A 57,671-nucleotide genomic window follows, 5' to 3' on the forward strand; every position below is an offset into this window, starting at 1 on the left:
TTTTTTGCAGGTTTTTCAGTTCGAGCTGCAAGCTTTTCCGCAATTGATAATCCAGCGCTCCCAATGGCTCGTCCAACAGCAATACTCTCGGGTTGTTAATGATTGCGCGTGCAATCGCTACCCGCTGCTGCTGACCGCCGGAGAGCTGCTTTGGCGTACGGCTGCGAAGCTCCGTAAGCTGAACGTATTGCAGGACTTCTTCCAAGCGTTTCTTTTGCTCAGCTGTGCTCACTTTTTTCATTTTCAAACCAAATAAAATATTTTGCTCCACCGTCATATGTGGAAACAAGGCGTATTGCTGGAACACCATATTCATATCCCGCTGATACGGCGGTATGTGGCTCAGAGGCTTTTCGTCTAGGTATATTTCCCCAGAGGTTTGCTCTTCGAATCCAGCTATCATTCTGAGCAGCGTTGTTTTTCCGCAGCCGCTTGGTCCAAGCAACGTCAAAAACTCCCCTTCTTCTATAGAGAGAGAAAGAGGGGGGACGACGACATTGCCGGCAAATTGCTTTTCAATTGTATCCAAATGAATAATCGTTTTCATTGCGTCATCTCACCAGTATGTCATTATACTCATAGTAATCTAGGTTACTATATCGTGTATGATTCATTTTGTAAACAGTTTCAGACCCTCTCGTTTCAATTTTTTGTCGGATTTTCTGTAAGCGCTCCTGTGAAAAAAAGAAAGAGGCAGATGTATAACCATCCACCTCATAGCGCGTTCGTTTCTGTTTTACATTGATGTTGATTTTGGATTCGCTATGACTTTGCGTGTAGCTGCTTTTGCCCCAAGGAAGTTCGTTCCGATCACCCCGATAATAATCATCACTGCCCCGATCAGATGGTAGTAGGCGAGTTTTTCTCCCAAGAACAGTACACCCGCTACAATCGTGACCAAAGTCGATAAATTATTGAACACGCTCATGCGTGAAGCTTCCATTTTCGATAATGCAAAATTGGTTAATAGCGAAGTAATCAGCGAGGATAGTACCCCTAAATAAACAATCGAGACGACAAATGACGTATCGGCAAAAGGTGCGAAATACGAAGTAAGACTGCCCTCTGCAATATGCTGATACAACGCCATGGCATTAAAAGACAAAAACCCGATGATCGTCACCATATACGTGACGTCTATATAATGGAAAGACTTTGTCATTTTTTTCGCCAGGACACTGTAGCCTGCCATCGAGAGTGCGGACAATAGAATCAATATTGTGCCTATGCTGTTCCCTGTTGCCACGCTCATGCCCTTCATGGCAAAGATGTAAATGACACCCGCAACCGACAAGAGAGTTGCCAGCTTTTGCGGCCAGGTCGAATATTCCTTTAAAAAGTATGTGGCCATCAGCATCGTAAAGATCGGAACAGTAGCTTGAATGATGCCAGCCTCCGAGGAGGACGTATACACTAGCCCAAACGTTTGCAGCGCGAAAAACAACGCCGGATAAAGAGAAGCAAGCGGGATTAAACGCAGAATATCCTTTGCCCTGATCGAGAGACGAACCCAACCGAATAATACAGGGATGGTTGCTGCTAGAAATGACATGGTAAACCGATGTGCCAAAGTATCGGTCGGGGTTGCGCTAGTCAGTGCGATCTTAACGAAAATAAACGACAGTCCGATGATGAGTGCATTGAGCAGTGCTGCCATAATCGCTTTTTGTTTATCTTGCATGGTTCTCATCTCCATTCGTATCACAGACGGCCGTCTTCTTACCTTCATAGTAATCGGATCGCGCTCATGCTACAATGCAAATAAACACAATCTGTACCGGTACAAAATATATACTAGGAGAGGTAAGCTGTGCATAAATATTTGCATTTGCAAAATGAGCTGGAATCACTCATCGAGGGCATTGCCTATCAAGAGGGGGATAAGCTGCCCTCCATCCGAGATTTATCCAAACGGTATCAATGCAGCAAAAGCACAATCATTCGAACACTGGAAGAACTGGAAAAGCGGCACCTCATCTATTCCGTTCCGAAAAGTGGTTTTTATGTGGTCAAAAAACAAGGAGCCGTTTGCCCTACAAAGGAACGTATCATTGACCTGGCAACCTCTGCCCCTGACCCGGATGTGTTTCCCTATGTGGACTTTCAGCATTGCATCAACAAAGCGATCGAAACGTATAAAAACGATCTGTTCATCTACGGAACTGCTAAGGGACTGCCCTCTCTTATCCAGGTGACTGCCAAGCAGCTAGCGAAGCATCAAGTGTTTGCCAATCCGCAGAGCATCTTCATTACCTCTGGCGTTCAGCAAGCATTATCGCTACTTTGCACGATTCCCTTTCCAAATCAGAAGAAGAAAATTTTGATCGAACAGCCATCCTATCACCTGTTTATCGACTATATCCAAGCCCACAATCTGCCCTTTGCAGGCATCAAGCGCACCGCACAAGGCATCGATTTGGACGAGCTGGAGCATCTTTTCCGCACAGAGGATATCAAGTTTTTCTACACGATGCCCCGTTTTCACAGTCCTCTGGGAACGACGTACAGCCGACTGGAAAAGCAGCAAATCGTCGAGCTCGCAGAAAAGTATGATGTGTACATCGTCGAGGATGACAATATGGCCGATCTCGAACACGACAGCAAGGCCGATCCTCTGTTTTCGTACGACCGTTCTGCTCACACCATTTATTTAAAAAGCTATTCCAAGATCATTTTTCCTGGGCTGCGCTTAGGCATTGCCGTCATCCCGGATGCACTTGCAGAAGCATTTACTGTCCACAAGCGTCTTCAGGACATCGACAGCTCGATGCTTTCTCAGGCAGCACTCGAAATTTATTTAAAAAGCGGCATGTTTGAACGGCATAAGCAAAAAATTCGAGAATCTTATCGGAAAAGATCCATTACCCTAAACACAGCGCTCGTCGAGCATGCAGAGAATGCGCGCGGTCTGTATACGTACCAGCCTCCCAAATATCCGGGGATTCATACGCACATTGTGCTGGACAACCGTGTTTCTGTACCGCGACTAATCCAGCAGCTAAAAAAGCGATCCATCCTGCTGGAGAGTGCTGACCATCATTATTTGCCCGATTTCCCTCGCGAAAACATACTCAAGCTCAACGTTTCCAATGCGAAGGAAGAGGACATTCCCAAAGGCGTACAAGGGCTTGTAGCTGTCCTGTGCAAAATGCGGTTGTGATCGAATTCATTTTATTGTTATGATGTTTGGAAACAATCCCCCTATAAGTAAAAAAGTAAACAGGTGAAAAATATGCTTTCTTTTACTCGACTATGTAAATGCAAACCCCCGATTCCGTAATTTCTCCTTACACTGCTTGAGATTTTCAGCTTGTAGGGGGAATGAATTGTGGAAAGAAAAATCTCAACACCATCGTTGTTACTCTTTATTATTCTTGTGGGTTTCCCGCAAATTAGTGAAACGATCTATACACCATCTCTTCCGGATATCGCCAGCCAGCTTCAAACGAGTGGCAATGCGATCCAACTGACACTCAGCATTTACTTCCTCGGCTTTGCCTTTGGCGTATTTTGCTGGGGACGTCTCTCAGACTCCATTGGGCGTCGCCGGGCCATGTTATGGGGAATCCTCGTATATGGGCTGGGCAGTCTTGGTTGTTATTTGTCAGACTCGATTGAATGGTTATTGCTGAGTCGATTCATCCAGGCTTTTGGCGCTAGTACTGGCTCAGTCGTTACCCAAACCATCCTGCGCGAAAGCATTGAGGGAGCCAAGCGCCATGCGGTATTTGCCCAAATCTCTGCCGCTCTTGCCTTCTCTCCGGCGATCGGGCCGCTTATTGGTGGATGGGTAGATCAGTCACTCGGCTTTCACGCTGTATTCCTCACGCTTGTCGTGATGAGCGTTGCGATTTACCTGTATACGTTCACTTCACTGCCTGAAACGCGAGTCGCGAGTCCAGTGAGCATTCGAACGGCTTCTGTTGCCAAGCGTCTCCTTTCTGACAGAAGAGTGTGGTCATTTGCATTTCTGATCGGGGCCACAAATGGCATCCTGTTCAGCTATTATGCCGAGGCCCCGTTTATTTTTATTGATTTCTTCGGGATGACGCCAGGTATGTTCGGCTTTCTCGGTATTTTCGTAGCGCTGTCGTCTGTACTTGGCGCGATGCTGTCGAAAAGACTGTTAGGTAGACTGCCGGCAGAGAAGATCATCCTGATCGGCTCTCTCGTAACAACGCTCGGTGCGATATGTCTTACGGGCTTCACCCTTATAGGCATGAGTCCGTCGGTACTGTCTTTTGCGGTAATGGTAGTCTCCATCTTTATTCTGCTTCTCGGGATTGGGATTGCGATACCAAACTGCCTGAGTCTCGCACTGGTGAATTACAGCGATGTGCTCGGTACAGCGGGAGCTATTTTGGGACTGAGCTATTACGTTGTGGTCAGTCTGATTACCAGCGGAATGAGCTACCTGCATAACGGTTCATTGGTGACCATGCCACTCTATTTTCTGCTGCTTGCCATCGTCATGGTGCTGGTGAGTGGAAAGCTCAAAGCGAACGTTACCGTAAAGGGATAGAGGGCACGTTGCCCACTGCTTCTAGCAAGACAAAAAAGGCAGAGGTAGTTTCGGACAAGACAAAAAAGTCCGAGACTGCCGCTGCCTTTATTCAGCTTTTGAACCGATTAACAGGTTCAGTCCAAATTTGGTAATGCCAGAACCAGCCCACAGCTTTTCGATTCTCTCCGCCAGGAATAAAAATAGCATTAACCCGAGCAGCACCATGCACACCGATACTGGTATCAACCAGGGATGAGCAGAGTGCGAGAAAAACGGGATGAGTGAGACTGCCACAATCGGTGGTGCATTCCAGTTCAATCTTTTGATCAGCCACATGGTGAAGAGTACGTTGACAAATAGCGAAATGGAGCTGGGATAGACCCAAAAAATAAGCGTCCCAATCATGGAAGAAACAAACGCTCCGAATGTTATTTTTCCAATTTCTGTAAAACGAAAAGAGCGTGTGACGAAGAGAAAACTAAATGCTCCGATGGTCGGAAAAAAGAGTGTATCCAAAAAAGAAATATGCAAGGAAAGCCAATAGATAAGCGCGATATATGTACAAATCACAATGATCTTTATATTCATGCTAAACATTTCAACCCCAATAAAACTTTGTTAAGTAACTTTTTAAACACCTGCTACATTCTAGTCAGTTTTCTGGAGGCTGTCAATGCTCATTCGATGGGGTCAATGTCAAAAAAGTAATCGATCTGTCGCTCACAAGCGTGTGATGTTGCAGAACCAGTTGATTCTGCAGCTGTCTTCATCTCTGCTCTTCCACAAGTAGTAATGGAGTACCCTATTATAGGGAGCTCATCGTTAGTCAGCTCTTTGATTTCATTACCCTGTATCCTGTATTTTTGTGATTTTTTCACAGCATAAGAGGTCATTTCTCCATCACTGATCAGATAGTTCTCTTCGTCTCCATTCTTCGCAGACAATTGCTTGACCTCGGCTTGATCCAACACCTCAAAAAACCTCGTGGCCAATACGGTACGATCAAATTGCCCCCACTCATTACCGACTTTTTTCCGATGAATGGAATAGGCTTTCGTCTCGGGTGAATACTCAATACGATAATGAATAAAACCTTCCGCCGATCGGCTGACGAGCTTGTAGGACAGCCTGTCGATTTCCCCATCTTTTTGATACTCGGCATGAAAATCTTCCAGGTGAGCACGTGGATCAATTTCAATACGATCCCTAATCGCTGTCCATTCGTGTGTGAATGGAACCTCATACATATTGGAGCTGGAGGCTGCTACCTCGCGGGGATACTCGTAGATGTACTCCTCCACGGCTGGTATGATCAACTGTAACAGGTAAAATGCCAGCCCGAGATAAGCAGAATTCTGTTTGGTTTTGATGTTCTTCACTGGGCGAAAAAACAGGAGAAAAACAACGAAGCCTACGGGCAGCGCGTATTCGTTCAAGCGAAAAGTAAAAGCACCCAAGAGGTAGTAGCCTACAATTTTATAGCCAAGATTCGCCTCAGCCTCTTCTCGATTCCTGTAAATAAGGACAAACGCTACAATGACCAAACCCGTCAATAGGATGACAAATAGCTGCTCCATTCCTATTGCCTACGCTAATCCTAACTCCAAATATTTGGTTCCTTGGATGGGATTAAAACGATATGGCTCAATCTCATAAAAACCGAGCGAGCTGTAAAGCGAGATGGCCTGTCCCATTGTCGGAAGGGTATCTAATCGGATGTAGCTGTAGCCTCGTTTCTTTGCTTCTTCAATAATCGATGAGGCGAGCTCCCTGCCGATTCCTTTTCCTTTATAATTTGGCTTCACATATAGCCGCTTCATTTCGCAAACGTCTTCATCGATTTTTCGCAAGGCCACACACCCGGCAGTCTGCTCTTCGTACGTAGCCAGCAGGATACAGCCCTCCGGTTCGGCGTACTCCCCTGGCAAGCTTTGCAGTTCTGTCTCGATATTTTGAAAGCTTAAGTCGATACCTAATGAATCGACGTATTCTGTGAAAAGCTCGCGTACCTGCTGGTATTGATTCTCCCCTGTTACTCTCCCTATGCTAAGCACATCAACACCCCTGACTTTTAGATTTATCTATCCCTACTATTTTCTAAGTCCCGTTAAAAATACCTTCTATTATGAACATTTCCTCTATCCATTCTCCTTTTGTTACTCGTCCAAACGGCTTGTTAAAATTACCGTCATGGTTATTTTCAGCCTGGCAAACAATAATTCCTATAACAGACGGAAAGAGACTTTTAACAGCGAACGATGGGTTGCTTCTCATATCGAGAGCGGGGGAATGCTGATGGAATGGTATGACCGATTGACTGAATACTTTCCCGAACATGAAATGAAAAATATGGGTCAGATGCAAGCGCTCATCAATGAAAAAGATATTTATCACAAAGAGGAAACAGATGATTACCTGTTGCTGTACGCAGAGTTCCCCACGTTTCTTTTCATTGATTATCTTTTGGTTGATTCTGTAACGAGAGGAAAAGGAATCGGAACGAGCATTATCAATAAGCTCAAAGCCAAAGGAAAGGATATTTTGCTCGAGGTAGAACCCGTAGATCGCGAAGATGAAGATACCGTGAAGAGGGTCCATTTTTATCGAAAAAATGGGTTTGTGAAAGCTGACAAAATTCAATATCAATGGTCAGATGAGAACGGTGAGGAATTTGAAATGAATATTTATTACTGGAGTCCTGATAACCACAAGGTACCGCAAGAAGTGATTTTAAAAAAGATGATAAAAGCATGCCAAGAAATACACAACTTTCGTTTCACCCAGTATTATGGGCGAATGGTTGCCAATCCGGAAGAAGTATTGCATTTGAAGCATTGATGATCTGCTTATCCCTGGGCATGAAGACACCCCTGAAGATATCATTCAGGGGTGTCTAGCCTAGAGGCAAATCGTTATGCTTTTTTCACGCGAATCGTATCGTCTTCTACTTCAATGACGATCTCACTCACATTTTCCTCATCAATCACCAGATCGGCAATGCCATCCTCTACGTATTGCTGAATCACTCTGCGCAGAGGACGTGCACCAAAGGAAGGATTGTAGCCCAGCTCGACCAGCTTTTCCTTTGCCGCATCGGTAATGCTCATTTCCATGCCTTGTTCGTGAAGACTTGCCTTTACATCCTGCAGGAGGAGGTCAACGATTTTGACCAAATCCATTTTTTCCAGGTGTGTAAAGGAAATGATGGAGTCAAAGCGGTTCAAAAACTCTGGTTTGAAGAATCCAGCGAGTGAATCGAGTACAGTCGCAGGTTTCGGTGCTTTTGCCCCAAAACCAACCTCGATTTTTCGTTCGCTCACACCAGCATTACTGGTCGCGATAATGACCGTTTCCTTGAAGCTTACTGTACGTCCTTGGCTGTCTGTCAAACGACCATCCTCTAAAATTTGCAGGAACATGTGCTGCACATCTGGGTGCGCTTTTTCGATTTCATCCAGCAAAATGATGCTGTATGGGCTGCGACGTACACGCTCAGTCAACTGGCCAGCCTCTTCATGTCCTACATAGCCTGGAGGTGAACCGATCAGCTTGGAGACGGAATGCTTCTCCATATATTCGCTCATGTCCAGGCGAATCATGGAATCTGGAGTGCCGAACAGCTCTTCTGCCAACGCTTTTGATAGCTCGGTTTTCCCAACACCGGTTGGCCCTACGAACAAGAACGAGGCAATCGGTCTATTTTTTGGCTTCAGCCCTGCACGGCTGCGACGAATCGCTTTGGCTACAGAGGTTACGGCTTCCGATTGACCGATAACTTTTGTTTCCAGATGAGCCGCCAAATTTTTCATTTTCGCTTGCTCATCGCTTTGCAGCTTGCGAACAGGAATCCCTGTCTTCTGTTCGATCATTTCCTGAATATCCGCTACCTCTACAGACGAACGCTGCTCGGCTTTGTCCAGTTGATCCATTTTTTCAAGGATGCGTGCTTCTTCATCACGCAGACGGGCTGCACGTTCATACTCTTCCTGCTGGGTAGCCTCGTTTTTCTCGATTGCGATTTGCTGCAGACGATCTTGCATTTCTGCTGTACCCTGAGTGGCAGAGCGCAGATTGAGTCGAGAGCCTGCTTCATCCATCAAGTCAATCGCTTTATCCGGGAGAAAACGATCCTGGATATAACGGTGAGAATACTCGACACAGGCTCGAATCACATCATCCGAATAAGAAACATTGTGAAACGCCTCATATTTCGGACGCAATCCTCGCAAAATCTCCATCGCCGCTTCTACACTTGGCTCTTTTACGATGACAGGCTGGAGTCTGCGTTCCAGAGCCGCATCTTTTTCAATTACACGGTACTCTTTTAATGTGGTTGCCCCAATCAATTGCAGCTCCCCACGTGCTAAAGCTGGCTTCAAAATATTGCCCGCATCCATGGAGCCTTCTGCTGATCCTGCGCCTACAAGCAGATGAATTTCATCCACAAACAAGATCACGTTTTTACGCTTTTGCAGCTCGGCAATGACTTGTTTGACTTTCTCCTCAAACTGACCGCGAATTCCGGTACCCGCTACGAGTGAAGCGACATCGAGAATATAGACCTGCTTGTTTTTCAGCTTGGCAGGTACTTGCCCTTCCGTAATTCGCAAAGCAAGCCCTTCGGCAATGGCTGTTTTTCCTACCCCTGGCTCACCAATCAGAACCGGGTTATTTTTATTGCGGCGATTCAAGATTTCAATCACACGCTCGATTTCCTGTTCACGACCAATGACGGGATCAATCAAGCCTGCACGTGCTGCATCGTTAAGATTACGACCCAGATCATCTAAAATGCCTCCGCGGTCAGCTGCTTGTGCCTGGGACTGTGGTTGGAAACCGGATTGACCTTGACCTGCCGCCGATTTGGCAAAGCTTTGGAAGAATTCATCCAGTCCGGAGAAGGAGGAAAATGGACTGAAGCCCATACTAATCCCCATTTTATTGCTCAGCTTGCTATTGCATTCATTGCACAGATTGTATTTTTGCTGCTGATCTTTCAGCTTTATATGAACCGAGATCGTTGCTTGACGTTGTTTACAGATTTCACATTGCATCATTTTTACCCCCTACATACTCAATTGGTATTGTAGATTCTTTTTACTTTCTCTGCGAAAGGGAAACTTCTATTTGACCATTTCTGACCTTCGCTGATTTCATTATAATTTGACCTTCTTTGACTTTCAAGAGGAATTGCTTGGAATTAAAAAAATCCTTTCGGAAAACCTAGAGACGTAGGACTTTCCTCTATTGCCTCACTCTGGATCCCTTCCTATAATGATCATGAGATAGATAAATGTCAGGGGGCTCTTCACTTGAATACACTCGCATATGGACTCCTCGGGCTGGTTGCCCGAACGCCTAGCTCTGGCTACGATTTGATGCTCCAGCTGCAGCCATTTTGGCAGGCCAAGCACAGTCAGATATATCCGCTTTTGGCCAAGCTCGAACAAGAAGGCTATCTGGAGTTCACTCGCGTTCATCAAACGGATCGGCCAGATAAGAAGGTTTACTCCATCACGGAGAAAGGACAGATTGCGTTAAAGCTATGGCTTGGTCAACCAGCAGTTGAACCTGTGGTGCGTGATGAGCTCGTCTTGAAGGCATATTGTCTATGGCTCGCCGACGAGAAAATGGCGAATGCGATCTTCACAGAGCGAATGGACCATTGCAAAGAACAACTTCAAATGTATGAGGATTACATAAAGGAACTCACAACAGAAGGTGAAGGTGTCCCCGATCATCCGGACCATCCTTCCTTTGGTGATTACATTTTGCTTTCCTGGGGTGCTCGCCGCATGAAAGACGATATTCACTGGTGTGAATGGGTCATGGATTTATTGAAAAAGCGTGCATGACAAAAAAACGAGTCCCGGAACTGATCTCCAGGACTCGTTTTTCTATTCCTTCGTTTGGGCAGCTAAGCTTTAGAAGATGTAGGAATTTACTTCTTCCAGGGTTGGGAGGGACGGCTGGGCGCCTTCCTTCGTTACGACAATCGCCGCTACTTTGCTGGCGAAGCTCGCTGCTTCCTCTTCTGACATGCCTTTTGTCAGGCCAACAGCAAATGCAGCCGTATACGAATCACCGGCAGCAGTTGTATCCACTGGCTCCACACGGTACGCAGGAATGTGCGACGCTTTGTCTGCCGTCACAAGCAATGCTCCCTTTTCCCCTATCGTCACGATCGCCCGCTGCGGCCCACGCTCCAGCAGCTTGCGGGCTGCTGCCTGTACTTCCTCTATCGTGCGTACTGGCAAGCCAGTCAAAATCTCCAGCTCAGTCTCGTTTGGCGTAACCGTATGTACTGCACGCAGCAGCTCATGCGGTAGCTCGCATGCTGGCGCCGGATTTAAAATAACGAGCTTGCCCATTTCCTTTGCACGCTTGGCTACATGCGAAACGACAGCTAGCGGAATTTCCAGCTGGAGCAGGATCACGTCACTTTGCTCCAATAGTGCGATATTTTGCTCAATATGCTCGACACTTACCAAGGCATTGGCGCCTGGCACAAGCACGATGTTATTTTCTCCATCATCGCTGACATTAATAAAAGCCATCCCTGTGGTTCCCTGCCGTGAAACCCCTTCTAGATGAACCTTTGAATCTGACATGCCAGAGAGCAAGATCGATCCATTTTCATCGCTGCCAACCATCCCGATCATGGAAACATGCGCTCCCAGCCTTGCTGCGGCAACCGCCTGATTAGCTCCCTTTCCACCCGGAATCAATTGAAAGGAATGACTGGATATCGTTTCACCCGCTTTTGGCAGATGATGCACATGAGTGACAAGATCCATGTTGATGCTTCCGACTACTACGATTTTCACGATTCGCAACCTCCCTCGTCCTTAGCCTTCTCTATACGCAAACATCTCTGCCTATGTAGAAACTCTTCTTATTGCGCGCGGCTTCCTTCCTGATGAAATCAGCCAAATGCTCTACTGTACCCAATCGTTAATGATAACATCGACAGATACGTCTTTCAATAAACTGTCCGCCTCGATTCCATGCTATAATCAAAGCGAGGGCGCATCCCTCATTCTTTTGGTAAAGGAGCTGTTCGGCATGATTATCAAGTTCATTCGTTTGCGCTAATCAAAAGGTTTGTTCATGTTTGCTCACTTTTTTCCGTAAAACGAGTGGGTTTATTTGAATGTGCTCTTTTGTATACACGCAAATCGAATGAAACGAGGAGATCATGATGAGAGAACAGATTCATATCATCCATGGAGTTGAAATTTGCAGCGAGGCTTTTGGCAACCCGGCGCATCCTGCCATTTTGCTGATCATGGGGGCTACGTGCTCCATGATTTATTGGGATGAAGAATTTTGCCAGCGTTTGGCGGACACCGGAAGATACGTGATTCGTTTCGACAATCGGGATGTAGGACGTTCCGTGACGTATGATCCAGGAACTTCGCATTATACCGTGGCTGATCTGGCAGATGATGCTGTTGGCGTTCTCGATGCCTACGGAATTGCTCAAGCCCACATCGTAGGCATGTCGCTCGGCGGTATGATTGCACAGGTCATCGCGATCAAGCATCCAGATCGAATGCTGACAATGACCCTGATCGCTTCCAGCTTTTTTGGCTCGGATGACAATACAAGAAATTTGCCGCCAATGGACGAACGAATTCTTGCCTTTCATGCAAAGGCTGGCACGCTGGATTGGTCCGATGACGAAGCAGTTGCCCATTACCTGGTTTCAGGCTCTCGCTTGATCAGTGGTTCCAAGCGAAAGTTCGATGAGGAGCGTGCTCACAAGCAAGTAACAACAGAAATCAAACGAGCTAACCAACTGTTGAGTATGTTTAATCATGCCTTACTCACAGGTGACGATTTTTATGAAGGCAAAACAAATGAAATTCGTGTTCCGACACTGGTGATCCACGGAACAGATGATACGATCCTTCCCTATGCTCACGGTCTTGCGCTGGCAGAGGAGATTCCTCAAGCTACGTTACTTACTCTGGATGGAACCGGCCATGAAGTTCACAGCGACGACTGGGATCAAATCATTCAGGCAATTTTCTCGCATACGCAAGTTTCGTAATGACGTAATGCATGACCATAACTCTTTGGTTAACAAGGAAGCCGACTGCTATCTGCAGCCGGCTTCTCCCTTATTTTTTCACAATCGGTATCCAGACCTCGCACCGATAATCTGCTGCCATCGTATCACCTGAGGGGTATACCTCCAGATCGGGAGCCGGAGCATGTCGATATTCGGAAGCTGGCAGCCACTCCTGAAAAGCGTAGCCAAAAGCTTGTTGAATCGCGCCCGGCAATGGTCCTGTCGAGGTAAAAACCGCCCAGGTCGCAGTGGGAATCGTAAACGACGTGAAGCTTGATTCATCCAAGGCTCGATCTGCCACACAAGCGATCATGTAGGTGAGAACTCCTTGGTCGGGCTGCATGTCCACACATACGCCGAACAATTCCCCGGTCGTACCGATGCGGACCAGCTCTTCCAGCGTGCCATCTTGGTGACTCTCCGCCCAAAACTCGGAAATTCGCTGTGGATGCTCCTCATTCAAGCAATTGACTTGTCTGGACTTGCCGACAACAATAAACGCCTCTCTCTCCATAATCCGAACGTCCATAGCTTGTTTGTCCCCCTTTGAATAGCGTAGGAAACGGTCCTACTTCCTGCCCGTATTCGAATTGCTTGGGAGCATTATAGCAAATGGACTGCCAGGATATCCATTGCCTAGACTTATTGACATGTCGAGAATAGTAGTGAGAAAGGGGAATGAAATGAAGAAAAGAATACAATGGATCTCTGTCATGTGTTTGTTGGTTGTTATCACTTTTTTTCTATTTGGTAGAACCTCTCCAACAGATGTGGTTGAGACTACCATAGAAAAAATCGGGTTCACCTCAGAACATTTGCCGCTTGCTAAAACAGACATCGATAAGATTGCATCATTTTTTACATTCACGGAGGATCATCACCTAGGAAAACCCTATATCAAGATCAAAGAAGCATCTCCTCTTAAAGACCAAGCTCAGGTGATCGCTACCTTCGAGGTCATTCAATACCAACCAGACAATTCGATTCAAAACATATACAACGGCACTCTCGTTTTCACGCTACAGAAGCGCTCCTTCTTTACGTGGGAGATAGACCATGTTGATATCCTGCAAGAAATGGGAGAACATGCAACCGAGTAATCCAGCCTTTTTTCATAATGGATGGCCGTAGAAATACTTGCGCCCCTTCTCCCAGCTCTGGTTGGCGAGTCCCTCAACATAGCTGATGAAGCTCTGATAATTGCTTGCCGTAATAACCGTGTCGTATTCACCAGGCACCTTCTTGCCAGACCATATGGACAATAACGAAGGAATCACTTCCATTTGGAGTCGCTCCTCGTTATTGGCAGCGATAAAAACTCTGTGGATCAATGGCTTGGTCAAGTCGCCAGGAAAAGCTGGCTTTTGATCAAAATAATACATCTCTCCCTCATTCTCATCACCGAAATCCAGAAAACACTCCGCTATTTGCTCGATTGTCGCTTCTTCGCCGTACTGATTTTCGAAGGAGAGAAAGGAATCGATCGAGTCGCGGATGATGACGGATGTATCAGGAATGTCATCCCACTCTTCCAGCAAAGCCAACAAGTACGGAATAACTTCTGGTGAAAGAGACGTCGGCGCTGCTGACGCAAAGGTATTTACGATAAATTCCGATGCATCCTGTAAAAAGCGCAGGTTATTTGTCTCACGTACATCCTCATGTGTGCAAATCGAAAAAAAGAGGCGAATACAAAGATTCAGTATAGCCTCGTCTTTCGTATGATTCATGAGCTGTATGAGGAGTGGCTTCTGCGTAAAGTCACCCGCTTTATATAACTCGATCAGCAGAAACAGCATCTCTTTTTCTGTCATTGCTTCCCGTAATTTTTGGGTCAGCTCCGCCACGGTAGAGGTTGGTTTTTCTCCAAACCAGCTGCTATTCCATACATTTTGTACGGTTGTCATGCTCTTCCCTTCCTCTCTACGTTTTACTTAACGGTAATTACGACATTTCCCTTTTTATGCCCTTTTTCAACGTACGTGTGAGCCTCTCGCATTTGTTCCAACGAATAGCATCGGTCTATGACCGCTTTGAACTGACCGGACTCTATCAGCTGCTTTAGCGTCAAAACATCCTCCAGACGCACCCTTGCCATCCCGCTGCCTTCTACGGTTACATACGTCCCTTTCGCCTTCATTACCTTTTTGCAGGCCACTTTCTCACTTTTACCTACTGCATCAAAGATCACATCGTAGCGCTCTTGGCTTTTTGTAAAATCCTCTTTGGTGTAATCCACTATATGATCGGCTCCGAGTGCTTTGACCATCTCTACGTTGGCTGTACTGCATACCCCGATAACCTCTGCCCCAAAGTACTTGGCGAGCTGTACCCCTGAGGTCCCAACTGAACCAGATGCGCCAAAGATCAGCACTTTTTGTCCACGCTGGATTTTTGCTTTCCTCAGAAAGTACAAGGCTGCCGTTCCTCCAAACAATACGGACGCAGCTTCCTCAAAAGTCGCATTGGTCGGTTTGGTTGCCAACAGCCCGTCTTCCGGCAAGCAAATATATTCAGCATGGGCGCCTAGCCCCATACCTGTAAAGGCAAAAATCTGATCTCCGACCTGAAATCGCTGGACATCGCTCCCCACAGCTATTACCTCTCCCGATAGCTCCGTCCCGAGTATTGGTTTTCTTGGCTTTCGCAGACCTAAAGCAATGCGCATCGGAATCCAGTACAAAAGCGGGCTTTGAAAGCTGCGTATCCGGCAATCTCCAGAGCTTACTGTTGTCGCCCGAACCTTTATGAGGACTTCATTATTTCTCGGAACAGGCTTTTGGAGCTTTTGCAGCTGTAGTACCTCCGGTGATCCATATTTGGTGCAAACAATCGCTTTCATGGTGTTCCCCCAAACCTCTTCGTTTGGGATCAGTATATGTGCAGTTCCCAATAACCTAATAGCTACTTAAGTATGAAAAAAGGAGGATTACACAAAACCAAGCTGACGTGCACGAGCGACTGCCTCTGTTCGCCGCTTTACTTGCAGCTTGTCAAACAGGTTCCGGTTGTACCCTTTCACAGTACTCAGCGCGAGAAACAACCTCTCACTTATTTCCTGATTCGAGAGACCTCGCGCGAGCAGCTCCAGTATTTCCAGTTCTCTGGGGCTTAGCGGCTCGATAAGAGAAGAGACAGACTCAACAGGCTGCTGCCCCTTTTTGTCATCATCTTTCCACTCTGCTTCACATGCGGCGAGCAGCTTGCAAAGGTATTCCGAAGAACCATCCGTAGCTGCGACCTCACGCAACAACTGGGCCATCGGGAAGCCCTCGTCGATGAAGGTCCGTACGAAGCCCTCAGGCTCAGTAATTGCCAGCGCAGCTTTCAATACGCTCGCACCTTTGTGCTTCTGGCCATGTGCATAGCAGGCTGCCGCAAAAAGAACCGCAGTTTTGAGAGACTCACTCTCCAAACCCTGGACTCCCACCTCTTTTCGCACCGATTCCAATATCTCCAATGCAGCCGCTGTATCTCCTTGGGCCAGATGCACACGCGCTTGTCCTGTGCGAAGCCCTTGCCGCTGCGCCAGATCGGCAGCTACTGCCACATTGCCTTGCCGAAGCGCTACAACTATTCGCGCTTCCGCTATGCTAGACAACTGCGCAACGAATTGCTGCTTGCGAGCAACTCGATCTGCCCTGTCCAACATCACCGCTGCAGCGCTCACCTCTCCAATTGCAAGCTTTTGTTTGGCAAGAAATACCTCACAGGCAATGCCTCTGTCCGTATGCTCGAGTTGCCGGGCCAGCTGAACAGCTTTTTCTCCATGCTGCCGTGCAGCCACCAAATCATTCCATTCATAATAAATACGCGCCAAACCCAAGTATGCTTCAGACGCAGCCGGAAGCGGAGGATTACCTGCGAGCGCCCCTGCCAAACGATACATCTTGGCTGCTGCAATAAGCTGATTTTCCGCTTCCTGCACTTTTCCCAGCCCAATCCTAGCCATCATGGAGACGAGGGTATGCCCGATCTTTTGGCTGATAGCTAAAGCTTCCGTATAGGCCTCGCTCGCGGCGATTCGCTCGCCTTGGAGTTGATAGGCATATCCGAGCGTCCACATGGCGGCTGCCCGAACAGGCAGGTTATTTGAATGCAAGTATTGAATGGCACGGTTGGACTCCTCTCTGATCGTTTCCGCCTGATGCTTGCTGACAGCCATCGTGGCACGGATGGCTGCGATATGTCCGATCACATCCCGATTCTCTTCCCCTTGCCTGCTACCACCTAGGGCAAGCTCAGCCGCTTTCAGCTTGTGCTCGGCATCGTTCGTTTGCCCCATCATCAGCAGTCCAGAAGCATACATCACCCACAAGGATGGCCTTTTATCCAGCTCTCCCACAGGCAAGGCTTGCAACCAATTCATGACAGGAAACACCTCACCGCGAAAAAGCAAGGGCATTCCCTCTCCCTCTGCCAGTCGAGTAGCACGTTTTGTATCATGAGCAGCGATCGCATGCTGGAAGGCTTCCAGCTCAAGCCCATTCACTTCATACCATTCACTGGCACGAATATGCAAATCGGCAACGCTCTCATCCGTAATTGTTCTCTTAGCCTGCCGGCTCTGCTGCAATCGCTCCCGAAGCATGTCCACAAAAAGATGGTGATAGCGATACCATCTCCTGTCATGATCCAGCGGTACGAGGAACAGGTTGGCATGCGTAAGAGACTCCAGCATTTCTTGCCCCGAAGCAAAAGCTCCATCTTGTTCCCCTACTGTACTACCAAGCACAGCATCGCAAAGCGGTCCGCACATACGCTCCAGAATCGATGTACGTAGTAAAAATGATTGCACACTGACAGGCTGCTGCTGGAGCACCTCCTCCATCAAATAATCCACGACAAAGTGATGACTCCCGCTAAACGTTTGAATCACACTGCTTGCATCCTCCTGGCCCTGCATAGAAAGAGCTGCTAATTGCAATCCCGCAATCCAGCCTTCTGTCCGCGCTTCAAGCAGAGCCATCTCTTCAGATGAAAGGGTAACACTCATCACTTCCCTGAAGAATGCGTCTGCCTCAGCGAACGTAAATCGCAATTCAGGGGCGCGAAGCTCGGTCAGTTGGCTCCTGGCGCGAAGTCTGGCAAGCGAAAAATCCGGGTCCTTCCGAGTTGTGATAATCACATGCATGTGCGGCGGCAGATGTGCGAGGATAAAGGTGATGAGCTGGTCGATTGATTTGGATTGGGCAGAATGGTAGTCGTCAAGGACGAGGACAAAATACTCTGGACTGGCCGCTATTTGATTAAGCAATACAGTCAAAATAGCTTCCATGGATGGCGGCTGCGGAGCTTGAAGAGCCCCCACTATATCTGCTTCCACCCTGACCCCGATCGTTTGCAAAGCTGCGCATACATATCGTAAAAAGCGTGCTGGATCCCTATCGTTCTCATCCAGCGACAACCAGGCAATAGGTCGATCGCATTCCGCTAGCCATTCACTGACAAGCGTCGTCTTTCCAAACCCTGCCGGAGCTGTCACGAGTGTTAATCTGCGATGCAGCCCCTCATTCAGCCGTTCAACTAATCGCGGACGAAGGACCGTTTTGGGTCGTCTCGGTGGAACATACAGCTTTGTGGATAGAAGAGGCGTGGACATCGGTTCATAACCACCCTTCTGCGCTCGTTCTCAGCACTTGATCGTATGTTATATCGCTTTCAATACGTTATAACGCACAGAAACGGCTGATAAGGTATCTCCTCTTTTTCTCTCGCGATGGTCATGTTAAAACTCCTTTCCTCTTTATTCTAGCAAGTTTCGTTTCGCCCGTCCCCTGATTATGGAAATGATCTGGTACAATAAGGGAACGCCATGCGCAAATTGATGACCGAAAAAGGTGAACCGACCATGGAGCCAATGTTGCATCATCGCTGGGATTTAAGCGAAGAGGAAGCCATGCAAACCCAGCAAACACTGGGAAAAACAGTGATCAAAGAAGATCAATTCACCACGATCCGCTATATTGCCGGCGTAGATGTGGCCTATGCCAAAGAGAGTGATGCTTTAATCGCTGCAATCGTCATTCTGGATGCCCACTCACTGAACGTCGTAGAATCTGTGGTTGTAAAAGACACTGTTCACTTCCCATACATACCAGGCTTGTTCTCGTTTCGCGAGCTGCCCCCGATCATCATGGCATTCAAACAAGTCACGACTTCACCAGACCTGGTTGTCTGTGATGGACAAGGAATTGCTCACCCGAGAAGATTTGGACTCGCCAGTCATTTAGGTGTTTTGTTCGATATCCCTACTATCGGCTGTGGAAAAACGAGACTGCTGGGGGAGTATACAGAGCCTGACCAGATCAGAGGTGCGGTTTCGCCCTTGATCGATCAGGACGAAGTAGTCGGAGGTGTCTTGCGAACACAAGCGAATACGAAGCCGATCTACGTATCCGTCGGTCATCGCATTTCTTTGCAAACCGCCTGCGACTGGATCATAAAGCTCTCGCCGAACTATCGTCTACCGGAAACTACCAGGCTTGCGGATCAGCTCGTGAATCAAACGATTCGTCAACCAAGCGAATGACGCTTGAAGTCAAATCGTTGATACAATATATAGGAGGCCTTTGTCATGTCCCATATCGCAGCCTTGCTTCACGTACAAATCCCTGTCAAAAATCTGCATGCAGCTATTGACTGGTATTGTGAGCATTTGGGTTTTTCTTTGCAAGCTGAATTTGATCAATCAGCTTTTCTCGCCTTGTCTACTGGGCCGACTCTAATGTTATGGGAAACAGCTGACAAGACCTCCGCCACCTTTACCGTCGACAGTCAGCCCATGCCTGTTTTCCTGTTCACTACTGCTGATATTCATTCCCTGTATGATCACCTGCTGGCCCAAAAGGTTACGATTACTCATTATCAAAACGATGGCTTTGGCTGGGTTCTGAAGTTTTTTGACCCCAATGATAACATGCTGGGAGTCATTCAAAAAAATGAGTAGGCTTATGATACATAAAAAAGGCAAGGGTACATGATTCCTTCTACGGCATGCACCTTTGCCCACTCCCTTCTTCTACAACTCTGTTTTCAACTCGTACAAGGAGGAGCTGCTTCCCCATACCCCGCTTCTATATCAGCGGAAACTGGTATCTGAACATGATCTACAATCATTTTGATAATAGACAGATGGAGTCCGAAATCAATATTTTCCCCATCTGCATAGCCTAGTGAGGCGGCAATTCCCCAGCTTGTCGTGCCAATGGCTTGAAAGCCGCTCTTCTCCAACGTCCGGGCAGAAAGCACATCCCAGGCATTCCCTAAAAACAAAATATCCGGGGTGTTGTGAAGCGCGCAAAATTGCTTGATTTTATTCATAAAGACTCTCCTTTTCAAACGATGGCTTCTGTTGTCTTTTCACAGCTGACTTTTAGTTTTTGTCGTTGCTCCAAAATATGCTGACCTCGCTGATAGAACGGGAACGCGATGAAGGTCAGCAGCATGAGAATAGCGAAAATGAGCGGCCCCTGGTCAAATCCCAAATACTTCAGCAGAATGCCGCCAACCCAAGCACTTGCACTCTGTCCGATAAAGGCAAATCCACTTGCTCCGTAATAGGCTCCGCGCAAATGTCCAGGGGCAATCTCCCCAATCAGTACGTCTCCAACTACAAAGCACAGGATTTCTCCAATCGTAAACACGACCATCGAACAAGCGAGCAGAAACAGATTGTCAAAAATTCCGAAGCCGAAAAGCCCTAACCCGAAAAAGAGACATCCGATCTTCAATGCCGCGAGCGACGAGAAGCGCTTCATCAGCCTAGCCAATGGATATTGAAAGATCAGTACCGCCAGAGTATTGACAATAAACAGAAATGAGTATGCCTCTACCCGATCATGCCCAATGTATTGGGACAGTGTCGTATCCAGATGGGAATAAGCTCCCGCAACGAAAATATTGCCGAGTAGAAAGTAAAGAAAGACTTTATCAGTAAATACGATTCGCGCCATCTGATTGATCGAAACCACAGCAGACTTTTCTTTCGCCTCCAGCTTGAACAGGAGCATAAAGACCACCAGCAAAACCGCATATAACGCAAAAATAATGGCACTCACCAGAAACGGCAGCAGCGACGAGGAGCTGCCTGCCCCCAGCTTCAAGCCAATCAGCGGGCCAATCGCACCGCCTAAATTGATGGCAAAGTATCTGGCATTGAAAGCATCCGTGCGCCGATCCTCAGGCGTGACGTCAGCAAGTAAAGCCCGTGCTGTCGGTTCAAACACATTCCGGAACAGGCCGTTTAACGCACTAAGAACAAAGAAAATCCACGTTTCACTGGCAAAAGCAAATCCGACCAGGACCAGGCTCCACGCCCCCATCGCCGTGATCATGACAGGATACCTGCCCAATCGGTCAGAGAGTGCCCCGCCAGCAAAGCTGCTAACTGTGCCGACCAGCAAGCTTATGGCTAAAATAGCTCCTACGGTTGCCGGATCAATGCCTTTTTCCTTTCCTAAGTAAATCCCCAAAAACGGAAGCGTCATAAAAAACCCTGTCCGTGACAAAAAGGTTCCAATGATGACACCCCATGCAACCGGATGAAATTGCGCCTTGTGAAACAACGTTTTGAAAATCATATGACCCTCTCCATTCGTCTCCCACTCGTCTCTATAAGCTTCTTTCCCTTCCCCTTCAGTATATCTATCTAAAAAAGGGGAAAAAGGGTATGATTTGATTGAATTGCATCACCTTTTAGCTCAAGCAAAGGAGTCCACTATGGCATCAGTTCTGCATTTTTTAGAGCTTCGTTCATTTTTTAACACGTTGGAAATCGGACATCCTTTTTCAGTCACAATCGACAAGCTGACAGGCATATGGCACTGTACCCCGCGCTATGCCAAGCTGATCGTACGCAAGCTGTGCGAGGAAGGCTGGATCGAGTGGCAGGCTGGCCGGGGGCGCGGGAATACTTCGATGCTGACCTTTCTCATTGCCTCTACGGACGTCCTTTTGGCGGAAGTGAAGCTGCGAATGGAGCAGGGGGATGTAAAGGAAGCCATGGAGCTGATGAACCGCTTCGGCAGCCCCACGAGCAAGGATCAGTTTATGGATTGGCTGTCAGAAGGAATGGGCTTTTCAACACAGGATAAAGCAAACACGGTTCACGACACCTTGCGTTTTCCTGTCTACCGTAAAATCGTCACGCTTGATCCAGCCTTGGTTTATTATCATTTCGATGCACATTTGGCCGGACAGCTATTCAATACATTGGTTACTTACGATCATGAAACAAAAACAATCCATCCTTGCATCGCGCATTCATGGGAAACCAGTCCTGATCAGTGTGAATGGACGTTTCATCTGCGCAAAAATGTGCTGTTCCATCATGGACGCGAGCTGACTGCCCAGGATGTCATCTTTTCACTGGATCGGCTTCGGCTTCATCCTGAACGCTTTGAGGCAAGCTGGATGGTGCAAGACATTGCACAGCTCGAAGCGATCAATCCGAAAACGGTACGAATTCGTTTAAAAGAGCCGAATCATTTATTTTTACGTTTATTGACAACCGTTCCGACCAGCATCGTCCCCGAGGATATCGTGCGCCAGGGGGAGCCTTCCTTTGCACAAAAGCCAGTGGGAACCGGACCTTTTCAGCTGGCTCGCTTCAAGGAAGACTTGTGTGTATTGGAGGCTTTTCCCGCTCATTTTTTAGGAAGGCCTCAGCTTGATCGGGTAGAGGTGCTCACCTTCCCCGAATTGGAATCAGGGCGAATAAAAGAGCCGGACTGGACTTCCGTCATCGTTTCCCATGGTGTCACCACAAGAGCCGAGGCTTTGCGAGAAGCGGTTGTGAATGGCAGTGCCGAGTGGTGTAATCTCGAAACGTTCTTTTCCTGCTGTAATATCCTCGTCTTTAACCAATGGAAGAACGGTCCACATAGTCATCCCAAATTTCGCCTTGCGCTCGACCATCTTATCGATCGTGAGCAGATGATAGCCGATTTGGGCGGTGACCGGATTTATCCGGCAACTGGTTTTCGTCCATTCAATCCAGCAACGGAGAAAAGCCGAAGAAAAACCGTACCTCTCCAGCATGCAGAAATCATGACACTCATAGCGGACAGCGGGTATCGTGGAGAAGTGCTCCGTTTAGTAGCCACGGCCTATCATGAACCCGACGCGCTTTGGATAAAGGAGCGCTGTCTGCGATTTGGCATCAATCTGGAGGTCGAGGTGAGGGATCAGGCTGAATTCGCGACACGTGACGGCTTGCCGGAGCATGATTGTCAATTGTTTGGGAATGTGTTCAGCAATGACGAGATCAGCGAGCTGGAAATGTACATCCAGAAAAATTACTTCCTCCCCGCCTTTGATGAACCGTTGGCAAAGGAAATCAGCAAAGTGACGACATCCATTTTTCGGGAACCAAGTGAAGTGGCACGAAGGAGCCTGCTTGCCCATGCAGAGACGCGTATCCTGAATCATCGCGCCGTCCTCTATCTGGTTCAAAAGAAATCCCAGACATCCTTCCACAAATCGGTGCGCGGTGTGACAATCAATTCGTCAGGGTGGCTGGACTTTCACAAGATCTGGTTTCATCCTCACAAATCGGATGGCACTAGCCCGTAGCAGCGCAAGAACGCGAAAGCAAAAAGCCACAGCCTTTTCCCGGCTGTAGCTTTGTTTTTTCCGTGCGACCTATACAAAACCCATGAGCCGCTTGACATGTACGCAATTTTCCTTGGTCGTAAGCATCTCCAGCAGCTTGAATGCAACATCGAAAGCGGTAGACGGATTGTAGGAGGTAATGATATTCCCGTCTACCACGATGGGTTGATCAGGGGCAACCTTCACCCCAAACTCAGCCAGCTGCTTTTGTCTGCGTCCTTCTCCTAAATTGTACGTAGTCCCCTCTCTCCCGACAAGAATTCCACTCTTGCCAACAGGGAGCGCCCCGACACAGATAGAGGCAATAATCTTTCCTTGTCGCTCAAATTCTCTGATGACGCCTAAAAACGGTTCGCTGTACGCATCCTCATAAAACCCCGCCTCTTCAAATCCCCCTGGAATTGCGAGTGCATCAAATTCGTCTATATTCATGTCACTTACTTGTAATTCAGGAATGACCGTAAAATTGAAGGTGCATTGCAGCTGATCATGCAGCCCGACCGTAACCAGCTGTGTCGTACCGTCTCCCAGCGACTTGTTCCATCCGATCACATCTGTAAAAACACTTGCTTCCACTGCTTCAAATCCGTCAGCCAACAACAAGCATACTTTTTTCATTCCTCTGCAGCTCCCTTTTCCCTCATGGGTCTTGTTGCTGTTAAGTATACGAGCTGCCTCTGTCATCAGTAAAATTGAAACAACTGAAGAGAATGATCGAATAATCTGATATGATAAATGAATATACATTTTCATTCGTTCAAAAAGGATGGATTTCATGGAAATCAGACATTTGCAGACGTTCCTGGCGATTGTGGATACGGGCAAATTTACAACAGCATCCGAGCAGCTCGGTTACGCACAGTCCACGATTACCTCGCACATCCAAATCCTTGAGGATGAATTAGGCTCACCGTTGTTCGACCGATTGGGGAAAAAAGTGATTTTGACGAATTTCGGCAGAGAGCTGGTACCCTATGCCCGCAAAATGCTGGATACGTACAAGGAAATCAGGAGCCTCGCAGCTGAGCAAACGGGGATCTCAGGGGATATTGTCATTGGTGCAGCCGAATCTCTCTCCATTTATCGGCTGGGAGAAATTTTAAAAGAATTCAAGAGAAGCTATCCCGGCGTAAATATCTTTTTAAAGAATGCCATATGCAATGAGCTGCGCGGAATGCTGCATACTGGCGAGGTTGACCTGGTCTTTACCATCGAGCCTGCTATCACAGACCCTAACCTGATCGTTACGAACCTGAAAAAAGAAACGATGGTCATCATCGGTGCTCCCGAGTCGGCATTGTCGCCAGCGACCTTTTCACATCCACCTGCGCCAGAAACGATCATTCTCAGTGAAAAAGGCTGTAGCTTTACAATGGGCTTCGAGAAATACTTGCGGCAAAAACAGTTCACCTATGGGAATCCATTGTCTTTTTCCAGCATGGAGACGATTAAAAAATGCGTCATGAATGGACTAGGCATTTCTCTTTTACCGCTTTATACCGTGAAAAATGAAATCGAGCAAGGCAGCTTATCCATGATCGCGGAAGAAAAGCTACTAGACTCATTTTACACGCAGCTTTCCTATCATAAAAATAAACGAGTGACCGCCGCTATGCGCAAGTTCATCGAGATTACGGACAAGCACGCTGCCAATTGGACATGAGCCAGCCTGCTTCAAGCAAAAACAGTCTGAGAAAAATCCCAGACTGTTTTTTGTCCCATAGACTATGCCCTCTGGTAAACTCTCTTCCCGGCTACAAAGGTCATGTTTACATGAAACTGCTGATCCAAAACCGTAATATCGGCATCATAGCCGGCTGCAAGACGACCTTTTCGCTCTCCTAAGCCCAAAATGGTTGCAGGCGTATGCGAAGCCATTTCTACCGCTTCTGGCAAAGGAACCTTGCTAAGCGTCACCATATTGCACACCGCGCGATTAAGCGTCAGGATGCTACCTGCGAGGGTCCCGTCAGCGAGCTTGGCCTGATTCTCGTGAACATGCACTTCCTGTCCCCCCAGGTCATACGAACCTTCTCCCATCGCAGCCGCTCGCATCGAGTCGCTGACGAGCGCTAGACGTCCTGCCGTTTTAACGCGGTACAGGATGTTCATCACGGCTGGATGCACATGAATCCCATCTGCGATCAGCTCCGTGCTGAGCTGCTCATGATACATGGCGGCACCGACAACTCCAGGCTCCCGATGATGCAGTCCTGTCATGGCATTGAAGCAGTGGGTGAAATGGCGTACGCCCGCCTCGACAGCTTGCGTCGCCTGAGCAAAGCTTGCACCTGTATGCCCTGCTGATACGATCACGCCCTGCTCTTTCAGCCAGGCAATCGCATCGAGTGCCTCTGGCTGCTCCGGCGCGATTGTGACGACCTTGATCAGCCCCTCTGCCAGCTCATATAATCTGCGTACTGCCGCAAGCTTTGGCAAAGAAATATTCTCTTCCTTTTGCGCTCCTTTATAGAGCGGATTGATCCACGGCCCCTCCAGATGAATACCTACGACTTCTGCACCATCCAGTCCCAAACGACTACTCTGGGCAATACTTGCGAGCACTGGCTCAATCTGTTCATAAGGGGCAGTCATGGTCGTTGCCAAAAAAGAAGTTACCCCAAATCTCGTCAATGCCTTGGAGATCGCTTGCAGAGATTCGGGTGTCCCGTCCATCGTATCGTGTCCATCAATTCCATGCATGTGAATGTCCATAAACCCCGGACAAATCCAACCGTCTACCTGAATGATTGATTCAGGCAGCTCACCGCTAAACTCCCTCGCTTCGCCAGCAAAACGAATAGTGCTCCCCTCAATGACGACGAGTCCATCCGTTATTTCAGCGCCATTTGCAATCACTGCACCGCGCAGACCAAACTCCTGGTTCATTCCCGTTCCTCCCATGAAGACTAGCTACCTGTCTGTCTCCGATTTATATAACCTGCTCACGACCTGCTCGGTTTCTGCTACCAGCTGCAGCAACAGCTCGCTCGCGCTCATGTCCCGAGTCAAAGATGCGGCTTGACCAGCCCACATCGACATGTATTCGCCTCGCTGATTTTTCCCCGCCGCAGCCCGTATGTCTTTGGTCAAGGCATTTTGGATGGGATAGGAAGGCAATTCATGATCATGAGGCGATAACCTCGTCATGAATTCATTTTGTATCCCTCTCGCCCACTTCCCGGAGAAAGCACGTGTCAGCACGATCTGCTCATCCGGGGTCTCCCCAAGCGCCGCTTTGTGCAGAGCATGTGCACCACTTTCCGTACATGTCAAAAAGGCGGTACCAAGCTGTGCTGCCCCTGCTCCTAATGCCAGTGCTGCAGCAATCCCGCGCCCGTCCATAATTCCGCCAGCAGCAATGACCGGAATCTTTACACGGTCCACCAGCTGCGGAACGAGTGCCATCGTACCAACCAAATTGCTCGGAGAATCTGGTAAAAAGGAGCCCCGGTGCCCCCCCGCCTCACTACCTTGTGCTGCAATCATGTCGACACCGCTTGCCTCCAAGGCGACCGCCTCACGCGTTGTTGTCGCTGTACCGATGACTGTTGTTCCCTGCTTCTTCAGCTCGGCAAGCCAGCGCTGCTCCAACAGCCCGAACGTAAAGCTGAACACAGGTACCTTTTCCTCCAGCACGACCGCCATCTGCTCCTCAAACGGCTCCGTAAAGCGGGACACGTGAGGATCATGCGGAATACCCAGCTCATCTCGCACCCCATTCATTTCCGAAGCGACCCCGGAAGCAATCTCCTCGTTCGGGTCAAACGCCTCGGGTATAAACAAACTCACCGCAAAGGGCTTGTCTGTTATTTCTCGGATCGAGCGAATTGCCACTCGTATCTGCTCCGCACTCATGTAGGCAGCCCCTAACGAGCCTAGTCCACCTGCTTTGGAAACAGCCGCAACCAAAGCGGGGGTCGTCGCTCCGCCTGCCATTGGCGCCTGAATGATTGGCCAGTTTATTTGTAAACGAGTTGCTACTGGATTTGAGGACCACATGCCGCATCCGCTCCTTGATCGATATTTGGCTTACGAAAACGCTTCGTCTGACTGAATCAGCTCCAAAAAATGCGCCAATACCCGTGCAGTCAAGCCCCAGATCACCCGGCCGTCAATCTCATAAAACAAATGCTCAATTGTACCTGCACGCCACGGATAACGCTTGCCACCCGGGATAAGATGAAAGGGAAAATCGTCTTCAGGCTCTGTCGATACGGTAGAGCGATACGTCGCTGGCTGCGTCACACGCAATGTATCCAGCGGGATGATAAACACATCTCCGACCTCTTCCGGGTTCGGCTGCATGTTTGCTATCCCTTCCACATAGCCCACAAACGGATAGATGGTCGCTGACCCTGGCCCCGTCAGCATATCCAGCTCACCCATATAGTGAATATGCTCGAGCGGCAAGCCCAGCTCCTCACTCGTTTCACGGCGTGCAGTCATCCAGCGCGAGTCGTCGCCGTCCTCAGCCTTGCCTCCTGGAAAACAAACCTCGTTGGCTTGCCTGCGCATCGTGCTTGCCCGCTTTTCAAACAAGACGCCCAGCCGGCCATCTTCCATTTTGACCAAAGGCAGCAGCACGCTGAATACGCCTGTCCTTTGCGCGCCCATGATTCCGCTCTCTCTCTGGTGAAAAACTTTTGCTATATCGGTTAGCAGTGGATCGTCTGGTGGATTTACACGAGTAAGCATCGGTGTCAAATAATTGGAAACCTCGATGAGATTATGATCTGGATCGCGCATGTAGACGGACAAAATCGGCCCCATCGCCCCCGTCTTCTGTACTGGCCCCTCCACAATCTCGACGCCATGTTCTTTCATCGACTGAATCACCTGCTCCAATGGGGCCGAAGCGATGAAACAGAGATCGGCAGAACCGCTGACAGGGTGCATTGCTTTCGGCTCAAACTCGTGTCCGACCTGATGCAGGTTTATTTTTTGCTGGCCATACTGGAGCGCTCTTCTGCCTTCTCCAAACGTGACCGCCTTCATTCCCAACACTTGCTCGTAAAAGCGGCAAGTAGCTTCGATATCTCGTACCGTCAAAACCAAATGGTCCAATCTATCAATCACTTTTTCCCACTCCCTTGCTGCTTGCGACATTCTCTTATTCGCTATTATAGCAAAAGGCAAGCATCCTTCCCGCATTCAACCCATGTGAAAGTGTTTTCGGTTGCTTGAGCGGCAGTTCCCTACATCACTCATTATACAATCTTTTCCCAATATCCCCCTCTGCGTTTTTACGCAAAAACAAACGAGCGCTCCCACCTGGATGTGGAAGCGCCCATGTTTTGTTCTATTAAGAAGCATTACGAGCCGAATTGTGCCTGATGGAGACGATTATATACACCCTGATTTTGCAGCAGCTCATCATGCTTGCCTTGCTCCGCGATGCCATTTTCTGCTACTACAATAATTCGGTCTGCATTTTTGATCGTCGCCAGTCGGTGTGCAATCACAAGTGTGGTACGCCCTTGCGACAACTCCGACAAGGCCTGCTGGATGGCAGACTCGGTCTCTGTATCAAGTGCAGAGGTGGCCTCATCCAAAATGAGAATCGGAGGATTTTTCAGGAACATCCGGGCAATAGACAGGCGTTGCTTTTGACCGCCAGACAGCTTCACGCCCCGCTCGCCGATCATAGTATCCAAGCCTTCTGGCAGAGAGAGAATCAGCTCCTCCAGCTGCGCCCTTCTTGCGGCATCCCAGATCTCCTGATCAGTAGCGCCAAGCTTGCCGTACATGATGTTCTCCCGAATACTGCCATCGAACAGGAAAACCTCCTGCTGCACGATTCCGATATGAGAGCGCAGCGACTCCAAGGTCATTTCGCGGATGTTCATGCCATCAATCGAGATGCTTCCCGCGTCCACATCATAAAAACGTGGCAGCAGGCTGCACAATGTCGTTTTCCCTGCACCGGATGGACCTACCAATGCAACGGTTTCTCCAGCATGGATCGTTAGCGAAACATCACGCAGTACCTTATCTTTGTTTTCATAGCCAAAGGTAACGTCCGCGAAGCGAATATCTCCACGCACCTTGCTGATTGCTTTCGCATTTGGCGAATCTGCCACATCCGGCTCTGTCTCCAAAAGCTCCAAATAACGCTTGAACCCTGCCACGCCTTTTGGATAGGTCTCAATGACGGAGTTAATTTGTTTAATCGGCCCTAAAAACACGTTGGACAGCATGACAAAGGCGATGAACTCCCCGTACGTCATTTCACCAGCGATGACAAACCACGTACCGCAAACGAGCACAAACAAGGATACGAGCTTCATCAAAATAAAGCTGAGCGAGGAATTCCACGCCATGATGCGATACGTGATCAGCTTGGTAAAACGGAAGCGCTCGTTGTTTTGTGCAAAACGCTTGATTTCATGATTTTCGTTCGCAAACGCTTGAACAACGCGGATTCCACTGACATTATTCTCGACGCGCGAGTTGTAATCAGCGATATCCTTGAACATACGATCAAACGCTCTCGACATTTTGCGGCTAAAGTACATAGACAAGTAAATCATCAACGGCACGATAATAAAGGTGAGAACCGCCAGTTGCCAGTTGATGCTCAGCATGATTCCAAAAGCACCCGTCAAGGTCATAATCGCAATAAACAAATCCTCTGGCCCATGGTGAGCGATTTCGCCAATGTCCATGAGATCATTCGTCATCCGCGAAACCAGATGACCGGTTTTGTTGTTATCAAAAAATCGGAACGATAGCTTTTGTACCCGATCGAACAGCTTCTTGCGCATGTCCGACTCGATGTTGATCCCCAGCTTGTGCCCCCAATATGTAACGACAAAATGAAGCGCGGCACTGACGACGTAAATCCCTAAAAGCATCAGGCACGCATACAGGATCAGCTTCCAGTCCCCGCTAGGCAGCAGGTCATCTACTACCCGATTGACAGCAAGAGGAAAGGCAAGCTCTAATAACGCTGCTAAAATGGCGCATGAAAAATCAAGAATGAATAGCCCCATATAAGGTCTGTAATAAGCAAAGAACCGGCGTAGCATGTATCTTTCTCTCCCTTCGCGAACAGCCTTACCCGGCTTGCCCACATCTCTCTATGTCTTTGTACGGGCGAGCAAATACAAGAAATAAGGTGCTCCGATTACAGCTACGACGATGCCTGTCGGAATCTCGGATGGTTGCAAAATCCAACGTCCTAGCGTATCAGCGACAATGACAAGAAGCGAGCCAACGAGGGCTGCAGTCGGCAGCAGCATCTCATGCTTTGGTCCAACCAGCCTGCGGGCCAGATGCGGTCCAATCAAGCCGACGAACCCGATACCGCCACTCACGGCTACGCATGAAGCAGCAAGACCAACAGCTGCTGCCAGCAGTTTCAGCTGCTCTCTGGATACGGGAGCGCCAAGACCAGTCGCCAGCTCTTCTCCCAGATTGAGTACGTTCATAACACGTGCTTTGTAAAAGACAAACGGCAAAAGAACGACGATCCACGGCAGCAGTGACAAAACAAATTTCCAGTTTGTCCCCCAGATACTACCAGCCAGCCAAGTCGCGACAAACTGATACTTCTCCGGGCTCAGCTTGAGAGTCAGGACGATCATCGCAGCACTCATCCCCGCCGCGACCGCAATCCCTGTCAGCAATATGCGGATCGGAGACAAGCCTTTATGTCTTTTGTAGGCAAGGATATAGATCAATGCGGCAGTCAAGCCCGCGCCTACCAATGCCAGAACAGGCAGCAAAAATACAGGTGCAGCAGCGGTAGACGGGTAAAACGAGATGAACAGCATTACCATTAAGCCTGCTCCGGCATTGATCCCCAAAATTCCCGGGTCCGCCAAAGCATTTCGCGAAATTCCTTGAATGACACAACCAGACACAGCCAGTCCCGCGCCAATCAGGATGGAAATCACAATACGCGGCAAACGGAAGTCAAACAGAATCAGGTTTTGTTTCTCCGTACCAGATCCTAAGAACGTCATGAGCAAATCCATCGGAGACAACCGGATAAAGCCTGTATTCATGCTGATGATAAAAGCGATCAGGATGAGTATGCCAAGTACGATCATGACGGTGATGCCTCTTGCTCGCTTGCGTGCATCTACATGAGCGGTAAGTGATTGCATGATTACATCTCCCTTCTTTCTTTACGTGCCAGGTAAAGGAAGAACGGCACGCCGATTAGCGCAATGAGTGCCCCGAGCGGAGTCTCAAAGGGCGGATTCACCATTCTCGCCGCCAAATCGGCAAAAACGACAAGCAAGCTTCCCAATACCGCTGAACACGGAATAATCCAGCGATAATCCACGCCAACCAAATAACGGGTCAAGTGGGGAATGATCAAGCCGACAAAGCCCACTGCCCCCACAACGGATACCGCTGAGCCTGCCAAAATCAGCACGATGATCATTCCTAAAAATTTGACCAATACAGTACGTTGTCCGAGACCCTTGGCGATATCCTCACCAAGACTGAGCATCGTAATGGAGCGAGACAGGGCGATCGCCCCAAGAATCGCGACAAGAATCCATGGGAACATAATTTTCAGCTGGAACCATTTTGTTCCGGCTACGCCCCCTGCGTACCAAAATGCGAGGTCTTGGCCAATTTTGAAATATAGCGCAATTCCTTCACTCAGCGCAGACAATAACGCACTTAGTGCCGCACCAGCCAGCACCAGACGCACCGGCGTCAAACCACCCTTTGCCAGTGAGCCAATCCCGTAAACGAGCCCGGCACCAACTCCGGCACCCAGGAAACTGTAAAGAATCAGGTACATAAACGGCAAGCCAGGGAAAAAGGCAAAGCACAGCGCCAAAACAAAGCCCGCACCCGCATTCAGACCGAGCAAGCCGGAATCAGCCAGCGGATTGCGCGTCATTCCTTGCATGATCGCACCAGCCACGGCAAAGCTGGCTCCGACCATCGCCCCGCCTAAAAGGCGTGGAAGTCGGATTTCCTGAATAATCTGATGCTGGGTCAAATCAGGATTAAAATGAAAAATGGCGTCCCAAACGACAGCAAAATGGATGTCAGCTGCCCCGAATGAAACAGACAAAAACATTCCAAGAATTAAAGCCAAGATGCCACTCGTCAAAATCAGCGTAGCAGCCCAAGGACGAGAGCGAAACTTGACCGGATTCGTTGTTGCTCCTTTTTGTATGGATTGTGCATGTTGACTCATACTTGCCACCTTTTCTATCAATATCAATAAGGTTTAAGCCTGTTTCAAGCATGTCTACAGTGAATTATGTATTGATATTGATAATTATTATCACATAAAGAATTGTAGGCGATCGAGGAAATAAGTGTCAATGGATAAATGCGATGATTCTTTTGGACATTTTGGACAATGCTACGCCAGTACGCGCAATACCTCATCAATTTTCTTTGTGTTTGCGATCACGCCATGGTTCATCCAGGTCATGAAATCCACATGGTAAGCACGGTTGTTTTGAACGGCAGGGAGAGCACGCCATAGCGGATGCTGGATTTGTTCTCGCTCGGCATTTTTTCCCGCCTGATGCCATTTGTCAAAGACGTAAAAAATATGATCGGCATCCAGCGTAGATAGCTGCTCCCACGTCACACCTGCGCGCGCTTCCTGCGTCGATAGCTGCATGACAAGCGAATGCGGCCTCATCCCCAAATCCTGATACAAAACGGGCGCCGTATAGTTCTTCTCTACACTGATCATCTCGGCAGATACACGCAAAAAAGCGACCGTCTGACCTTTGAGGCTTTTTTCCAGTACACGCTTGGCTGCCTGCGCTTTTTGTTCATACTGTGCGATCGTATTTTCAGCCCGTTCGCCGCGCCCCAGCTGCTCCCCTAATACACGCAGGGTTGATCGCCAATCCGGACCAAGCTGACAAATCACGCATGTACGGGCAATACGGGCGCACTCCTCAAACAAATCCGTTTTCAGACCGGTACATTGTCGTAGCATGATCACATCCGGATGTTGATTCGCCAAATCATGGACCTTACTTTTCAAAACATCATACGTTGGAACACCATCCAGACCGAGATAGTCCTGCTTCCCCCAAAAAGTATGAGCCCACTGAACAATCGGGGTAAGACCGAGCGCGACCAAATAATCCTCCATAAAAAGGGAGACTACACGCAAATCATCCCGATGGATATTGCGATATTTGCCCGGGGCGAGGCCCACCGTTTGCTTGAAACGGCGATTGAAATAGTACTCGCTTGTAAACCCGACATTTTGTGCGATTTCATGAATTCTGTCACCTGTCATCAAGAGCAGCTGCTTGGCGCGGTTCATCCGCAAGCTGTTGATATAATCGAGCGGAATTTGTCCGGTTACCTCCTTGAATAATTGCGTATAGCGCCAGCGCGGGACATGCGCTTCTGTCGCCAGCTGATCGACTGTCAGCTGCTCCTGATAATGCTGCTGCACAAACTCAACAGAGCGCTCTACAGCCTGGCGGGGATCTAGCGCACGCTTTCCTGCATCATTTTGCTGGAGCAAAAAGCACAGCAATTCCTCGAAGCGCACATGATTGTAAAACCGTTGCTGACCATCTGTCTCATCCCGGTGTATGTAAATTTCATTGACACGATCTACCAGCTTTGAAAAGGGGGTGCAGGCCAGCTCCCCTAAGCATGAAAAAGGCTCGAAAGCTGCTTCGTTGTCCTGGACAGACAGGTGCAGCATGCGAAATGTGATGCGAAAATATTCAAGGACATGTCGATCAGAACGAATCCAATAGCTTTGACCAGGCTGTACCACCCAGCAGCTTTCCCGTTCAATACAACATTCTGCCTCATCAACATACAAATGACCCTGTCCGTCAATAGCGATGAGAATCGTATAATCATCGACTTCTCGGTGAGACTGCAAAGCAGCAGGTATAAGACTGTCTCTTTCCATTCCTGTCAACAGGTAGAGGGAAGGAGGATACAGCTTATCGCCGGATTGGAAAATGTGTATCTCCCTCTTTCTTTTAATCGAGAATGATTATCATTTCTATTATAATGAAAAACAGAAAGCTCATCAACCATCGGCGACAAGCTTTCTGCGTAATTTTTGACTTACCCTCGTTTACTTGACGAACGTTTTTACCAGGTCATCTGCTTTCTTCATGTTCGCCAACAGGGCACCCGATTGCCAATGAGTCCGGTCCATTTTATAAACATGTCCTTTTTTGACTGCGGAAACTGATTGCCAAATCGGCGTTTCGAGGATTTTCAGCGACTCCTTGTTTTCCGTGGAATCCCACGTCCCATTCGACGGGAACAAAATGATATAATCCGCATCAATAGCCGGAATCGCTTCCTCTGTGAGAACGACGTGTGTTTCCTGATTTTTGGCTGCTGCATAAGGCTGCAGACCAAGCTCCTTATAAAGCATTCCCGTATAAACGTTGCCATCACCGAACAGGGCTAGCGTAGGCTTGTTCCCTACATTCAAGCGGATGACAGCAACCGTTTCATTTCCGACTGCCTGTTGCAGCTTCGCTTTTGCATCCGCCATTTTTTGCTCATAATTCTTGATCACCTCGTCTGCTTTTTCCGGAATTCCAAGCAGATCCGCAATTTTCTTGAGACGTCCGGTCGTATCATTGCGCAGTTCATCCGGCAGCTTGTAGGTAGGGGCGACCTTGCTGTACTGCTCGTATTTCTCTGCATCGGCTCCCCCATCTACAATAATCAAATCAGGAGCAGCCTGCAGCAGCGCTTCCATGCTGCCAGTAATATCAAACTCCGGTACGTCCAAACCGAGGTAATCCTGTTTTCCCCAAGCAGGGTGATACCATTGCACGATTGGCTTCACGCCCAGTGCCATCATAAAGTCTTCCTGATAAATAGCGGCAACTCGCTGTGGCTGGGCCGGGATCGTTACGTCTCCGTAAGCATCCTTGACGACTCTTGTTTCAGCGGACTTCTCGGCAGTTGCCGATTGTTCCGCTGGCTTTTGCTCGGCTGATGCAGTCACTGGCGCAGCTTGTTCTGGCGCTTTCTCTGCGCACGCGGTCAAGCTGAGTGCCATAACCAAAGCAATGGACATCCAGCCTTTTTTTATATTTCGAGCTGTTTTTTCCATGATTTCGATCCTCTCCTGTATGCAATGAGCAGCATTTTGTTGTGATTCTCATTCTCATCTACTGTTTTCCATCCTGATCATATGTCCCTACCCTGCCCTCTGACAATGCATTTTCTCCAATTTTTTTTGTCCAAACTCGTGAACAGGCTCCCCATATCTCCTCGTTTTTGTACAAATACAAGTAGGGCCGCTTCGTTTTTGTCCATTGAGCAGCCCTTTTCGTTTTACTATGATGAAGTCGCAAATGATAATGATTATCACACGACAACACGCTCTAATCATGGATTTGTTATTGGAGGAAGATTGGGAATGAACAATATTCGTAGCATAGTCGGAGCGGTGGGAACCATTGTACTTGCGACGAGTCTGCTTTTCGGGTGCAGCAGCCAGACCAGTCAAAAGCAAGAGAATGCCCCTTCATCAGCAGAAGCGGCTACTCGCTCGTATACCGATTATAAAGGACACACGAGTCCTATACCGGTATCACCGCAGCGGATCATCTTTTGGGGCGAGACTTTCGGAGATACACTAGCGCTGGGAGTTAAGCCAGTTGGTGGCTCTGGCTACACCAATCAAGTATTTGAAGATCGTCTGCAAGACGTTGAGGATGTTGGCTTCCCGATCAATTTGGAAAAGGTATTGGAGCTGAAGCCAGACGTCATTCTTTACGCCGGTACGGACGAAAAGGACTTTGATGCGCTTTCCAAAATTGCCCCAACAGTCATTTTCGATACGTTTGCTCCTTTGGAAGAGCGGATGACACTACTCGGTGACCTCATTGGGAAAAAGGAAGAGGCAAAAAAGTGTCTGAAAGAGTACAAGCAAAGCGCTGAAAGCATGTGGAAAAAGCTAAAGGAAACGGGGATGAAGGAAGGCGAAACTGCCTCCGTTGATGAGCGGATTTTCCTCTGCCCTCTATCATCCAAATGGTTTCGCTCCCGGAGACAAGATTCAGGAGATCCTCGAAGCAGAAGAGGGCTTTGCGGAAATTTCGGAGGCTGCCTTGCCGGATTACGCCGGCGATCGCATCTTCATGCTGCTCTCCGAGAAGCAGGATTCTCGCAGGGCGACACAACGTCTGCTAGCTAGCGCGCTCTGGCATAGTCTGCCCGCTGTCCAAAACGGAAAAGTCCATCTGATTGAAGCCCAGCAGTGGAACTGCGGCGCGGCACTGGTCAGAGAAAACCTGTTGCAGGTTATATCGGGCATGCTTCGTCGCACCTCCTAAACCAGGGACATCCAGCAATGAAAAAAGCGGAACGACGTTTCCGATTCGTGAATCAGGCGGCCTGCCTAGATTCAATCACGGCCAACGTGTTCCGCTTTTGATATTTACAGCTCTTCTGCGATCATCCAGGTCACATTTTTGGATTGCAAATCTGCATCCCATTCTTCTGGGGCAGGTGCATCACTGATGACGATGTCCACTTCCATCAGATCAGCTACCTTACACAGTGTACTGATTCCGATTTTGGAATGATCCGCCAAGACAATGCTTTCGTTTGCATTTTCGATAAAACGCTTGGCCAGCTCTGCACGCTCTGGATCGTAGCATGTCAGACCTTTGTGCAAAAGCAGCCCGTCCATCGACAGAAACGCCTTGTCGACATAAAAGGACTTCATCATTTTTTCCGCAAAAGCTCCTCCGACCCGATGGTGCTTGGCATTGACTTTTCCACCTAGAAAATAGACTTCTGCCTTGAGAATGCCATTGTTTTGATACTCGATCAGGAGGTTGAGCGCCGTAATGGAGCTCGTCAAAATCGTCAAATCCTTTTTGGTGGTCAAGAAGCTGATCATCTGCAACGGAGTCGTTCCTTCGTCGATGACGATCGTATCGTTGTCCTGAACCAGCTCAGCAGCTACTCGGCCAATCCGCTTCTTTTCTTCTGCTCTCATGACTTCCCGACTGAGATGGGATGGCTCGGAGCGTTCCAAATTCAGCTTCACAGCCCCTCCATAGACGCGTTTCAGCTTTTTCTCCGCTTCCAGGTCTTCCAAATATCTGCGAATCGACTCTGAAGAAACTTGCAGCTTCTCCACCAGCTCATTGGTTCTCACTTTGCCGTTTGAGTTTACCAACTGCAAAATGATCTGCTTACGCTCTTCTCCGAATAACGACGACACGCCTTGTCCCCCTATTTCATCTGCTATCAGATCAAGCGCTCCTCGAACGAGATCTGACGCTTCGCTTCCTGTTGCAAGTATCAAGCGTAGATTTTCCCAACATTTCAGTATCTTCCCTACCATAAATTGTAGAGGTATTGCGACATACAATCAAGGAGCTATCTACCAAAATCGATTCTCTTCGATTGCAACTAGCAAGCGTTCCATGTCTTCCGCATAAACTTCGCCGATATTTCCAATCCGAAACGTATCGGCTTGCGATATTTTCCCCGGATAAATCACGAAGCCAGCCTGCTTTAAGCGATCATAGAGCTCTTGGAACGAAAAGGCATCGCTCTCGGGATAATAAAAGGATGTAATGAATGGCGATTGGAACTCTTTCGGCAGCAAGGTCCGAATTCCGAGTCGCTCCATCCCGTCAGACAAGATTTCTTGATTTCGTGCATAGCGCTCATATCGCTTAACTACCCCGCCTTCTGCCAGAAGCTCTGTCAGCGCTTGGTCAAAAGCGCGCACAACGTGAGTCGGAGAGGTGTATCGCCACTTGCCATTTTCCTCCTCCATCGTGTTCCACTGATCGTATAAATCGAGGGAGAGTGTCCGAGCAATCCCTTTGCACCCTGTGAGCGCAGCTGTTCGGGCAATGACAAAACCGAAGCCCGGCACACCCTGAATGCATTTATTCGCACTCGAAATGAGATAATCGATAGAAAGCTCTGCCACATCCAGCTCAATTCCTCCGAAGCTACTCATCGCATCCACAATATAGACCTTGCCATACTTCTTAGCTATTTCACCAATTCCCCGAATCGGGTTGAGCATCCCTGTCGTCGTTTCCGAATGCACGACCGCCACATGAGTAATCGCTGTATCTTCCTCCAGAATTCGGATCAATGGCTCAACAGAAGTTTGGGATACTTCTCCATAATCCACAACAGCTGTAGCGATCTGATGCACCTGCGCCATTTTCACGATCCGATCACCGTATGCCCCATTCGTCAGAACGAGCAGTTTGCCGTCGGCCGGAATCACGCTGCTGATGACCGCTTCCACACAAAAGGTTCCGCTTCCTTGCATAAGTACGGTTGTATAGTCTTCCGTTTGATCTGTTGCGAGTTTCACGAGCTTTTGTCGAACCGACTGTACGAGCTCGTTATAATCCCGGTCCCATGTGCACCAGTCGCGCATCATGGCTTCGCGCACACTACGCGATGTAGACAGCGGTCCTGGTGTAAGCAGCAAATACGGATTGTCGGTTGCTTCCTGTTGATGTTGATTCAAAATGTCTCATCCCTTCTGACTGATCTGATCGAAACTGCCTCGCAAGTTATGGGCGCTCTCCTGCTGCCTGGCGCAGCTTGATTTTTTCCAGTACTTCATCTAACAGTCCGATTTCCTCTATGACATAATGAGCACCTGCTGCTCGCAATCTCTCCGATGTTTTGGCCATTCTCTCCTCCAGCTCATCCGCTGCCATGTCCGCTACTTCCTCCTGCGACAAGCCCAGCTCACTGCCGCCCTTGAGGACACCGACCGTCCACATCCCAGCGTTTCGCCCTTCTTTCATATCACTTATCGTGTCGCCTACCTTGACCATCTCACCCATCGGATAGACGTCTAGCAGGATCGCATTTTGATAGCACATCCACGGATACGGTCGACCGGCAGGCATGTCGCTTGGCGTAACCAGCACATCTGGAGCGTAGCCTTGCTCTTTGGCTGCTTTTGTTACGACTGCCATCATCTCGCGGGTATAACCCGTGGTTGATCCAATCTTGATGCCTTGGCTTCGCAGGCGCTCTACCAACTGGATCGCTCCCGGCACTGGAGTAACGTATTGGTGCAGCGTTTCCATCAGCATCGGTTCAAAATCCGCGTACAAAGCATCTACATCGGACTCATCCGGGAGACGTCCGTATTTTTCCTGCCACAAGCCTGCTACACGCTCCATCCGGCACAGTGCCTGGATGTGATCACGCTTGAGCATCCCCATCGGCTCACGTGCTTCTTCAGCGGTAAGTTCGATGCCTCTGTTTTTAAAAACCTGTAAAAAAACGGCTAACGGAGCGAAACAACCGTAATCCACCATTGTTCCTGCCCAATCAAATACAACTGCTTTCATAATTTAAGTCACCTGACCTTTCTCTTGGTTGGACCATGCCGTGCGTTTTTTCATACGTGCTGCCATCCATTCTGCGCAAGCACGAGCGATGATATTGAGGACCACGATCAGCACCGACATGGCTGCTGCTGGAGCAACGTCACCAGCGTCATCCATATTGACAATCGAGACGGACGCCAGCTTGAAATCTGCTGCGTACAGAAAAACGACGGCTGAGATCGTGACCATGGAATTGATAAAAAAGTAGACTGCCATTTCGATGATCGCAGGCGTGCAGACGGGAACGGTTACTCGCCAGAAGACCTTGATTTGCGAGATGCCCATCGACTCTGCAGCTTGTTCAAACTCTGGATCGAGCTTTTTCAAGGCGCTGGTTGCCGTAATGAACCCGACCGAGAAAAAGTGGATCACGTTGGCGAGAATCAGAATCCAGATTGAGCCGTACAAGCCGTGCAGAGGATTGCCTGGATTGTTGAAAAAGAAAATGTAGGCAAGACCAATGACCAGTCCTGGCAGAGCCAAAGGAAGAATCGAAAGGAAGTAACCTGTTTGCCGAAGTCCTTTCCATACCTGCGATTTCTCGATGGCGTAAGCGGCTATAAACGTGACTACGGTTCCGATCACAGCTGTCAGCAACGCGACCAAAATGCTGTTCCATAGCGGTGTCATGCCTTCTCCGGCAACGCCTGAAAAATCGTAATGCTGCCAGCCGAATTCGAGATTATACGGCCATACCTTGATAAAGGAAGCGATCACGACTGCTGCCATCATGAGGAGCAAAAATCCACTTACACACAGACAGATGAGCGTGAAAAAGACGTCGCGAAAACGATTTTCTTTGATTCGGTATGGCTTGGACTTGGCGGTAATTGCGGAATGCTGCTTACGCTCCACGATTCGATCGACGATAAAGGCGGCGAGAGCCGGAATGATCAAGAGCAGACCAACTGTCGCTCCCATCGTCATGTTTTGCTGACCGATGACTTGCTTGTACACATCGGTAGCGAGCACAGAAAACTGTCCTCCGACTACTTTTGGTGCCCCAAAATCGGTAAACGAGAGCGTAAAGCAAACAAAGCAAGCACTGACGATTCCATATTTGATGCTTGGGATTGTCACGGTAAAAAATTTGCGCCAGTTGCCTGCGCCGAGTGTATCCGCTGCCTCATAGAGCTGGTAGTCAGCGAATGCAAGTGACACAGCAAGAATCAAGTAAGCCTGCGGGAATACGTAGACGATTTCTGCCAAAGTAATGCCAACCGGACCATACAAATCGATATCCCACTGAAATGGAAGCAGTCCGAATACCCCTGTGGTGACGAGGCCCTGATTGCCAAACAGATAGGTCAGGGCGATCCCATGCATCATGGTCGGTGCGAATAACGGCAGCAAGGCAATCGCGCGAAAGGCTCCTTTTCCCCGAATGCCGCTACGCGTCAAAGCGTAAGCAAAGAAAAACGCGAGTGTAACGGCAATTAGTGTCGTCATGGCTGAAATGTAAAGCGTGTTCGTAACCGATTGGGACAAGGCCGGCGTCGAAAAGTAAGTCACAAAGTTGTTCAGTCCGATGAATTGCCCGCTCTTGTCATAAAACGCGCGCGAGAACAACTGGATCAACGGCAATAGTACGCTTACACCTAGGGCGACGATGACGAGTGAAATCAGCCATTTTTGCATCGTCTTGCCTGTGGCTTGTCTGGCTGCATTCATACTGCTCACCCCCGTTCCTCCGTAGTCGTAGCTGACTGTTCAAAGGCGAGTAAATTTTCCAGCGGCAGCTCCAGCCACACCTTTTTATTTCGGGATAGCCCAAGCCTGCGTGCTTGCTGAGCGAGTACATCAAGCGTGAGCAGCTCTTCGCTCATCTGTCCCGTAGCATCCTGCCACCGTAAAAAGATCCGGTAAAAGGCTCCGCGAAACTCCAGCTCAGAAATATGGGCCGGAATACCGAACTCTGATTCTTGCTCTAAAATGCGGATATGCTCCGGGCGAATCGCAAGCAGTTTCGTTTGATCCGCAATCGGGTGATCAAAGCAGCTGTTTGAGAAGAAATTGATCGCTCCGATAAAATCGGCAACGAATGGGTTCACTGGTGTATTGTAGATTTCCTCCGGGGTACCGACCTGCACGACCTCCCCGTGATTCATCACTACAATTTTGTCTGCCATCGTCAGTGCTTCATCCTGATCATGGGTCACCATAACCGTAGTCATTCCGAATTGTTCATGCAGACGGCGAATCTCCCGGCGCAGCTTTTGTCTTACTTTTGCATCCAGCGCAGACAACGGTTCATCCAGCAGCAATACTTGTGGCGAAAGTGCGATTGCCCGTGCCAAAGCAATGCGCTGTTGTTGTCCACCGGAGAGCTGGGCGGGATATTTGGCGGCGGCATGAGTAAGATCCACCATGTCCAGCGCCTCTTCTACTTTCGCTGCAATTTCTTTCTTGGACAGCTTTTTTTCTTGCAGACCAAAAGCAATATTTTCGGCGGCAGTCAGATTGGGAAACAATGCGTATGACTGAAACATCATCGCAATATTTCGTTTTGCCGGAGGCAGGGAAGTAATTTCCCTGCCGTCTACGATCATCCGGCCAGTTGTCGGCTGCTCCAATCCTGCCAGCATTCTCAGTAACGTCGTTTTTCCGCAGCCACTAGGACCGAGCAGACAGACGAATTCATTCTTGTCAATTTCGATGGAGACATGCTCCAAAGCGGCAAATAATCCGAAGCGTTTACTGACCCCTTGAATGGATAGATAGGATTGTCTCATGCTGTTCTCCTCGCTACTTACTTAGGCTCGCTCTTGGTAGCGTAGCGTTTTTCCCACCCTGCCAAGACGTTATCACGATTCTCTGCTGCTTGTTTCAAATCCAGCTTGATCAATTGCTTGATCGGGTCTACGGCGTAGCCTTCTGGCAGCGTCCCGCCTTCTTGTTTTACACTGACGATCGCGAAATTTTGGTTATAAGCTTTCATCGCTTCATCTGAGATGGCCCAATCCAGGAACAGCTTTGCTTCCGGCTTGATCTCGGCCTTTTTCATCAGGGCATTCGCTTCTACATCCCAGCCAGAGCCTTCAGACGGGAAGACAACCTCAAGCGGTGCGCCTTTTTTCTTTTCTGTAATGGAACGATAGCCAAAGGAAATGCCAATTGGATATTCTCCGGACGCTGCCATTTTGGCTGGCTTTGAGCCTGAATGTGTGTACAGCGCCATATTTTCGTGCAGCTTGTCGAGATAATCCCAGCCTTCCTGTTCACCTTTTAGCTGCATAATTCCGTTGATGGTCAAAAGTCCCGTTCCAGACGACGCTGGATTTGGCATCACAATCAGACCTTTGTATTCCGGCTTGATCAAATCTTCATAGGTTTTAGGAATTGGCAGGTTTCGTTTTTCGAGTTCCTTTGTATTTACAGCAACGGCTGTTTCCCATGCGTCAATGCCGACCCAGCTCGTTGGCTCCTTGGAATCCTTGAACTCGGCGGATACACGTTCGACTCCTTTTGGCGAATAGCCTTCGAGCATGCCTTGCTGTTCGAGAACCAACAGGCTGGTTGCTGCTGTTCCCCAGACGACGTCGGCTTGTGGATTATCCTTTTCTGCCAAAAGCTTCGCTGTAATAATGCCAGTGGAGTCTCTGACGATGTTCACTTTTACATCCGGGTACTTGGCTTTAAAGGATTCCAGATATGTTTTGATCTGGTCATCCTCCAGCGCGGTGTACACGGTGATCGCGCCCGATGCCGGGGCTACTGTGCTGGAGCCACCTGTAGCAGGTGCTTGTGCGTTTGATTGGGACTTGGGTGCTTGTCCACATCCTGCCAGAACTGCCAATGACAAAATTGATGCGAGTATCGGATAATGCCACTTCTTCATGAGAACCTCTCCCCTGCGTGAAATGTTCAATTTTCTTTGTTAGGTCTCATGTTACGGGGGAAATATTAAGTGAATGTGAATGCAAGGTAAAAGAAATGTGTTTATGTGCTTTTGTGTGTTTTTAGTTGCATAAGAGATATAAGAGCTTGTATGTCGGACTGTTGTGGAGGAGAGGAAACCGGAGAAAACGCTCCAGGTTCTTGGAACGCTTACAAGGGGGTCATTCCTGTACGTCTGCATGGAGAAAGGGAAACCGCGTCCAAAGTGGCGGGTTCGGGGATGGCTCTCAGAGGTGGACGCTTAAGATCGTGTTTCCCTTTTCCACTCCGCCTCGGCAGCGTTTCCAAAGACCTTCGCGCTTTTCTCCGTTTTCCTCTCACTAGCTATTGGTGGTCCGCGTTGCATGAATACACAAAAAGAGTTTTTTGAGATCAGAAGGACAATACATGGAACATAAAAAACCGCTTCTGTACAAACCCTCACCAGGGGCAAGACAGATAGCGGTCTTCTTATGCCATTTTACAATTCGCCTTCCATAAACTTGACCAGATACACCTCTGGCTTTTCGAGAAACGCTGAAAAGCTGCACAAATCGGCATACTCTTTATGCTCGATGTCATAGCAGCCGACCTGGCCTTTTTTCTTTGGATTCCACACGAGCTGCAGGTGGGAGTAGTTATCGATGTCGGCAGACAGGCGCAGGTATTTTTGTCTACCAACTTTCAGCTCGATGGTATCGGCCAGCGCAAAAAAGTCAATATAATCGATTTCATACTCATTGGGAGCCAACTCCAGGCGCAGCTTGTCTCCTGTAAGAAAACTGATCAGCTCATCTGTCAGTTTATACTTTTTCAGCTCAACCTTTTTGTTTTCCACGTCGTGAAATGCTGGCGGCTCAAGCGATTTTAAATAGTCTGCCAGTGGTGCATTTTTGTTACTGACAGCAATCGTATACGCTCTCTCCCCGTCTTTTTCGGCTAGCGTAACGTCTGCGCCGTGTTCAATCAAATATTTTACCAGCCCAATATTCCCCATACGCGCTGCTACGGTTAACGGAGTCGCACAATAAGGATAGACCATATCTGGCTGATTATAATTAATGTCCACTCCTTGATCAAGTAAATACGCAATCGTCTTTCGATCGTGATCCGACACGGCCTTGCGCAATACGGCTCCACCATGCTGCTTAACATCCAATCCCAGTTCATGAATAAGCGGGATGTTGTTTTTGTTACCATAGTAGGCCTCCGAATAAGCGCCTGAGCCGACCTGGTTATGCATGTCCAGCCTGGCGCCTTGCGCTGCTACGTAGCGAACGATGTCTTCCTTGCAATAGCGAACCGCGTTCAAAAACGCAGGATTGCGCTGGACATTCAGATTGACCCCATGTTCTACCAGCAGCTTTACCACTTCCAGTTTTTCCGATAGAAGCGCCAGATCTATCGGACTTAACGTGGTGTACTTGCTCAGAACGAGGCCTTCCTCGATGTCCCAGCCCGCAGCAATGGCAGCCTGCAGGGCCATAATATTTCCTTCATATATGTGTAGCGCGATCTCCGGAAGCTCCTCGAACCTCCCGATATCTTTCAGCTTGATCATCGATTCCCCTCCACAATCTAAAATCTTACGAAAATTATAAAAAAACACTTGGTAGAAAACAACAGAACCAAAGACTCATCCTGATAATTGATCCGTTGTCGTTGGTTTCTCTAGATACATTCGAAACAATTGGCTATATAGCACGACACTGATGACAGCAAAAAGCAAAATGAGGGTGAAGATTCCCAGAGGTGACACCCAGCTGGACAAAAAGACGGTGACTGGGGCCAAAAATTTACCAATGGTGGGTTGCAGGCTGTCAGCTCCCATATACTGTCCTCTTGCATTTTCCGGAGCATAGCGGCTGATAAAGCTCTGTGTCACTGGAGAGCGCATCATCTCCCCAAAGGTAAAGATGATCGTACACAAAAATAAAAACCAGATATGCGTGCTAAGTCCAAGCGCAAAGGTACCAGCCCCGGACAACAGTGATGACAGTATGAATACATCGCGCTCCTTCCAGTGATGGAGCCATTTTGTTACGGGCAGGATGAACAAGACAAACAATAGACCGTTAAACCCGAGTATCCAGCCGAATATCTCAGTGCTTGTGAGCATCAGCGAAGCATCCTTCCAGGTAAAAAGCGCTTGAGCCGGAACCTCATGAATGATGTAGACGGGCAAGTAAAGATCGAGCTGCATGATCGGCACGAGCGCACAGATGCCTGCCAGCGTATAGACGAGAAACACTTTATCGCGAAAAATGATTCCATATCCCCTCCACTGTTCCTTGAAGACATCGCGAATTGAAGCTCCAGTCTGCGTATTATTCGTTACCACTGGCATCGTTTCGCGAACCATGATAAAGATCGCAATCAAATACAAGAGCAGCACCAACGCACAAGTCCACAATAGCTCTTGCCGGTAATGGAAAAAGAAAATGGCTCCGAGTGCGGGACCAAGCACGGCACCGATGTTGTTCGCTGTCGTAAAGGTAGCAAAGATTTCTCGACGGTTCTCTGGCAAGACCAGGTCAGCAACCATCGCGGCGCTCGCTGGCCGATAGATCGCTCCTCCCAGACCAAGACCGATAAACGCGATATAATCCACCCAGTGTGATGCAGATACTGCAAACAGGACGAACATCGCCATCTGGAGAAAAGCTCCCAGCAGCATGACTGGGCGTCTTCCCAGCCGATCCGCCAAAGCTCCTCCAAGCAGACTGCCCACTAGGCTGAAGAGTGGAGGGATCGTCATTAACATACCTGCCAAATGATTGCCTAACGCTGTTCCGAAATAGACGGTTATAAACGGAAAATACATCCAAAATAGCATGTTGAACAATGCTTCCCCGATTAACCGGACCCTCAGATTGTGATCCCATAGCCGTAGCTGCATCGATACCCTCCCCTTTGTACGCAAAACGGCACATACTCTATTGAAATTGAAATGCGTAACATGAACACAAAAGTTCCCGGCCGGGTAATCAAACTGTAAAGCATTCCCCTGACAAAATATAGACTTATAATCACGCGTGAGTTATACTAATAATATGAAAGTTGAAAATACGACTCCCTATTTGGACTGACACAAGAAACGAACGCTTGTTCTATAGTGACTTTAAAATGATGAAAGACGCTCCTTTTCGGGAGCGTCTTTTTTGGTGTTTGGACCAACGTCTACCCTCCTATGCGGGTAGGCGGCCTACAGCGTATAATCCCGTTCCACCTTGCAAATGCGAGTAATGTAATAGCCGTACCACATTTCTCTGCCTTTTTCCTGAGCTGCCCGGTGCTCCTCGTCACGCTTCCAATCCCGGATCGCTACAAGCGAGGACCAGTAGGAAACCGTAATGCCAAAGCCAGATGCATCCCGAACGCTTTCCACTCCAAGAAAGCCCGGCTGACCAGTCGCCAGCTCTACCATGCGATCTGCCATTTCTCCATAGCCTTGATCGCCTTCTGTTCGCTGTGACGAAAAGATCACGGCATAGTACGGAGGTGCTGGTGTTTTGGCGAAGTTCTCCATCATGCCTGCACCTCATCTTCGAGAGCCGCTTCAACCGCGATCCGTGCATGAATCGCCGTCGTATCAAAAACCGGAACTGGACTATCCTCTGCCGAGATCAACAACCCGATCTCTGTACAGCCCAGGATCACCGCCTCTGCCCCTTGCTCTACCAAGCGTTCAATGATTTGGACGTACCGCTGCTTGGATTCCTCGCGAATGACTCCGACACAAAGCTCATGATAGATGATCTCATGGACGCTGTTGCGTTCTTCTTCGTTTGGAAGCAATACCTCGAAGCCATGCACATCGCGGAGCCTTCCTGTATAAAAATCTTGTTCCATCGTAAAACGGGTGGCGAGTAGCGCAACACGTTTATGTCCTTTTTCCAGGATAGCTGCTGCTGTCGCATCGGCAATATGCAAAAAGGGCAGCTTCGTCGCTTCCTCAATGGCAGATGTCAGCTTGTGCATCGTATTGGTGCAAAGAACGATCAAATCAGCACCTGCTGCCTCCAGGCTTCTCGCTGCTTTCGCCATCGCTTGTCCTGCTTCTTCCCATCTTGCTTCGCGCTGCAGGCGTTCAATTTCGGCGAAATCAACCGAGTACAGCACGCATTTGGCAGAATGGAGCCCACCCAACCGAGCCTTTACTTCTTCATTGAGAAGACGATAATAGACAAGTGAAGATTCCCAGCTCATTCCCCCGATTAACCCAATCGTTTTCATAGTTTGTCGTTCTCTCCTTTGGCTGCAATGGTTGCTGTATGTTCCTTTTTCGTTGTGAACGCTGCTTTTTCCTGTTGTCTACGAAACAAAGATGGCCTCGGATGGTGCTGGATTTCAGCACCCGAGGCATCTGCTATTGTATTTTTCAGCCGTTGGATTAAGGCGTATTCGGCGGAATGGCTACCTTCCAATTGATATCGGTGTATCGTTTTTGCGCTGTTTGCAAAGACAGAGTCAACTGATCAGGCAGCGTAGAAAGTCCTGTTACAATCAGCGTCTGCTCGAGCTCATTTATTTCACTGTCTATGCTCCCGCTGACAACGGACGTTGAATAATCTGTACGCACTTCATAGGTCTTACCAACCTCATCATAGAGCTTCCATCGTGGATAATCTGATTCGAGCATTTTCCCGGTTAAAGAAATGAGCCAAACCGATTCATTCGTCGTCGGGTCCGTTCCTTTTTCCATACGCTTGATCGTAAATATACTTGAAAACTTGTCATCCTGCTTGGTGACAGGGTTGCTTGCCAAATCGGCTGGACGGAAAGGAATCAACAAATCGGCCTGCTCCGTTTTCTCGATCGCCTCGAGCACAAACCACAATTTTTCCTCGGCTACTGAGGGGACAAATGCTCCATACCAGCGCCATGCACCGTCTCCACCTTCTTCAAGCGGGTAACTGTACCCAGGCGAGAAATAAATGTGGCGATTGCCGCCAGGGTTTGTCTGACTGGTGATCACCGCCCCTGCCTCATCCTCAATTCGATAGTGGAGCCTATAATCCCCAACCGACGTTCCCTCCAAAGCTCCCCCTGGATCCGTGAGCTTTTCGATGTGCTCTTTTTCTTCTGCTGTCCGACGTGTCGCTACAACGAAGCGAGTCGCACTGGGGCCATACGTCACTCCCTCGAAGTCCAAATCGATTCCATGGAAAGAGGCAGCCTCCCCTTCAACCGGAATGAATTTTGTAGCTTGTATACTCTTCTCCAAATTAACCGGTACATCAAGCTTCCAATTGCCCTGTTTGAGCGCCGCCGGTTTCAAATTGACCATTTCGAAGTGAACAATCAGATCATTTGGCGGTTTTTTCAGCATGAACAACAAATCCGCATATCCCGCTCCTTGGGATAAACCATGTGGTTTATGGCTAATCATGTTTCCGGCACCGTCCGTCAAATAAATCCGATTCTCCTCATAGTAGCGAATAACCAAATTCGGCAGCACGTTTCCACTTTCATCTTTTAGTACATAGGACACCACGAGCCTGGTCTGGTCAGCTACGATATCTTTTATTTCCAACGTGATCCCCTGATCGGTGACAGACTGGTTGACCGGAGTATTGAAGCCTTGCTCTGCGGCCCGTTTCAGTCCGAACTCCCCGCCAATCCGGCTGATAAACGAGGATATATAGGCGGCAAAAGCTGGCGAAATCAAAGCGCCTGCAGTGATACTGAGGATAACGACAGCACATGCAGCCACGAGTGCTCGTTTCCAGAAGACGTTTCTTCGCTTGCGGAGCGGAGCAGATGCTACTTCCTGCACAGCTTCGGTTTGAGGCTGCTGGACCACTGGATACGGTTCCAATTGCTCAAGGATCGAACGAGTAAAGGAATCAGGCAATCGCTCCATGCCGATCGCTTCAGATATCGCCTCTGCTTCCTTCTGCAGACGGTTGCGGATGTTACGGCATGCCTCGCAGGTTTCGAGATGAGCTTTTATGCTTTCTTTTTCCCGAGGCTCACACTCATTGTCCAAATAGAGGGGCAAATACTTTTGGCAGTCAGCGCACTTCATTCGTTCTCCCCCCTTCCCACGAGCTTTGGAACCGCATGCGCAGCTTCAATTTGGCCCGATGCAGTCTAACCTGTATGGTGCTGATCGGCACTTCCAGAACTGTGCTCATCTCTTGATAGCTCATGTCTTCCAGATAGCGGAGCAACAGCACAAGTCGATATGGCTCAGGTAGCTCTTCAACGACTTCCCTGATCTCTGTGATGTGCTCCTTTTGCAGCAAAATCGTTTCGGGACTGTCCTCATCGACGAGCCATTCATCATCCCACTCGACAGGATGCCGGAGATTTTTTTGTCGCGCTTGGATCGCATTGAGACAGAGATTCGTCGCGATTCTGTACAGCCATGATGAAAATTTGCGCTCTGAATCAAAGCTGTGCAAGTAATGATAAGCCTTGATGAAACACTCCTGAGTCAAGTCCTGGGCATCCTGGTTATTGTGGATCATTCTGAGCAGCAGCGTGTAGATTTTGTCCTTGTATTTGTGGATGAGAAAGCCATAAGCGTCCTTATTCCCCGCCAACACCTCTCTCACGCACTGGTTATCATCCTTCATTCGACACCTCCATGAAAAAACAGTCAGGTTCCCCTATTAGGTACTACCCAACTCATCTTCCAAATCTTTCATCATCTTACACCATTTCCAAAATATTTTTTCTTCAGAAAGATTTTGATTACTTCTGCGGTAGGAATGAATGAAGGCGAAAAAAGAAAGGAATGGGAAGAAAATGAAAAAACGGAATCAAGCCTTATGTGTATGGGCGACTGCCATGCTTTTAAGTACCGGATTTACTCCAGCATCACAAGCGATAGCAGTAGGAAACCAGGCGACATCGACAACCAATCAGACAGCTACCTCCAATCAAACGCAGCAAGCAAACCAAACCGAAGAGGCCGAGGAGGATTATACCAGCCTCACTCCAGAAAGGGCCGCCGAGCTGGTTGGCTTTCCTATTCACTTTCCAGGGTACATTCCCCCGGAGGATGATTACTATATAACAGGTGTGTCCTACGCTCCAAAAGATCAGAGCGCTTGGGTTACCTTTCACGCTAAGAAAAAACAGCCGATCTATATAAAAATGTTCAAAGGGGACATAGCAAAAGAGTCTGCTGGATTGAAGGAAACGACTTTTTCAAAAGGAAAAGGATTCGTCGGTCAAAATAAGGAGCCGTTTGGTGATCGGAATGTTTTCTTGTGGGAAGAAGAAAAGGGAGTCATCTATTTAATTGCTAGCTCAGAAGAAGCAGGAGAGCTGAGGAAAATAGCCGATTCGATGGGAAAAGGGGATTATTCAACAATTAAAAAGGCCACTCTTACACCAGGCTTCAAGAGCGTTAACAATTTGACTGTAGAGAAAGCCTCGGAGATGCTCGGAGTTCCGATCAAGCTCCCCGCCTACCCGGCGAACGGGGAACCCGGGAATATTTCTTATGCGATATCCAGAGGGGAAGAACATGTACTCATCATGTATGATACTGCTGACCTCAATGCTTTCCTGGATATTGAAATCAAAAAGAACAGTGCAGAAGATGAGTACAACTCGGTGCCTCTGATCGATTACCCGAATCCAAACGGAGAAATGATCCCGTTTCAGAATGGCAAGGCCTATACCTTCAAACTAAAGGGATGGAGTTTGAGTAATCCAGAACTAACACATTTTAACGGTTTTCTATGGGAGCCTGAAGAAGGGGTCGTATACAAGCTGATTAGCGAGCTCCCTTATGAAGAGCTGATGAAAATCGCGAGCTCGATCAAATAAGGAGCCGCCACGTGTGTACACCGCAAGTCGATTTTGACTTGCGGTTTTTTTGTGCGCATAATCTTTCATTACGCCTGACGAAAACGTGTATGCAGCAACCTACTTGCCATACGGGTATCCAGGGAAGTATCCAGGGGTACTCCACGCTCACGGGCTTCCTCTTCGGATAAGCGGTTCTCTTTGATCAGATTGACGTTCAGCCCTAGTGCTGCCGCCAGCTTTCGGAAAAAGGAATAGTAGCTCTCTTTAGCTGATGGCCCCAGATGAAGTGTACCCGTGAACGCCCCTGCTGCAAGTTCACAGATAGACAAGCCAAGATCCTCCACATGAACGAATGTTTTGTACAAATTTCCAGAACGCGTAATTTCTCGCCCTGCTACAAGCTCTGTCTGCATGGAGGCCACTCTCTTATCCCATTTTCCAGCTGAGTTGCAGCCATAAATGGGACCGATTCTTGCGATCACATGGTTGCCATGACGCTTTTGAACAAGCTCCTCCCCCATCTGCTTCGCACGGGAATAAGGCGCCAGCGGATTACGCTCATCTAGCGGCACTACCTCATCCTCCTCAGCAAATGCCCCGGTACCTTGTCCAAAAATGCCATCAGAGGATATGTAAATGACTTTACTCTCTTCCCGCAAATGTGCAAGCAGCGTACTGATTCCGCTTTTGATCATCACCTGCTCATCCATACTGCTCATCAAAGCCCAAATGACGACATCCGGGGAAAACTCCTGTAAAAGCTGTACAAAAGAAGGTTCGTCCGTCACATCCAGTCGGATCAAATGGTTTGCTTGTCCCGCTGAAAAGCAGGTAGCAAGCACCTCATTTTCTCCATCCTGCCTCAGACAATCATAAATCTGTGCGCCCAAATAGCCACTTCCACCAAGCAGCAGCACCCGTCGTTTCTTCATACGCTCTCCCCGCTCTCCCTTCCTTTAGCCACAAGCTGCCTATATTTTTCCTGTATTATCCAGTACAATAACCATTATAACGCCTATGTTCCCCCCAGCGTCATATAAAAAGTTCTGATAGAGGGAGGGGTTATCTTATGAATCAAACCATCGTTCTTGCAGGAGGCTCCGGATTTTTAGGCAAGGCGCTTGCGACATTTTTACAGGAAAAAGGATACAAGATCGTAATTCTTACCAGAGGAGCGTCACATGTCCGTGATCAGATTCGCTATGTTCAGTGGGATGGCGCAAGCCACGGGGCCTGGACCAAAGAGATAGAGGGCTGCCGAGCGGTAGTCAACTTCACAGGAAAAAGTGTCAATTGTCTTTATACGAAGAAAAACAGAGAAGAAATTATTCGCTCACGGCTTGATTCTGTTCAGATCCTCACTGATGTGATTGCTGACTGTGAGCATCCGCCACCTGTTTTCATCCAGGCAGGCTCGCTTGCGATTTTCGGTGACACCAGAGAGAAATGTACAGAGGAATCCCCGCATGGCTCCGGGTTTTCCGTAGAGGTTTGTCAGCAGTGGGAAAAGGCCTTTTTCGCACGTGAACTGCCGCAGACACGGAAGGTATTGCTGCGGATCGGCTTTGCACTGGGAAAAAATGGCGGGGCGCTGGAGCCGCTTGTCCATCTCGCCCGTTATCGGCTAGGCGGTACTGTTGGCGCAGGAACTCAATTTATTAGCTGGCTGCACATCGATGATCTGAATCAGATGTTTCTCGCTGCGATCGAGGACGAGCGACTGAGCGGCATTTTCAATGCAACAGGACCGACACCGGTTACGAACAAGGAATTCATGTCTACTCTGCGGAGTGTAATGAACAAAGGCTGGGCACCTCCCACTCCAACCCCTTTTGTTTGGATCGGTGCCTATCTTATCATGAGAACAGACCCGAGCCTTGCCTTGACCGGGAGAAATTGTCTTCCCCAAAAGCTTTTGGACCACGGGTTTGCCTTTGCCCACTCCGATTTGAAAACAGCGCTATATGACTTGGTCCAGGACTAAAGTGAAAAGAGCCTGCCAAAAAGTCAGGCAGACTCGAATCTAGCAACTCTCGCTTCTTGATTACGCTGTTTTCCCCAAGAGGTGCATAGCACCGTTGATGCACACCAAGCCTCTCCTACAGGTTTGCAGGAAGCTTCACCAACGCATCAATCGCGGCTATCACTTCTTGCTCGGTATTGTAGAAATGGGGGGCGATGCGAATGACATCATTACGGGCAGAGACGATGATTCCTTTTTCTTTCAAAATCGCTTCCGCTTTCGACGCTTGCGGAATATAAATTGCTGTATTCGACGCTTTTTGGCTGATATCGGTTGGACTCATGACCTTTAATCCTTTTTCCTGTGCATAGGTAATGGCGGTCTGAGACAACGTTTCCAAATACGTCTCAATACGTTCTACTCCAATTTCGTTCAGGAGCTGGATCGCCGCCGCAGCTGCAAAGCCGTTGATCATCGGTGGCGTCCCCGTTTCAAAGCGCCGCGCCCCTTCGGCAAAATCCAGGAGCTTGCCATCGAATGCAAAAGGGTTTACACGACCGAACCACCCTGTAACGGTAGGCTCCAGCTTTTCTGCCAGCTCTTTCTTTACATAGAGAAACGCGATTCCCGGGATGCCCAGCATGAACTTCTGTGAGCCCGCGGTGAGAAAATCGACATCTGTTTTCTTGACATCGATCGCTACCCCGCCAGCCGATTGATAGGCATCTACAAATAAGTAGGACCCTTTTTCGTGAACAATCGCTGCAATTTGCGCCAAATCCTGCTTGAATCCATTGTAGTACGACACGTGAGGGATCGAGGTAATCAAGGTCTGTTCATCTACGCTTTCACTATAGTACACTAGTGGAATGCAATGGTTGACTTCGGGAATAAACCGGATGGTAGCGCCTCGTTTTTGCTGGGCGAGCCACACATGACCGAGGCTTGGGAAATCTATTTCTGTTGTGACAATTTTGGAGCGTTCCCCTGTGAAATCCAGCGCACTGGCTACAGAAGAAGCACAGTCGGAGACAGATGACAGAACAGCGATTTCATCCAGTTCAGCGTTAATCAATTTAGCAAACTCTGCCTTCGCCACCCCTACCTTTTCCATCCACAGCATCCAATCCATGCCCGTATGGCGAAGCGTTTCGGTATATTCCTCAATGGCTGCCTCTACTTGCTTGCTCAAGGCACTTTGCGAGCAACTGGACAACTGAATTTTTTCTTGTAAAATCGGAAAATACTCTCGTTCTCTGGCAAATGGAAACGACATAATCATCCCTCTTTTCTATGGCGTACTGCTTTGATATCTTCACCATACAGGATGTGCTGCGGACAAAACAGTAAAGTATTTTACAATTTGCTCAATTTGGTAAAAAATATGCTGTTTCGCTATTTGATGCGAATCATGTATGACCTCGCCTGACCAACATTTAAATACAGAGGAAACGAGATGGTTTGAATGAATGGAATAAAGCTCTTGGCTATTTCAGGGAGTTTACGCCAAAAGTCTTCTAATACAGCATTAATGAATGCAATCATCGGATTAGCCCCAGAAAGTATGAAATGTAACATCTATGAAGGATTGGGTGATCTTCCGCATTTTAACCCTGACATTGATGTTGATGAAGGACCTGCGCCGGTAAGAGAACTAAGGAAACAACTGATGGAGGCAGATGGTGTGCTTTTCTGTACACCTGAATATGGGAACGGTGTGCCTGGTGTGTTAAAAAACGCTTTGGATTGGCTTGTATCTACAACTGTGATCATGAATAAGCCTACAGCGGTAATCAGTGCCTCTCCGTCCCCAATGGGCGGTGATAAAGCTCATGCTTCGCTTCTGCTCACACTTAACATGATCAATGCTGAGATTGTAGAAAAAGGAACATTGATCATACCGCACATCACGATGAAGATGAATAGTGATGGAGCGATTACGGATGCAGAGCTAAAGCAAGAGTTATTAGCAGTGCTTCAAGAGCTTGAACAAGCTTGTCTCCTCAAGCATGAAGCGTACAAACACGACAACTGAGAATGGGTCTAACAGATTCGAGAGCGGAACAAAAAAGCTGCCGTAGTAGTACGGCAGCTTAAGCTTATTACCCCAGGTCGAGACGATTCCAATAGTTGCGGATCCGTGATATAGATTCTTACCACTTCTGCAGGTTATGAAAATAGGTAAACAAATTTTGATACAGCTTAAACATACTTATTTCACAATATGTGTCCCTGCTTTGTTCATAATCGCATCTTTTAGACTTTCGGGATTGGTGATAATTACACTTGTCCCATTTTTCTCTAAAAAGCTCAAGCTAGCCTCGATTTTTGGCAGCATGCTGCCTTTTGCAAAATGCTCTTCAGCCACATATTGCTTGGTTTCCTCGACAGTGATACGCTCCAGTGACTTTTGATTTGGTTTGCCGAAGTTGATGCATACCTGTGGAACACCTGTGGTAATGATCAGCGTCTCTGCATCGATTTGCTCTGCCAGCAAGCTGGTAGCAAAATCTTTGTCAATGACGGCATCGATGCCCTCATACGTATTTTCACTTGTTTTCACAACCGGGATACCGCCTCCACCAACAGCGACCACCACATATCCCGCTTCAAGCAACGATTTGATCGCGTCTTTTTCTACAATGTCAATCGGCTTTGGCGAAGAAACGACTCTTCTGTACCCGCGACCAGAATCTTCGATAAACACCCAATCCACATGTTCTTTTTGCATTTCCTCTGTCTGCTCCAGCGTAAAAAAGGAGCCGACCGGCTTTGTTGGATTCTGGAAGTTCGGGTCTTCACTGCTAACTTCAACCTGTGTGATTACGCTAGCCACTTTTTTATGGATTCCTCTTTTGGCAAACTCGTTTGTTAAAGCTTGCTGGATCTGGTATCCGATTCCCCCCTGTGTATCTGCAACGCAATTCACCAGTGGGACAATAGGCATCTCTGCCACTTCGTTCGCAATTTCGCATCTTTGAAGAGCAAATCCAACCTGCGGCCCGTTTCCATGAGTCACGACAACATTGTATCCCTCTTGAACCATATCAGCGATATTTACCGCCGTTTCACACACGGCCTCGTATTGGTCTTGAATGGTATTGCGACCATTATCCTTAACCAATGAATTTCCTCCGATTGCAACTATAACTAATTTTTCCACTGAACTGACTCCTTTTGTCATGATACTCTCGCAAGTGTATCTTTCTTTTCGTTGTTGCTCGGTTTATTTAATTTGAAGCAAAGGGCGTACAAGACGCTTGATATGATCAACCCGCTAATGAATGCAGACTTACTGATCGTAGCCAGCACCATCACATTCGGCAAGAAAGCGCCGGATAGCGTAATCATAAAGCTGACGATCAAGACGCCACATGCCGTCATATTAAATCCGTTTTTGTACTCCCCGTTTTCACCTGGCTTCACGTAGATTGCAGATAAGTCGAGCTTCCTTTTTCGTTCAATGAAAAAGCTGACCAGCATGATCCCTGTAATAGGTCCGTACATGGAACCTATAAAGCTATAGAACATATACAGCGCTGCTGTTCCATTCACCAGCTTCCAAGGCAAAATGAGGGTCCCTAGAATGGCGGTTACGATAGCCGCTGATTTTACACTAAATATTTTTGGAAAAAGCGCGGTCATCTGTAAACCAGATGGGAGTAGATTACCAAACACAACATAGCTAGTCGAACCTATATTCAGTGCCAGCAATAAGATAATCACGGCAACAGGATTACCAATTTGATCAATCGCGGCTACTACATCAAAATTAGTTAAGCCAAACGCGATTTGTGTTCCAACCAACAATCCTACTGACGTAATCGCAAATAGGATATAGGATACAATCATCCCCAGCGGTAAACCCACCAGCGGAGCCTTTGGTGTTTTTGCTCTTTGAGTAAGGTCTGCAATGTTTACAATAGGGCCACCCCAGTTTGATACCAATGCACTTACACACGCGATAAATACGAGCCAATTTTCGATAGGTTTGGCAGGAACATAGGCTAGGATCGGACCAAATCCGCCAGCCACATTGATCGCCCAAATCGCTGCGCCAACGATGAAAATATAGATGATCGGTGAAGACCATTTGCTAAACAAGCTGAGAATTTTCATTCCACCCAGGAACAATCCAACCGTAATGACCCACAGGATCACAAAGGAAAGAAGAGTCGGGAAATCTAATCCAAGGAAATCAAACCCTGGGAGCAAATCCATATAGCCAGGGAATATTTTTGTAAAAATGACATTAAACGATTGTGCACCAATAATCGTTTTTGTTCCGAAAAACACAACACCAGCAATTAGCCCGCGACATACGGCAGGAATGATTGACCCTTTTACGCCAAAGGAGCTTCGCAACAGCATCGAATACCCTATTCCATATTTCGTTCCTGCATAGCCGTTCAATACATAGCCGATCGAAACGATGATGGCAGCAGTCATAACTGCCCACAAAACTTGTGGAACGGAAAGTCCGAGCACAAAGAAACCAGCTACTGTCATATATGACATGAGATT

Annotated in this window: 52 protein-coding genes and 1 pseudogene (2 of these 53 running past the window's edge); 14 read left to right on the plus strand and 39 right to left on the minus strand. The window is 48.3% G+C overall.

What is annotated here, in order from left to right; genetic code table 11:
* Together ADS79_RS32825 and ADS79_RS32830 are read right to left on the minus strand one after the other, a co-directional pair.
* Positions 1 to 547, minus strand: the 5' portion of a protein-coding gene (locus ADS79_RS32825) for an ABC transporter ATP-binding protein (protein ID WP_049742691.1). It extends 440 nt beyond the left edge of the window; 547 of the gene's 987 nt are visible here — the first part of the coding sequence; it begins with the start codon at positions 545 to 547; its stop codon lies off the left edge, out of view.
* A gap of 189 nt (positions 548 to 736) precedes the next feature.
* On the minus strand, positions 737 to 1,681 hold the full coding sequence (locus ADS79_RS32830) for a DMT family transporter (protein ID WP_049742692.1): 945 nt from the start codon (positions 1,679 to 1,681) through the stop codon (positions 737 to 739).
* 129 nt (positions 1,682 to 1,810) lie between these two features.
* On the opposite strand from ADS79_RS32830, the gene ADS79_RS32835 reads away from it, so the two are divergent.
* Complete coding sequence (locus ADS79_RS32835) at positions 1,811 to 3,160, plus strand: aminotransferase-like domain-containing protein (protein ID WP_049742693.1); 1,350 nt, start codon at positions 1,811 to 1,813, stop codon at positions 3,158 to 3,160.
* A 168-nt stretch (positions 3,161 to 3,328) separates the two neighbouring features.
* Positions 3,329 to 4,522, plus strand: coding sequence for a multidrug effflux MFS transporter (locus ADS79_RS32840; protein WP_049742694.1), 1,194 nt, complete (start codon positions 3,329 to 3,331; stop codon positions 4,520 to 4,522).
* A gap of 87 nt (positions 4,523 to 4,609) precedes the next feature.
* On the opposite strand, the gene ADS79_RS32845 is transcribed toward ADS79_RS32840, so the two are convergent.
* From ADS79_RS32845 to ADS79_RS32855, 3 genes are all read right to left on the minus strand, one after another.
* On the minus strand, positions 4,610 to 5,092 hold the full coding sequence (locus ADS79_RS32845) for an HPP family protein (RefSeq protein WP_161807335.1): 483 nt from the start codon (positions 5,090 to 5,092) through the stop codon (positions 4,610 to 4,612).
* Positions 5,093 to 5,181: 89 nt separating this feature from the next.
* Complete coding sequence (locus ADS79_RS32850) at positions 5,182 to 6,081, minus strand: hypothetical protein (RefSeq protein WP_049742696.1); 900 nt, start codon at positions 6,079 to 6,081, stop codon at positions 5,182 to 5,184.
* A gap of 9 nt (positions 6,082 to 6,090) precedes the next feature.
* Positions 6,091 to 6,558: a GNAT family N-acetyltransferase gene (locus tag ADS79_RS32855; protein WP_049742697.1), complete on the minus strand. Its 468-nt coding sequence runs from the start codon at positions 6,556 to 6,558 to the stop codon at positions 6,091 to 6,093.
* 241 nt (positions 6,559 to 6,799) lie between these two features.
* On the opposite strand from ADS79_RS32855, the gene ADS79_RS32860 reads away from it, so the two are divergent.
* Complete coding sequence (locus ADS79_RS32860) at positions 6,800 to 7,342, plus strand: GNAT family N-acetyltransferase (RefSeq protein ID WP_049742698.1); 543 nt, start codon at positions 6,800 to 6,802, stop codon at positions 7,340 to 7,342.
* Positions 7,343 to 7,416: 74 nt separating this feature from the next.
* Here the strand turns inward: ADS79_RS32860 and ADS79_RS32865 are convergent, their stop codons facing one another.
* Positions 7,417 to 9,558, minus strand: coding sequence for an ATP-dependent Clp protease ATP-binding subunit (locus tag ADS79_RS32865; RefSeq protein WP_049742699.1), 2,142 nt, complete (start codon positions 9,556 to 9,558; stop codon positions 7,417 to 7,419).
* 258 nt (positions 9,559 to 9,816) lie between these two features.
* On the opposite strand from ADS79_RS32865, the gene ADS79_RS32870 reads away from it, so the two are divergent.
* Positions 9,817 to 10,359 carry a PadR family transcriptional regulator gene (locus ADS79_RS32870; RefSeq protein ID WP_049742700.1) on the plus strand — a complete coding sequence of 181 codons (543 nt, stop codon included), beginning with the start codon at positions 9,817 to 9,819 and terminating at the stop codon, positions 10,357 to 10,359.
* 69 nt (positions 10,360 to 10,428) lie between these two features.
* Here the strand turns inward: ADS79_RS32870 and rbsK are convergent, their stop codons facing one another.
* Positions 10,429 to 11,331 carry a ribokinase gene (gene rbsK / locus ADS79_RS32875; protein ID WP_049742701.1) on the minus strand — a complete coding sequence of 301 codons (903 nt, stop codon included), beginning with the start codon at positions 11,329 to 11,331 and terminating at the stop codon, positions 10,429 to 10,431.
* A 374-nt stretch (positions 11,332 to 11,705) separates the two neighbouring features.
* Between rbsK and mle the strand changes: the two genes are divergently transcribed.
* Positions 11,706 to 12,560, plus strand: a complete 855-nt coding sequence (mle, locus tag ADS79_RS32880; RefSeq protein WP_049742702.1) for an alpha/beta fold macrolide esterase — start codon at positions 11,706 to 11,708, stop codon at positions 12,558 to 12,560.
* A gap of 70 nt (positions 12,561 to 12,630) precedes the next feature.
* On the opposite strand, the gene ADS79_RS32885 is transcribed toward mle, so the two are convergent.
* Positions 12,631 to 13,110, minus strand: coding sequence for a GyrI-like domain-containing protein (locus tag ADS79_RS32885; protein WP_049742703.1), 480 nt, complete (start codon positions 13,108 to 13,110; stop codon positions 12,631 to 12,633).
* Positions 13,111 to 13,264: 154 nt separating this feature from the next.
* Here ADS79_RS32885 and ADS79_RS32890 point away from each other — a divergent pair, with 154 nt between their 5' ends.
* Positions 13,265 to 13,681 (plus strand): hypothetical protein, encoded by a 417-nt coding sequence (locus ADS79_RS32890; protein ID WP_049742704.1) that lies wholly within the window; start codon positions 13,265 to 13,267, stop codon positions 13,679 to 13,681.
* Between the two features lie 12 nt (positions 13,682 to 13,693).
* On the opposite strand, the gene imm47 is transcribed toward ADS79_RS32890, so the two are convergent.
* From imm47 to ADS79_RS32905, 3 genes are all read right to left on the minus strand, one after another.
* Positions 13,694 to 14,488: an Imm47 family immunity protein gene (gene imm47 / locus ADS79_RS32895; protein ID WP_049742705.1), complete on the minus strand. Its 795-nt coding sequence runs from the start codon at positions 14,486 to 14,488 to the stop codon at positions 13,694 to 13,696.
* Positions 14,489 to 14,511: 23 nt separating this feature from the next.
* Positions 14,512 to 15,423, minus strand: coding sequence for an NAD(P)-dependent alcohol dehydrogenase (locus ADS79_RS32900; RefSeq protein WP_049742706.1), 912 nt, complete (start codon positions 15,421 to 15,423; stop codon positions 14,512 to 14,514).
* Positions 15,424 to 15,510: 87 nt separating this feature from the next.
* Positions 15,511 to 18,183, minus strand: coding sequence for a winged helix-turn-helix domain-containing protein (locus ADS79_RS32905; RefSeq protein WP_049742707.1), 2,673 nt, complete (start codon positions 18,181 to 18,183; stop codon positions 15,511 to 15,513).
* A 249-nt stretch (positions 18,184 to 18,432) separates the two neighbouring features.
* Here ADS79_RS32905 and nfi point away from each other — a divergent pair, with 249 nt between their 5' ends.
* Both nfi and ADS79_RS32915 read left to right on the plus strand, forming a co-directional pair.
* Positions 18,433 to 19,113, plus strand: a complete 681-nt coding sequence (gene nfi, locus ADS79_RS32910; protein ID WP_049742808.1) for a deoxyribonuclease V — start codon at positions 18,433 to 18,435, stop codon at positions 19,111 to 19,113.
* A gap of 45 nt (positions 19,114 to 19,158) precedes the next feature.
* Entirely contained in the window at positions 19,159 to 19,530 is a 372-nt protein-coding gene (locus ADS79_RS32915; RefSeq protein WP_049742708.1) for a VOC family protein, read from the plus strand.
* Between the two features lie 110 nt (positions 19,531 to 19,640).
* Here the strand turns inward: ADS79_RS32915 and ADS79_RS32920 are convergent.
* Both ADS79_RS32920 and ADS79_RS32925 read right to left on the minus strand, forming a co-directional pair.
* A pseudogene (locus tag ADS79_RS32920) lies at positions 19,641 to 19,904 on the minus strand (isocitrate lyase/phosphoenolpyruvate mutase family protein); the annotation flags it as partial.
* Between the two features lie 14 nt (positions 19,905 to 19,918).
* The gene (locus ADS79_RS32925; protein ID WP_049742709.1) at positions 19,919 to 21,163 is read right to left on the minus strand and encodes an MDR family MFS transporter; all 1,245 of its coding nucleotides are present in this window, start codon (positions 21,161 to 21,163) and stop codon (positions 19,919 to 19,921) included.
* 139 nt (positions 21,164 to 21,302) lie between these two features.
* Between ADS79_RS32925 and ADS79_RS32930 the strand changes: the two genes are divergently transcribed.
* Positions 21,303 to 23,156, plus strand: a complete 1,854-nt coding sequence (locus ADS79_RS32930) for an SgrR family transcriptional regulator (protein ID WP_049742710.1) — start codon at positions 21,303 to 21,305, stop codon at positions 23,154 to 23,156.
* 69 nt (positions 23,157 to 23,225) lie between these two features.
* Here ADS79_RS32930 and ADS79_RS32935 read toward each other — a convergent pair whose 3' ends face one another.
* Positions 23,226 to 23,813: a DJ-1/PfpI family protein gene (locus tag ADS79_RS32935; protein WP_049742711.1), complete on the minus strand. Its 588-nt coding sequence runs from the start codon at positions 23,811 to 23,813 to the stop codon at positions 23,226 to 23,228.
* Positions 23,814 to 23,970: 157 nt separating this feature from the next.
* Between ADS79_RS32935 and ADS79_RS32940 the strand changes: the two genes are divergently transcribed.
* A complete protein-coding gene (locus ADS79_RS32940) occupies positions 23,971 to 24,858 on the plus strand; it encodes a LysR family transcriptional regulator (protein WP_049742712.1) in 888 nt (295 codons plus the stop codon).
* 62 nt (positions 24,859 to 24,920) lie between these two features.
* On the opposite strand, the gene nagA is transcribed toward ADS79_RS32940, so the two are convergent.
* The 8 genes from nagA to ADS79_RS32980 form a co-directional block, all read right to left on the minus strand.
* Positions 24,921 to 26,084: an N-acetylglucosamine-6-phosphate deacetylase gene (nagA, locus tag ADS79_RS32945; RefSeq protein ID WP_049742713.1), complete on the minus strand. Its 1,164-nt coding sequence runs from the start codon at positions 26,082 to 26,084 to the stop codon at positions 24,921 to 24,923.
* Positions 26,085 to 26,108: 24 nt separating this feature from the next.
* Positions 26,109 to 27,197, minus strand: coding sequence for an NAD(P)H-dependent flavin oxidoreductase (locus ADS79_RS32950; RefSeq protein WP_049742714.1), 1,089 nt, complete (start codon positions 27,195 to 27,197; stop codon positions 26,109 to 26,111).
* Between the two features lie 30 nt (positions 27,198 to 27,227).
* Entirely contained in the window at positions 27,228 to 28,274 is a 1,047-nt protein-coding gene (locus ADS79_RS34775) for a VOC family protein (protein WP_084766172.1), read from the minus strand.
* A 236-nt stretch (positions 28,275 to 28,510) separates the two neighbouring features.
* On the minus strand, positions 28,511 to 30,226 hold the full coding sequence (locus tag ADS79_RS32960; protein ID WP_049742715.1) for an ABC transporter ATP-binding protein: 1,716 nt from the start codon (positions 30,224 to 30,226) through the stop codon (positions 28,511 to 28,513).
* 51 nt (positions 30,227 to 30,277) lie between these two features.
* Positions 30,278 to 31,309 (minus strand): FecCD family ABC transporter permease, encoded by a 1,032-nt coding sequence (locus ADS79_RS32965; RefSeq protein WP_049742716.1) that lies wholly within the window; start codon positions 31,307 to 31,309, stop codon positions 30,278 to 30,280.
* Positions 31,310 to 31,311: 2 nt separating this feature from the next.
* The gene (locus ADS79_RS32970) at positions 31,312 to 32,367 is read right to left on the minus strand and encodes a FecCD family ABC transporter permease (protein WP_049742717.1); all 1,056 of its coding nucleotides are present in this window, start codon (positions 32,365 to 32,367) and stop codon (positions 31,312 to 31,314) included.
* 171 nt (positions 32,368 to 32,538) lie between these two features.
* Positions 32,539 to 34,077 (minus strand): AraC family transcriptional regulator, encoded by a 1,539-nt coding sequence (locus ADS79_RS32975; protein ID WP_236700181.1) that lies wholly within the window; start codon positions 34,075 to 34,077, stop codon positions 32,539 to 32,541.
* 171 nt (positions 34,078 to 34,248) lie between these two features.
* Entirely contained in the window at positions 34,249 to 35,250 is a 1,002-nt protein-coding gene (locus ADS79_RS32980; RefSeq protein ID WP_049742719.1) for an ABC transporter substrate-binding protein, read from the minus strand.
* A 309-nt stretch (positions 35,251 to 35,559) separates the two neighbouring features.
* Between ADS79_RS32980 and ADS79_RS32985 the strand changes: the two genes are divergently transcribed.
* Positions 35,560 to 36,339, plus strand: coding sequence for an ABC transporter substrate-binding protein (locus ADS79_RS32985; RefSeq protein WP_236700182.1), 780 nt, complete (start codon positions 35,560 to 35,562; stop codon positions 36,337 to 36,339).
* Here ADS79_RS32985 and ADS79_RS36365 read toward each other — a convergent pair.
* From ADS79_RS36365 to ADS79_RS33045, 13 genes are all read right to left on the minus strand, one after another.
* Entirely contained in the window at positions 36,332 to 36,553 is a 222-nt protein-coding gene (locus ADS79_RS36365; RefSeq protein WP_236700183.1) for a hypothetical protein, read from the minus strand. The two genes, ADS79_RS32985 and ADS79_RS36365, sit on opposite strands and share 8 nt — an antisense overlap.
* A 29-nt stretch (positions 36,554 to 36,582) precedes the next feature.
* On the minus strand, positions 36,583 to 37,377 hold the full coding sequence (locus ADS79_RS32990; protein ID WP_049742810.1) for a DeoR/GlpR family DNA-binding transcription regulator: 795 nt from the start codon (positions 37,375 to 37,377) through the stop codon (positions 36,583 to 36,585).
* A gap of 162 nt (positions 37,378 to 37,539) precedes the next feature.
* Positions 37,540 to 38,658, minus strand: coding sequence for a 2-aminoethylphosphonate--pyruvate transaminase (gene phnW, locus ADS79_RS32995; protein ID WP_141260956.1), 1,119 nt, complete (start codon positions 38,656 to 38,658; stop codon positions 37,540 to 37,542).
* A 46-nt stretch (positions 38,659 to 38,704) separates the two neighbouring features.
* Positions 38,705 to 39,499, minus strand: a complete 795-nt coding sequence (phnX, locus tag ADS79_RS33000; RefSeq protein WP_049742721.1) for a phosphonoacetaldehyde hydrolase — start codon at positions 39,497 to 39,499, stop codon at positions 38,705 to 38,707.
* Between the two features lie 3 nt (positions 39,500 to 39,502).
* Entirely contained in the window at positions 39,503 to 41,209 is a 1,707-nt protein-coding gene (locus tag ADS79_RS33005; RefSeq protein ID WP_049742811.1) for a putative 2-aminoethylphosphonate ABC transporter permease subunit, read from the minus strand.
* 5 nt (positions 41,210 to 41,214) lie between these two features.
* Complete coding sequence (locus ADS79_RS33010; RefSeq protein WP_049742722.1) at positions 41,215 to 42,270, minus strand: ABC transporter ATP-binding protein; 1,056 nt, start codon at positions 42,268 to 42,270, stop codon at positions 41,215 to 41,217.
* Between the two features lie 17 nt (positions 42,271 to 42,287).
* The gene (locus ADS79_RS33015) at positions 42,288 to 43,376 is read right to left on the minus strand and encodes a putative 2-aminoethylphosphonate ABC transporter substrate-binding protein (RefSeq protein ID WP_049742723.1); all 1,089 of its coding nucleotides are present in this window, start codon (positions 43,374 to 43,376) and stop codon (positions 42,288 to 42,290) included.
* 519 nt (positions 43,377 to 43,895) lie between these two features.
* Entirely contained in the window at positions 43,896 to 44,975 is a 1,080-nt protein-coding gene (locus tag ADS79_RS33020; RefSeq protein ID WP_049742724.1) for an ankyrin repeat domain-containing protein, read from the minus strand.
* 75 nt (positions 44,976 to 45,050) lie between these two features.
* Positions 45,051 to 46,313 (minus strand): MDR family MFS transporter, encoded by a 1,263-nt coding sequence (locus ADS79_RS33025; RefSeq protein ID WP_049742725.1) that lies wholly within the window; start codon positions 46,311 to 46,313, stop codon positions 45,051 to 45,053.
* Positions 46,314 to 46,619: 306 nt separating this feature from the next.
* Positions 46,620 to 46,943 (minus strand): antibiotic biosynthesis monooxygenase family protein, encoded by a 324-nt coding sequence (locus ADS79_RS33030; protein ID WP_049742812.1) that lies wholly within the window; start codon positions 46,941 to 46,943, stop codon positions 46,620 to 46,622.
* Complete coding sequence (locus ADS79_RS33035) at positions 46,943 to 47,650, minus strand: aspartate/glutamate racemase family protein (RefSeq protein WP_049742726.1); 708 nt, start codon at positions 47,648 to 47,650, stop codon at positions 46,943 to 46,945. The genes ADS79_RS33030 and ADS79_RS33035 overlap by 1 nt, the downstream gene beginning before the upstream one ends.
* A gap of 157 nt (positions 47,651 to 47,807) precedes the next feature.
* Positions 47,808 to 49,445 (minus strand): DUF4179 domain-containing protein, encoded by a 1,638-nt coding sequence (locus ADS79_RS33040; protein ID WP_049742727.1) that lies wholly within the window; start codon positions 49,443 to 49,445, stop codon positions 47,808 to 47,810.
* Positions 49,432 to 49,998, minus strand: coding sequence for an RNA polymerase sigma factor (locus tag ADS79_RS33045; protein ID WP_049742728.1), 567 nt, complete (start codon positions 49,996 to 49,998; stop codon positions 49,432 to 49,434). Before ADS79_RS33045 ends, ADS79_RS33040 begins: the two co-directional genes overlap by 14 nt.
* A gap of 172 nt (positions 49,999 to 50,170) precedes the next feature.
* On the opposite strand from ADS79_RS33045, the gene ADS79_RS33050 reads away from it, so the two are divergent.
* Positions 50,171 to 51,202, plus strand: coding sequence for a hypothetical protein (locus ADS79_RS33050; protein ID WP_141260958.1), 1,032 nt, complete (start codon positions 50,171 to 50,173; stop codon positions 51,200 to 51,202).
* Between the two features lie 68 nt (positions 51,203 to 51,270).
* Here the strand turns inward: ADS79_RS33050 and ADS79_RS33055 are convergent, their stop codons facing one another.
* On the minus strand, positions 51,271 to 52,116 hold the full coding sequence (locus ADS79_RS33055) for an NAD-dependent epimerase/dehydratase family protein (protein WP_049742730.1): 846 nt from the start codon (positions 52,114 to 52,116) through the stop codon (positions 51,271 to 51,273).
* 137 nt (positions 52,117 to 52,253) lie between these two features.
* Here ADS79_RS33055 and ADS79_RS33060 point away from each other — a divergent pair, with 137 nt between their 5' ends.
* Positions 52,254 to 53,168 (plus strand): TIGR01777 family oxidoreductase, encoded by a 915-nt coding sequence (locus ADS79_RS33060; RefSeq protein WP_049742731.1) that lies wholly within the window; start codon positions 52,254 to 52,256, stop codon positions 53,166 to 53,168.
* Positions 53,169 to 53,283: 115 nt separating this feature from the next.
* On the opposite strand, the gene ADS79_RS33065 is transcribed toward ADS79_RS33060, so the two are convergent.
* Complete coding sequence (locus ADS79_RS33065; RefSeq protein WP_049742732.1) at positions 53,284 to 54,423, minus strand: aminotransferase class V-fold PLP-dependent enzyme; 1,140 nt, start codon at positions 54,421 to 54,423, stop codon at positions 53,284 to 53,286.
* Between the two features lie 189 nt (positions 54,424 to 54,612).
* On the opposite strand from ADS79_RS33065, the gene ADS79_RS33070 reads away from it, so the two are divergent.
* Positions 54,613 to 55,182 (plus strand): NADPH-dependent FMN reductase, encoded by a 570-nt coding sequence (locus ADS79_RS33070; RefSeq protein ID WP_049742733.1) that lies wholly within the window; start codon positions 54,613 to 54,615, stop codon positions 55,180 to 55,182.
* A gap of 177 nt (positions 55,183 to 55,359) precedes the next feature.
* Here ADS79_RS33070 and arcC read toward each other — a convergent pair whose 3' ends face one another.
* On the minus strand, positions 55,360 to 56,310 hold the full coding sequence (gene arcC / locus ADS79_RS33075; protein ID WP_049742734.1) for a carbamate kinase: 951 nt from the start codon (positions 56,308 to 56,310) through the stop codon (positions 55,360 to 55,362).
* 17 nt (positions 56,311 to 56,327) lie between these two features.
* Positions 56,328 to 57,671, minus strand: partial view of a cytosine permease gene (locus ADS79_RS33080; protein WP_049742735.1) — the 3' portion only. It continues 138 nt past the right edge of the window; only the last 1,344 of its 1,482 coding nucleotides appear in the window; its start codon lies beyond the right edge, outside the window — the gene reads right to left on this strand; it ends in the stop codon at positions 56,328 to 56,330.

The sequence above is a fragment of the Brevibacillus reuszeri genome (genome assembly GCF_001187725.1).
GTDB classification, from domain to species: Bacteria; Bacillota; Bacilli; order Brevibacillales; family Brevibacillaceae; genus Brevibacillus; species Brevibacillus reuszeri.

Excerpts from the sequence above, each read along its gene's own strand:
- nfi (WP_049742808.1), top strand. The coding sequence starts at position 18,433 with ATGGAGCCAATGTTGCATCATCGCTGGGATTTAAGCGAAGAGGAAGCC.
- ADS79_RS32970 (WP_049742717.1), bottom strand. The coding sequence starts at position 32,367 with ATGAGTCAACATGCACAATCCATACAAAAAGGAGCAACAACGAATCCG.
- ADS79_RS32830 (WP_049742692.1), bottom strand. The coding sequence starts at position 1,681 with ATGCAAGATAAACAAAAAGCGATTATGGCAGCACTGCTCAATGCACTC.
- ADS79_RS33060 (WP_049742731.1), top strand. The coding sequence starts at position 52,254 with ATGAATCAAACCATCGTTCTTGCAGGAGGCTCCGGATTTTTAGGCAAG.
- ADS79_RS33065 (WP_049742732.1), bottom strand. The coding sequence starts at position 54,423 with ATGTCGTTTCCATTTGCCAGAGAACGAGAGTATTTTCCGATTTTACAA.
- ADS79_RS33020 (WP_049742724.1), bottom strand. The coding sequence starts at position 44,975 with ATGATCAAGCTGAAAGATATCGGGAGGTTCGAGGAGCTTCCGGAGATC.
- ADS79_RS33050 (WP_141260958.1), top strand. The coding sequence starts at position 50,171 with ATGAAAAAACGGAATCAAGCCTTATGTGTATGGGCGACTGCCATGCTT.
- mle (WP_049742702.1), top strand. The coding sequence starts at position 11,706 with ATGAGAGAACAGATTCATATCATCCATGGAGTTGAAATTTGCAGCGAG.
- ADS79_RS33025 (WP_049742725.1), bottom strand. The coding sequence starts at position 46,313 with ATGCAGCTACGGCTATGGGATCACAATCTGAGGGTCCGGTTAATCGGG.
- ADS79_RS32965 (WP_049742716.1), bottom strand. The coding sequence starts at position 31,309 with ATGCAATCACTTACCGCTCATGTAGATGCACGCAAGCGAGCAAGAGGC.
- ADS79_RS32975 (WP_236700181.1), bottom strand. The coding sequence starts at position 34,077 with ATGGAAAGAGACAGTCTTATACCTGCTGCTTTGCAGTCTCACCGAGAA.
- ADS79_RS32890 (WP_049742704.1), top strand. The coding sequence starts at position 13,265 with ATGAAGAAAAGAATACAATGGATCTCTGTCATGTGTTTGTTGGTTGTT.
- ADS79_RS32980 (WP_049742719.1), bottom strand. The coding sequence starts at position 35,250 with ATGGAAAAAACAGCTCGAAATATAAAAAAAGGCTGGATGTCCATTGCT.
- ADS79_RS32925 (WP_049742709.1), bottom strand. The coding sequence starts at position 21,163 with ATGATTTTCAAAACGTTGTTTCACAAGGCGCAATTTCATCCGGTTGCA.
- ADS79_RS32915 (WP_049742708.1), top strand. The coding sequence starts at position 19,159 with ATGTCCCATATCGCAGCCTTGCTTCACGTACAAATCCCTGTCAAAAAT.
- ADS79_RS32850 (WP_049742696.1), bottom strand. The coding sequence starts at position 6,081 with ATGGAGCAGCTATTTGTCATCCTATTGACGGGTTTGGTCATTGTAGCG.
- ADS79_RS32885 (WP_049742703.1), bottom strand. The coding sequence starts at position 13,110 with ATGGACGTTCGGATTATGGAGAGAGAGGCGTTTATTGTTGTCGGCAAG.
- ADS79_RS33035 (WP_049742726.1), bottom strand. The coding sequence starts at position 47,650 with ATGAAAACGATTGGGTTAATCGGGGGAATGAGCTGGGAATCTTCACTT.
- ADS79_RS32985 (WP_236700182.1), top strand. The coding sequence starts at position 35,560 with ATGAACAATATTCGTAGCATAGTCGGAGCGGTGGGAACCATTGTACTT.
- phnX (WP_049742721.1), bottom strand. The coding sequence starts at position 39,499 with ATGAAAGCAGTTGTATTTGATTGGGCAGGAACAATGGTGGATTACGGT.
- ADS79_RS32845 (WP_161807335.1), bottom strand. The coding sequence starts at position 5,092 with ATGAATATAAAGATCATTGTGATTTGTACATATATCGCGCTTATCTAT.
- ADS79_RS32865 (WP_049742699.1), bottom strand. The coding sequence starts at position 9,558 with ATGCAATGTGAAATCTGTAAACAACGTCAAGCAACGATCTCGGTTCAT.
- ADS79_RS33010 (WP_049742722.1), bottom strand. The coding sequence starts at position 42,270 with ATGAGACAATCCTATCTATCCATTCAAGGGGTCAGTAAACGCTTCGGA.
- ADS79_RS33005 (WP_049742811.1), bottom strand. The coding sequence starts at position 41,209 with ATGAATGCAGCCAGACAAGCCACAGGCAAGACGATGCAAAAATGGCTG.
- ADS79_RS32860 (WP_049742698.1), top strand. The coding sequence starts at position 6,800 with ATGGAATGGTATGACCGATTGACTGAATACTTTCCCGAACATGAAATG.
- ADS79_RS32960 (WP_049742715.1), bottom strand. The coding sequence starts at position 30,226 with ATGCTACGCCGGTTCTTTGCTTATTACAGACCTTATATGGGGCTATTC.
- ADS79_RS32905 (WP_049742707.1), bottom strand. The coding sequence starts at position 18,183 with ATGTCCACGCCTCTTCTATCCACAAAGCTGTATGTTCCACCGAGACGA.
- imm47 (WP_049742705.1), bottom strand. The coding sequence starts at position 14,488 with ATGACAACCGTACAAAATGTATGGAATAGCAGCTGGTTTGGAGAAAAA.
- ADS79_RS33040 (WP_049742727.1), bottom strand. The coding sequence starts at position 49,445 with ATGAAGTGCGCTGACTGCCAAAAGTATTTGCCCCTCTATTTGGACAAT.
- ADS79_RS33055 (WP_049742730.1), bottom strand. The coding sequence starts at position 52,116 with ATGAAGAAACGACGGGTGCTGCTGCTTGGTGGAAGTGGCTATTTGGGC.
- ADS79_RS33045 (WP_049742728.1), bottom strand. The coding sequence starts at position 49,998 with ATGAAGGATGATAACCAGTGCGTGAGAGAGGTGTTGGCGGGGAATAAG.
- ADS79_RS33015 (WP_049742723.1), bottom strand. The coding sequence starts at position 43,376 with ATGAAGAAGTGGCATTATCCGATACTCGCATCAATTTTGTCATTGGCA.
- ADS79_RS33030 (WP_049742812.1), bottom strand. The coding sequence starts at position 46,943 with ATGGAGAACTTCGCCAAAACACCAGCACCTCCGTACTATGCCGTGATC.
- ADS79_RS32930 (WP_049742710.1), top strand. The coding sequence starts at position 21,303 with ATGGCATCAGTTCTGCATTTTTTAGAGCTTCGTTCATTTTTTAACACG.
- nagA (WP_049742713.1), bottom strand. The coding sequence starts at position 26,084 with ATGAACCAGGAGTTTGGTCTGCGCGGTGCAGTGATTGCAAATGGCGCT.
- ADS79_RS32940 (WP_049742712.1), top strand. The coding sequence starts at position 23,971 with ATGGAAATCAGACATTTGCAGACGTTCCTGGCGATTGTGGATACGGGC.
- ADS79_RS32950 (WP_049742714.1), bottom strand. The coding sequence starts at position 27,197 with ATGTGGTCCTCAAATCCAGTAGCAACTCGTTTACAAATAAACTGGCCA.
- ADS79_RS33070 (WP_049742733.1), top strand. The coding sequence starts at position 54,613 with ATGAATGGAATAAAGCTCTTGGCTATTTCAGGGAGTTTACGCCAAAAG.
- ADS79_RS32935 (WP_049742711.1), bottom strand. The coding sequence starts at position 23,813 with ATGAAAAAAGTATGCTTGTTGTTGGCTGACGGATTTGAAGCAGTGGAA.
- ADS79_RS32900 (WP_049742706.1), bottom strand. The coding sequence starts at position 15,423 with ATGAAAGCGATTGTTTGCACCAAATATGGATCACCGGAGGTACTACAG.